The following is a 57,671-nucleotide window of genomic DNA, read 5'->3' as shown; positions in this document are numbered from 1 at the left end:
CACCCAGTTCGTGCAGTCGGTGGGCTGGGCCATGGCCTCGGCCATTTCCGGCGATACACGGATTGCGGCGGGCTGGATCGGCGACGGCTCCACCGCCGAAAGCGATTTCCACGCGGCGATGGTGTTTGCCTCGACCTACAACGCGCCGGTGGTGCTGAACATCGTCAACAACCAATGGGCCATCTCGACCTTCCAGGGCATTGCCCGCGGCGGGGTCGGGACCTTTGCCGCCCGCGGCCACGGCTTTGGCATCGCCTCGGTGCGGGTCGATGGCAATGATTATCTGGCGGTGCATGCGGTGGCGAAATGGGCCTGCGAGCGGGCGCGGCGCGGGCATGGGCCGACGCTGATCGAGCATGTGACCTACCGCGCCGGCGGCCATTCCACCAGCGACGACCCTTCCGCCTACCGCTCCCGGCGCGAGGCGGCGGCCTGGCCGCTGGGCGACCCGGTCGAGCGGCTGAAGAAGCACCTGATCGCCATCGGCGAATGGAGCGAGGAGCGCCACAAGCAGGCCGAGGCGGAGGTGCTGGACACCGTGAGGGCCGCCCAGAAGGAGGCGGAAGCAATCGGCACGCTGACGGCGGGCAAAGTCCCCAGCCCGCGCGACATGTTCGAAGGCGTCTATGAGACCATGCCGCCGCATCTGATCCGGCAGCGGCAGGAGGCGGGGTTCTGAGATGGCGCGGATGACGATGATCGAAGCCATCCGCGAGGCGCATGACGCGGCGATGGCGGCGGACGACAGGGTGGTTGTTTTCGGCGAGGATGTGGGGTTTTTCGGCGGCGTGTTCCGCTGCACTGCGGGGTTGCAGGAGAAATACGGCAAATCCCGCTGCTTTGACGCGCCGATCAATGAATCCGGCATCGTCGGCACCGCCATCGGCATGGCGGCCTATGGGCTGAAGCCGGTGATCGAGATCCAGTTCGCGGATTATGTCTATCCGGCCTATGACCAGATCGTCTCTGAAGCCGCCCGGCTGCGGCACCGCTCGAACGCCGATTTCACCTGCCCGCTGGTGATCCGCATGCCCACCGGCGGCGGCATCTTCGGCGGCCAGACCCACAGCCAGAGCCCGGAGGCGCTGTTTACCCATGTGTCGGGGCTGAAGGTGGTGATGCCCTCCAATCCGCGCGATGCCAAGGGGCTGCTGCTGGCGGCCATCGCGGACCCGGATCCGGTGATCTTCTTCGAGCCCAAGCGGCTCTATAACGGGCCGTTTGACGGCCATCACGACAAGCCGGTCGAAAGCTGGAAGGCCCATCCGCTGGGCGAGGTGCCGGACGGGGACGAGATTGTGCCGCTGGGCAAGGCGGCGGTCCGCCGCGAGGGCACAGAGGTGACGGTCCTGGCCTATGGCACCATGGTGTTCGTGGCCGAGGCCGCGGCGCAGGAGACCGGGGTGGATGCCGAGGTGATCGATCTGCGCAGCCTGATGCCGCTGGATCTGGAGACCATCGTGGCCTCGGTGCAGAAAACCGGGCGCTGCGTGATCGTGCATGAGGCCACCCGTACCTCCGGATTCGGGGCGGAGCTGATGTCGCTGGTGCAGGAAAACTGCTTTTACCATCTGGAGGCGCCGGTGATCCGGGTGACCGGCTGGGACACGCCGTACCCGCATGCGCAGGAATGGGAGTATTTCCCGGGGCCTGGCCGGGTGGGCGAGGCGCTCAAAAAAGTCATGGAGGACTGATCCATGGGCGTGTTTGAAATCCGGCTGCCCGATGTGGGGGAGGGCGTTGCCGAGGCGGAGCTGATCGAATGGCATGTGAAGCCGGGCGATGTGGTGCGGGAGGATGACATCCTGGCCGCGGTGATGACCGACAAGGCCGCGGTCGAGGTGCCGTCCTCAGCTGACGGCAAGGTGCTGGAGCTGGGCGGCGAGATCGGCGCGATGATCCCGGTGGGCGGCGTGCTGGTGCGGTTGGAGGTGGCGGGCGCGGGCAATGCTGCTGCGGACCCCGGCGCGGAGCCACGCGCGCCAGCGGCTGCGCCGGAACCGGAGCCTGAGCCGGCCACAGAGACAGAGCCCGTGCCAGAGCCTGCCCTGCCGCCTGCTGCGAAGAAAGCGGGGCATCGGCTGCCGCCGCCGGAAGGCGCCAAGCCGCTGGCCGCGCCGTCGGTGCGGGCGCGGGCGCGGGCCGAGGGTGTGAACCTGCGGCAGGTGCCCGGCAGCGGGCCGGCCGGGCGCATCAGCCATGAGGATCTGGACAATTGGATCGCCTCGGGCGGCATCCGGCAGGGCGGCGTGACCCGCGGCCGCAACACCGGGGTCGAGGAGATCCGGGTTGTCGGCATGCGCCGCAAGATCGCCGAGAAGATGGCGCTGGCGAAACGGCAGATCCCGCATATCACCATCGTTGAAGAGGTGGAGATGGGCGCGCTGGAGGATCTGCGCGCGGCGCTGAACAAGAAGCACAAAGGCCAGCGCCCCAAGCTGACGCTGCTGCCATTCCTGCTGCGCGCCATTGTCGAGGCGGTGCGCGAGCAGCCCGGATTGAACGCGCGGTTCGATGATGAGGACGGCGTGATCCACCGGCATGGCGGCGTGCATGCGGGCATCGCCACCCAGACAGAGCAGGGGCTGACGGTGCCGGTGCTGCACCATGCCGAGGCGGGCAGCCTGTGGGACAATGCGGCGGAAATCCAGCGCCTGGCGGAAGTGGCGCGTGACGGCTCGATCAAGCGGGAGGAGCTGAGCGGCGGCACCATCACCATCACCTCGCTGGGGCCCTTGGGCGCCATCGCCACCACCCCGATCGTGAATTACCCGGAGGTTGCCATTGTCGGCGTCAACAAGATGCAGATCCGCCCGGTCTGGGACGGCCAGCAGTTCCGGCCCCGCAAGATGATGAACCTGTCCTGTTCCTTCGATCACCGGGTGGTCGACGGCTGGGACGCCGCGGTCTTTGTGCAGAAACTGAAATCCCTGCTGGAAACTCCAGCGATGCTGTTTGTCGAGGGCTGAATGTCTGACCTGAAATGCAAGCTTCTGATCATCGGCGCTGGCCCCGGCGGCTATGTCTGTGCGATCCGCGCGGGCCAGCTGGGCATCGACACGATTGTGGTGGATGAGGGCAGGGTGGGCGGCACCTGCCTGAACGTCGGCTGCATCCCGTCCAAGGCGCTGATCCACGCGGCGGAGGAGTTTCACCGCATCGCACAGGCGCCGCAGGGGGCGCTGGGGATCAGCTGCGGGGCGCCTGCAATTGATTTCGCCAAAACCCTGGCCTGGAAAGACGGCATCGTGCAGCGCCTGAACAGCGGGGTTGCGGCGCTGATGAAAAAGGCGGGGGTGCGGTTCGTGCAGGGGCGCGCCCGGTTCCTGGACGGCAAGACGGTCTCGGTGAACGGCAATGGCGACGGCCAGGTGATCCATGCGCAACACATCGTCATTGCCTCCGGCTCTGCCCCGGTGGAGCTGCCGGAGCTGCCGTTCGGCGGCCCCATCCTGTCCTCCACCGAAGCGATGGCGCTGACGCAGGTGCCGGAGAGTCTGGCGGTGGTTGGCGGCGGCTATATCGGGCTGGAGCTGGGCACCGCCTTTGCCAAGCTGGGCGCCAGGGTCACGGTGGTTGAGGCGGAGGACCGTATCCTGCCGCTCTATGATGCGGAGCTGACCCGCCCGGTTGCGGCGCGGCTGAAGGCGCTGGGGGTGGCGGTGAAAACCGCAACCAGGGCATTGGGGTATGAAAACGGCAAGCTGCAGACCGATCAGGGCGAAGTGGCGGCGGAGAAGGTGCTGGTGACCGTCGGGCGCCGGCCCCGCACCGCCGGGATCGGCATCGAGGAGCTGGCACTGACCCAGGACGGGCCGTTTGTCAAAACCGACAGCCATTGCCAGTCTTCGATGCGCGGCATCTATGCGATTGGCGACGTGACCGGCGAGCCGATGCTGGCCCACCGCGCCATGGCGCAGGGCGAAATGGTTGCGGAGCATATCGCGGGCCATGCGGTTCAGTGGGACAAGCGGGCAATTCCGGCGGTCTGCTTCACCGACCCCGAAGTGGTGGCCTGCGGCGCCCTGCCGGGGGAGATTGCGGGCACCGCGGCCACGGTTTTCCCGTTGCAGGCCAACGGGCGTGCGCTGACGGCGGAACGCGAGGACGGCTTCATCCGGGTCGTCTGGCGCCAGAGCGACCATGCGGTGGCGGGCCTGCAGGCGGTCGGGGCAGGGGTGTCGGAATTGTCCGCCGCCTTTGCGCTGGCGATCGAGATGGGCGCCTGCCTCGAGGACATCGGCGCCACCATCCATGCCCATCCGACCCAGTCGGAGGCCCTGCAGGAGGCGTGCCTCAGGGCGCTGGGGCAGGCGCTGCATATCTAGGGGCTGCGGATCTGCCCATTGTATTGCCCGGACCGGCACGTGCCGGGGGGTTCAATCAGGCCGGTCAAATGTTCCGGGAGGGAACCACGGGAGCCCGGAACCCGGTTCGGGGAATGGCGGTCAGGACACCGGCGGGAATACCGCCGTCCGCTTGACCGTGCCGTAAACGAAACTGGTGTCGATCGAGGCAATGCCGCCGATCGGGTGAATGCGGTTGCGGATGAAGCTTTCATAGGCCTCGAGGTCCGGCACCAGCACCCGCAACTGGTAATCCATCGCCCCGGTCAGCACATGGCACTCCAGCACCTCGTCCATCCGCCGCACCCTTCCTTCGAAACTCTGCACGTCGGTTTCATTGTGCCGCTCCAGCCGGATGCGCACAAAGACGGTGATCGCCATGCCATAGGCGGCGGCGTCCACATCGGCGCTGTAGCCGCGGATCACCCCGGCGGTCTCCAGGTTGCGGACCCGGCGCAGGCAGGGCGAGGGCGACAGGTTCACCGCCTCGGCCAGATCCTGGTTGGTCATCCGCCCGTCGCGCTGCAGGGCGCGGATGATCTGTCTGTCCTTGCTGTCCATGGGCGTCCCGTTTTGGCATATTCTGCCAAAATATACTCTCAGACTGGCATGATTTGCAATCCGTTGCCCCGCGATCAAGCGTAAAATGGCGGCAACAGGTATAAGGAGCTTGCCATGAAACGTTCCGCAGGATTTGCCACCCGCGCCATTCACCACGCCTATGACCCGCAACAGAACGAGGGCGCGCTGACGCCGCCGCTGCATCTGACGTCGACCTTCACATTCGAGACCGCCGAAGCCGGCGGCGAGATGTTTGCGGGCGAGCGCGCGGGCCATATCTACAGCCGCATCTCCAACCCCACCTGCGATCTGCTGGAACAGCGCATCGCGGTGCTGGAAGGCGCCGAGGCGGGCCTCGCCCTGTCCAGCGGCATGGGCGCGATCACCGCGGTGCTGTGGACGCTGCTGTCGCCGGGCGATGAGGTCATCGTCGACAAGACGCTTTACGGCTGCACCTTTGCCTTCATGCGCCACGGACTGGCGAAATGGGGCGTCACCATCACCCATGTCGACATGACCGACCCGGAGAACCTGCGCGCGGCGGTGTCGGACAAGACCCGCGTGGTCTATTTCGAGACTCCGGCCAACCCCAACATGCGGCTGGTCGACATTGCCGCCACTGCTGAAATCGCCCATGCCGCCGGCGCCACGGTGGTGGTCGACAACACCTATGCCACCCCCTATCTGACCCGCCCGATCGAACACGGCGCCGACATCGTGCTGCACTCCGCCACCAAATACCTCGGCGGCCATGGCGATGTGGTGGCCGGTCTGGCCGTCGGCACCGCCGAACAGATCGCCGACATCCGCCTCGTCGGCATGAAGGACATGACCGGCGCGGTGATGGCGCCTTTCAACGCGATGCTGATCCTGCGCGGGCTGAAGACCCTGAACCTGCGGATGGACCGCCATTGCGCCACCGCCCGCACCGTCGCCGCCTATCTGGAAGCGCATCCGGCCGTCGGCGCGGTGTCTTTCCCGGGCCTTGACAGCTTTGCCCAGCACGGCATCGCCGAGCGCCAGATGGACCAGCCCGGCGCCATGATCGCCTTTGAGGCCAAGGGCGGCCTGGCGGGCGGCATTGCCTTCATGAACCGCCTGCAGATGATCCAGCGCGCGGTGTCTTTGGGCGACGCCGAAACCCTGATCCAGCACCCGGCGTCGATGACCCATTCGACCTACACCCCCGAGGAGCGCGCCGAACACGGCATCAGCGACGGGCTGATCCGCCTGTCGGTCGGGCTGGAGGACGCCGCAGACATCATCGCCGACCTGGAGCAGGCGCTGCCTGGCCCGGAAGCTTCGCAAGCGGCCTGAGGATCCTTGGCCGCGCTCTGTCAGTACAGGCGCGCGGCCTGGTCCTTGACCCGGCGGATCGGGATCGAGGATTCCAGCGAAGCAACGCCCGGTATCTTGGTCAGGCGGCCGGTCAGAAAGTGCTCGAACTCATGCAGGTCCCGCACCGCCACCCGCAGCAGGTAGTCGAAATTGCCGGTCATCAGCCAGCAGTCCACCACCTCGGGGCAGAGCTTCACCTGGCTTTCGAAGGAGACCAGCCGGTCGTCGATCTGCTGGTCCAGCCGCACCGAAACAAAGACGCTGAAGGTGAAGCCCAGCTTGGCCTCGTCGATGCGCGCGCTGTAGCCGGTGATGAAGCCCTCGGCCTCCAGCTTTTTGATCCGGCGGGCGCAGGGAGAGGGCGACAGGCCGACACGGTCGCTCAGCTCCTGGTGGGAGAGCCGGCCGTCAGCCTGAAGCCCGGCAAGAATACGGCGGTCTGTATCATCCAGTAAATCGCTCATCTGGGGCGGTTTCCTTCAAGCAATCGGGTATCGGCGCCGGATTCCTGCGCAAAACCTGTCAAACAGCACTGAAATTAGCGCCTGCAGCCGCGAAGAAAAGCCTAGTCTTGCGCAAAGGGAGACTGACATGACCTCGAAGACGCATCATCTCAAGACCATTGAACAGCGGCTCTTGTGGCTGTCGCACTGGATGGTCCATCACGCCAACCACATCCGGCCCAAGGCGGACGGCATCAAGGTGGGCGGGCATCAGGCGTCCTCGGCCTCGATGGTGTCGATCATGACGGCGCTCTACTTCTCCGCCCTGCGGCCCGAGGACCGGGTGGCGGTGAAACCCCATGCCGCGCCGGTCTTTCACGCCCTGCAATACCTGATGGGCAACCAGACCCGCGAGAAGATGGAGAACTTCCGCGGCTTCGGCGGGGTGCAAAGCTATCCCAGCCGCACCAAGGACACCTGCGACGTGGATTTCTCCACCGGCTCTGTCGGGCTTGGCGTGGCGATCACCTCCTTCGCCTCGCTGGTGCAGGATTACATCAAGGCCAAAAGCTGGGGCGCCGATGCCCCGATGGGCCGCATGGTCGCCCTCGTCGGCGACGCCGAACTGGACGAGGGCAACATTTACGAAGCCCTGCAGGAAGGCTGGAAGAACGATCTGCGCAATTGCTGGTGGATCATCGACTACAACCGCCAGTCGCTGGACGGCATCGTCCGCGAAGGCCTGTTCGAGCGGATCGAGAAGATCTTTGGTGCCTTCGGCTGGGATGTAGTGCGGGCGAAATACGGCGTGCTGCAACGCGCCGCCTTTGCCGAGCCGGGCGGCGATAAGCTGCGCGGCTGGATCGACGCCTGCCCGAACCAGGAATATTCCGCCCTCACCTTTATGGGCGGCGCGGTCTGGCGCCAGAGGCTGCTGGACGACCTTGGCGATCAGGGCGACGCCACCGCCCTGATCGAACGGCGCAGCGACGCCGAACTGGCGGCGCTGATGGAAAACCTCGGCGGCAACTGCGTCGAGACGATGGCCGAAACCTTTGCCGCCATCGACCACGACCGCCCGGTCTGTTTGCTCGCCTACACGGTCAAGGGCTGGGGCACGCCGATTGCGGGCCACAAGGACAACCACGGCGGGTTGATGAATGCCACCCAGTTTGCCAGGTGGCAGGCCCATATGAACGTGCCCGAGGGGCAGGAGTGGGAGCCCTTCGCCACCGTGCAGGACCCGGAAGCCCTGCACAAATTCCTGTCTGGGGTGCCGTTCTTTGCCAAGGGCACCCGCCGTTATGCAGATGCCCGGCTGCCGGTGCCGGAAATTACCGCCGCCACCGGCCGCGAGATTTCAACCCAGATGGCGTTTGGCAGGATCCTCGACGATCTGTCGAAGGGCAGCAGCGAACTGGCGGACCGCATCGTCACCACCTCGCCCGATGTGACCGGTACCACCAGCCTGGGGCCTTGGGTGAACCGGCGCAAGCTGTTCTCCCGCACTACCCAGGCCGACGCCTTTATCGAGCACCGCATCCCCTCCACCGCGAAATGGGAGTTCACGCCCGAGGGCCAGCATATCGAACTGGGCATCGCCGAGATGAACCTGATGCTGCTCTTGGGTGCGGCGGGCCTGTCGCATTCGCTGTTCGGCAAGCGGCTGATTCCCATCGGCACCGTCTATGACCCGTTTGTCAGCCGCGGCCTCGATGCGCTGAACTACGCCTGTTATCAGGACGCGCGGTTCATCCTGGCGGGCACCCCGTCGGGCGTCACCCTGGCCCCCGAAGGCGGCGCGCACCAGTCCATCGGCACGCCGCTGATCGGCATGAGCCAGGATGGGCTGGCGGCATTTGAACCGGCCTTTGCCGATGAGCTGGCGGTGATCCTGCAATGGGCCTTCGACTATGTGCAGCGCGATGGCGAGGGCGACCCGGACGAGCGCACCTGGCTCAGGGATGAGACCGGCGGCTCGGTCTATCTGCGGCTCACCACCAACCCGGTGGAACAGCCCGGCAAGCGGGTGGATGACACCTTCGGCCAGGGCACCATCGATGGCGGCTACTGGCTGCGTCCGCCGGGGCCGAACTGCGAGGTGGTGATTGCCTACCAGGGCGCGGTGGCGCCCGAGGCAATCAAGGCCGCGGGCATGATTGCCGAAGACCGCCGTGACGTGGGCGTGCTGGCGGTGACCTCCGCCGACCGGCTGAATGCGGGCTGGACCGCCGCCCAGCGGGCGCGCTCGCGCGGCAATGCCGCCGCGGTATCCCGCATTGAGACGCTGATGCAGGACCTGCCGCCGCATTGCAGGATCATCACCGTGATCGATGGCCACCCGGCCACCCTGGCCTGGCTGGGCGGGGTGGCCGGCCACCGGACGATCCCGCTGGGGGTCGAGCATTTCGGCCAGACCGGCACCATCGGCGACCTTTACCGCCACCACGGCATCGACGCCGCCGCCATCGTCGAAAAGGTGAACGGCCTCACCGCAGGCAAGCAAGCTGCCCGCGGCGCCTTTGCCGCACTGGTGCGCAGCTGAGGTCTGGCGGAAGCCGGCGGGGGCCAGCGGCCCCCGCCGCAACGGTCACAGCACCGCGCCGCTGAACTTGGCCAGCGCGACGCCGCTGTCCTGCAGCGCGCGGCGCACATCGGCGGCAATCGCCACCGCGGCCGGCGTGTCGCCATGCAGGCAGATGGTGTCGATCCGCGCCGGGATGCGCTTGCCGCTGGCGGTGATGATGGCGCCTTCGCGCACCATCTCCACCATCCGCCGCCCGGCCTCTGCCGGGTCGTGGATCACCGCGCCGGGCAGGCTGCGGTCCACCAGCGTCGCATCATCGTTATAGGCCCGGTCGGCAAAGATCTCGCAGGCGGTCTTGCAGCCCAGCTCCTGCGCCGCCTGCTGCTGCGCGGTGCCCGCCAGCACCATCACGATGATATCCGGGTCCACCGACAGGGCCGCCTCGTAGCAGGCCCGCGCCATCGCCGCGTCCTCGGACGCCATGTTGGCCAGCGCTCCGTGCAGCTTCAGGTGCCGTACTTCACCTCCGGCAGCACGCGCCATCGCCTGCGCCGCGCCCAGCTGGTAGCGCACCATATTGGCCAGCGTCCCGTGCGGCACCGACATCCGGCGGCGGCCAAAGCCCTGCAGGTCGGGAAAGCCCGGATGCGCGCCGATGCCGGTGCCCTTGGCCACCGCGTGTTCCATCGTCGCGGCCATCACATCCGGATCGCCCGCGTGATAGCCGCAGGCGATGTTCGCCGAGGTCACGATATCCAGCAGCCCGGCATCATCGCCGAGGCTCCAGGCGCCAAAGCTCTCGCCCATATCGGCATTCAGATCGACAGTTCGGGTCATGTCATCTCCTCACAAGACATCTTCTTCACCGGCAATCGCGCCGCTGATCAGCTGATAGGACAGCAGGTTGGACATGCTGCGTGGATCGCGGATCAGCGGATAACACTGGCTGCGCAGGCCGGCGCGCCGCTCCGCCTCGGCTCGTTCCAGCTCTACCGCCTCCTCCAGCGGGATGAAACGGAACTGCAGCGCGGTCCCCGCCGCCGCCTGCGCCAGCCGCGGCAGGTCGCAGGGCACCACCGTGCCGATCCGCGGGTAGCCGCCGGTGGTCTGGCATTCCGACAGCAGCACATAAGGCGTGCCATCGCCGGTCACCTGGATGTCGCCGGGCACGATCACCTCCGAAACCACCGAACGTGCGCCCTCGGTGCGGAACCCCTCGCCGTTGCTTTCTATCGGCACACCCATCCGGTTGCCGCGTGCGCCGCGGCGGAAGGTGGTCTGCTCGAAGCGCGTCAGTTCGGTCTCTGGAAACAGCGCGGTCTGCAGGCTGGCAACCACCCGCACGGTGCCGCCTTCGAACCGGTCGTCCGGCGCAAGGCCCAGCCCGGTGCCGCGGCCGCTGTCTGGGCCGGTTTCCAGCACGTCGCCTTCGGCCAGCGGCGCACCGATGCCCGCCGCCAGATGCGCCGCGCGCGCGCCCAGATGCTCCGGCGTCTGAAACCCGCCGCCCGCGTGCAGATAGCCGTAGCTGCCGCTGCGCGCCGCGCCGATTGCCAGCCGCGCCCCGGCAGGCAGCAGGTGGCTGGCGTTCCAGGCCACCGCCGCGCCGTCGATGCTCGCCCGCATCGGCGCGCCGGTCAGCGCGATGCGCAGATCGCTGTCCGCCTGGAACTCGCCGCCCATGCCGGCCATCTCGACCGCGGCCATCTCGGCGCCCTGCCCCAAGAGCGCCGCGCCCTCTGCCAATGCCAGCCGGTCGGCAGCGCCGCCGCGCGAGACCCCGTATTCCAGCCAGCCCGGGCGGCCGCCGTCCTGCACCGTCACCCCCGGCCCGGCGCGCAGAATGGTCAATGTGCCGCTCATGACAGATCCTCCGCCCTGGCGCCGCCCAGCGGATCGCGCTTCAGCCCCTGCAGCTCCTCCGGGGTGACAGAAGTGAATTGCACCTCATCGCCGGGGCGCAGCAGGAACGGTTCCTCCGCATCCGGGCGGAACAGCCGCACCGCGGTCTGGCCCGCGTGCATCCAGCCGGTGGGGGTGGCGACCGAGAACAGCACCAGCTGGCGGATTGCCACCGCCAGCGCGCCTTCGGGAATGCGGCTGGTCAGCTGGGTTTGGCGCGGGATATCCCAGGCCACGGGCAGCTCGCCCAGATAGGGCTGGCCGGGGGCAAAGCCGATGGTCTGCACCCGCACCCGCGCCGATGACAGCGAGGCCACCGCCTCTGCCTCTGTCATGCCCGCGGCCTCCGCCGCCTGCGGCAGCTGCGGCGCCAGATCGGTGCCGAACACCGCCGGTATCCGCCACAGGCGCCGCTGGCCGGGCAGCTCTGCCGCGTACCAGTCGCGCTGTGCCAGCAGTTTTTTCAGCCGCGCCCGCAGCGAAGTATGGTCCAGATGCCGCAGGTCAAAGCGCACATAGGCCGACACCAGCGAGGTGGACACCTCTTCGACCCCGTCCCAGCTTTCCTTGGCCAGTGCCGCACGGAATGCCAGGGCGGCGCGGTTGGCGGGCTCGCTCAGCCGGCTGCCAAAGCTCACCAGCATCCCGTCCACGCCCACCGTGCGGATCTCGGGGGTGGGATTTTCTACACGTTCCTCAGCCATCACATCTGCTCCGGCAGGAAGGTCACGATGGACGGGAACAGCACGATCAGCACCAGTGCCACGACCATCAGGAAGAAGAACGGCAGCGCCGCCTTGGCCACGGTCAGAATGTCCCGCCCGGTCAGCGATTGCAGCACAAACAGGTTGAAGCCGACCGGCGGGGTGATCTGGCTCATCTCCACCACGATCACCAGGAAGATGCCGAACCACAAGGGATCGATGCCCGCTTCCAGCACCATCGGCATGATCACCGAGGCGGTCAGCACCACCACCGAAATCCCGTCGAGGAAACAGCCCATGATCACGAAAAAGATGGTCAGCGCCGCCAGCAGTGTGAAGGTCGACAGGTTCAGCGAGCCGATCCACTCCGCCAGGATGCGCGGAATGCCGGTGAAACCCATCGCCACGGTCAGAAACGATGCACCCGCCAGAATGAAAGCGATCATGCAGGAGGTAACGGTCGCCCCCATCAGCCCCGCGGTAAAGCTTTCGCGGGTGAGCGAGCCTGACTGCCACGACAGCAAGAGCGCCAGCACCACGCCCACGGCAGCGGCATCGGTGGGCGAGGCAATGCCCGCATAAATCGAGCCGATCACGCCGCCGATCAGCAGCACCACCGGCAACAGCCTGCGGGCGCGCCTCAGCTTCTCGCGGAAGGTGGCGGCGATGTCCTCGGTCGGCAGCTGGCTGCGGTTCAGCAGCGCCCAGACCACCACATAGCCGACGAACAGGCCGACCAGCAGCACGCCCGGCAGCACGCCCGCGACAAACAGCCGGGCGATGGACTGCTCGGTCGCCACGCCATAGACGATCAGGATGATCGAGGGCGGGATCAGCAGACCCAGCGTGGCGGAACCGGCCAGCGTGCCGATCACCAGCTTTTCAGGATAGCCGCGGCGCGACAGCTCCGGGATCGACAGCTTGCCGATGGTGGCGGCGGTGGCGGCGGACGACCCCGACACCGCGGCAAAGATCCCGCAGGCAAAGACGTTCACATGCAAGAGCTGCCCCGGCAGCCGGTTCATCCAGGGCGACAGCCCGGTGAACATGTCCTCCGACAGGCGCGAGCGGAACAGGATCTCTCCCATCCAGATGAACAGCGGCAGCGCCGCCAAGGCCCAGGAGTTGCTGTGGCCCCACATGGTGGTGGCCATCACCAGCCCCAGCGGCGCCTCGGTGAACAGCGCCATCGCGGCGACGCCCACGCCCAGCAGGGCAAAGGCCACCCACAGGCCGGCCCCCAGGAACAGGAACAGAAGGACCAGAAGAATGATGGAAAGCGCGGCAATCGACATGGTGATCCCCTATTCGCTCAGAAGATTTTCGCCCTTGCCCTCCCAGGAGGGCAGCGCACCGCGCAACATGCAGACCAGCTCGTCCGCCAGCGCCAGGGTGAGGATGGCAAGGCCCAGAGCCACCGGCGCCTGCGGCAGCCACAGCGGCACCGACACCATGCCGGCGCTGCGGTCACCGAATTCCAGCGATTCCAGCAAGAGCAGCCCCATGTACCAGGTGGCAAAACCGCTCATCGCCAGCGCCAGCAGGGTCACCGCAATCTCCACCGCGGCGCGGCCGCGGTCCGGCAGCCGGTTGGTCAGCAGCGTCACCCGGATATGGCCGCCGGCGCGCAGCGCATAGGCCAGCGCCAGAAAGGTCGAGGCGGCCAGGAAAAAGCCGGTGAAATCGGCGTAGGACGGAATGGTCAGGCCAATGCCGCTGCCGCTCACCGCCGCCGCGATCTTGTCGGCGAGGTTCAGGCAGACCTGCGCGAATACCAGCGCCACGATGGCCACGATGAACAGTGCTGCCAGCCCGCCGGCCGCACGGTAGATGAAATCAAGCACAACCCGCATGGCTGCTCCTCCTCCCCAGGAGACCGGACGCCGCCCACGGCGCCCGGCCATGTTGCAGTTACTGCTGGTACGCGTTCAGCAATGCGGCGCCGGCCTCCCCGGCCTCGCCCTTCCAGTTCTCCAGCATCTGCGCCCCGATCGCGCGCAGGCCGTCCAGCAGCTCTTCCGACGGCTCGCTTACGGTGATGCCGTTTTCCTTCAGCACCTCGACCTGCTCGGCGGTCTCGGTCCGGCTCATCTCCCAGCCGCGCGCCTCGGCTGCTGCCGCGGCTTCCAGAACCGCAGTCTGAGTGGCCTCGTCCAGGCGGCGGAAGGCGCGCTTGTTCACCACCACGATGTTCTTCGGGATCCAGGCCTGAATGTCGGTGTAATGGGTCAGGAAGTCCCACGCCTTGGAGTTCACCCCGGTGGAGGGCGAGGTGATCATCGCCTCGACCCGGCCGGTGCTGAAGGCCTGCGGAATGTCCGGCACCTCAACCTGGGTGGGCGCCGCGCCGGCCAGGTTGGCAAACTCTTCCAGCGTCGCGTTGTAGGTGCGGAACTTCAGCCCTGCCAGATCCTCGACGCTGTTGATTTCCTTGGTGGTGTAGAGCCCCTGCGGCGGCCACGGCACAGCGTACAGCGCCATCAGCCCCTGTTCGTCCAGCAGCCCGCCGATCACATCCTTCTGCGCCGCCCACAGCCGTTCGGCCTCTTCATAGCTGGTCGCCAGGAACGGCAGCGAGTCGGCGCCGAACGCCGGGTTGTCATTGGCCAGCAGCGACAGGAAGAACTCGCCCGCGGGCACCTGGCCGCTGCGCACCGCCTTGCTGATTTCCGGGTGCTTGAACAGCGAGCCCGCCGAATGCACCTTGATTTCCAGCCCGCCATCGGTCGCCTCGGCAACGTCGCTGGCAAACTCAGCGATGTTCTTGGTGTGGAACGTGGCGTCCGGATAGGGCGTCGGCATGTCCCAGGTCGCGGCTTGCGCCGAAACTGTCAGCCCGGCAACCAGGACGGCCGCGCCGCCCAGCATTCGCGTGATCTGCATTTTATCCTCCCAATGCGGTTTATTACCACTTTATACCCATAACGCTGACAAAATGTCAACGTTATGCTAAGGTAAGCCGCAAGCCCGCTTGATCTCCCTGAAACTTTGCATTTTTATGATCACACACAGATAAAACGCCGGGGTTTTATCAATAAGGAAGGGTCAACTGATGGCTGAAAACCAACCGGACGGCCGCCGAATCGTCTCCTCCCGCCACCTGGCCGAGGGTGAGGGCTGGGAAATGTCGGAACTGGAATACGGGCTGATCGTCGCCTTCAATGCCTTTTCGCGCTGGACCGCCCGCTGCATGGCGGCGGCCGGCCAGCCCGATCTCAACCCGCTGGAAATCCTGATCCTGCACAACGTCAACCACCGCGGCAAGGACAAGCGCCTGTCCGACATCTGCTTCCTTTTGAACATCGAGGACAGCCACACGGTGAACTACGGGCTGCGCAAGCTGCTGAAGGCCGGGCTGCTGGCCTCGGAAAAGCGCGGCAAGGAAGTGTTCTACCGCACATCGCCCGAGGGTGCGGAGCTGTGCGCGGCGTACCGCGATGTGCGGCGTCAATGCCTGCTGGATGGTCTGGCGGGGTCCGATCTGCCAGGCCAGGACCTGCGGGAACTGGCCCGCAGCCTGCGGGCGCTGTCCGGCCATTACGATCAGGCCAGCCGCGCCGCGGCATCGCTTTAGGGGCAGAGGCCCTGCGGCGGGGCTGGCACATCTGCGTATGTCCTGGGGAAATCCGCCGGCCGCAGCTGGCAGCAGGCGCGGCGCAGTCCGGGCATGGTGCCGGGGCGCCTGGAGCGCCCCGGCGGGGGGTCATTCGCCGGGAACGGCCTGCAGTTCCGGCTCATCATGGTGGTGATGCTCTTTCACCGGGCGCATCAGCAGGTTGGCGAAGAACGCCACCGCCAGCAGTGCCGCCATGCAATACATCGTGGTATTGTAGAGGCCGGGAGTCGGATCCACGGTGCCGGCCGGAGCGATCTCCATCAGTTTGGCGATGGTCACGGTCTTGGCCGCGGTCAGCTGATCCAGCTGGGCCACCGGCGCGCCGAACTTTGCGGCAAAGGCTGCCGGGTCCACTTTGGCGGCCAGATCCTGAACCGCGCTGGTCACCGACATCTGCCGCAGCGAGGTGATGGCCAGCGGTCCCAGCACGCCGGCAGTCGACCAGGCGGTCAGCAGCCGCCCGTGGATGCCGCCGACATGCATGGTGCCGAACATGTCGGCCAGATAGGCCGGGATGGTGGCAAAGCCGCCGCCGTACATCGAGAATATCAGCATCGTCGCCAGGTAGAAGCCCGCCAGATAGATCAGCGACGGATTGGCCGCAGCGGCAGAGGCGAAATAGGGGATCGACAGATACAGCGCGGTGCCCAGCACGAAGAAGCACATATAGGTGGCCTTGCGCCCGATGTAGTCCGAGGCGGAGGCCCAGAAGAACCGCCCGACCATGTTGAACACGGAAATCATCAGCACGTAGGTCGAGGCGAAGGCGGCGGTTGCCACCAGCGGCATCACCGAGCCGAAGATCTCGGACATCATCGTCTTGGCCACCCCGATCACGCCGATGCCCGCGGTCACGTTGAAGCACAGCATCACCCACAGCTGCCAGAACTGCGGCGTCTTCAGGGCCTGGTCGATATGCACGTCGTTCTGCGTCACCAGCCCCGAGGCGGCGGGTTTCGGCTGCCAGCCCTCCGGCGCCCAATCCTTGGCGGGCACCCGGTACTGGAAGGCGGCCAGCAACATCACCACGAAATAGACGATGCCGAGGGTCATGAAGGTCTGCGCCGCGCCGGTGCTGCCGGTGCCGACCGCATAGGCGCCGGCCTCGCCGCCGAACTCGGCAGCCTGGGCGGCGCTGGCGATCACCACCTCGATTTTGCCCTGCGCGGTTTCCGCAAACACCCGGCCGTTCTCGACCACGGTCTGCACGGTGTCCTTGGCGCCAAGATAGGCGGGGGCGGTTTCATAGAGATCCAGCAGCCAGCCCTTGACCGGCGCCGCGATCATGGCGCCGCCGCCGAAGCCCATGATGGCCATGCCGGTGGCCATGCCGCGGCGGTCGGGGAACCAGCGGATCAGGGTCGAGACCGGCGACACGTAGCCGAGCCCCAGGCCGCAGCCGCCCAGCACGCCGTAGCCGAGGTAGACCAGCCACAGCTGATGGCTGGAGATGCCGAAGGAGCCGACAATGAAACCGCCGCCCCACAGCAGGGCCGCAACCACGCCGACCAGGCGGGGGCCGACCTCTTCCAGCCATTTGCCGGCAAAGGCCGCGGCCAGCCCGAGGCAGACGATGGCCACCGAGAAGATCCAGACCACCGAGGCCAGGCTCCAGTCGTCGGCGCTGGAGGCGACCACCCCCAGTTCGCGGGTCAGCGGCGGGTTGAACACCGACCAGGCATAGACCGAGCCGATGCAGAGGTGGATGGCGATGGATGCCGGCGGCACCCGCCAGCGGTTGAAGCCGGGTTTGGCGGTGATGTGATCCTTGTGCAGAAAACCCAGCCGGCCGGGTGATCGGTTGCTCATATGGTGTCCTCCCTAGTGCTGTTCCGGCGGCTGCAACCTCCTATTGCGGCTGTCCGGAATGGCGTGCGGCAATGCGCCGTAGCTTGACAAAGGCGGAGAACTGGCCCAGCTGTCAAATGAATAATTTAGCAATAACAATAACTTATTAGGTCACTTTGTCCGGGAGTGGCAACCCTGTGCCACGAGTTGCGGGACATTCTGTCTGCACCCTGGCGGCGGTGTGCCGCAAATCTGCGCCATATTGTCCGGATCAGGCGGCGGCAGGCGAGGGCAGAAAAATTTCGAACCGGCTGCCCTGTCCGGGCTGCGACTGCGCGCTGATGCGGCCGCCTGCGCGACTCACCAGCTGGTGGCTGATCGACAGGCCCAGCCCGGTGCCCTGCGCCTGCTTGGTGGTGAAGAAGGGATCGAAGATGCGGCTCAGGACCTCCGGCGGGATGCCGGTGCCGGTGTCCCGGGCTGTCAGCAGCACGCCGTCCGGGGCATCCTCGGCGGTCAGGGTCAGGCGGCCGCCGCCGGGCATCGCCTGCACCGCGTTGAGGATCAGGTTGACCAGAACCTGCTGCAGTTCGGTGCGCGACATCCGCACTTCGCCGGTGCTGGTCAGGCGGGTTTCTGCCGTGACGCCCGCGGCCTCGATCTGGTGGCGGGTCAGCACCAGGCAGTCGGACAGCACCTCGGCCGGGGAGATCAGCCCGGCGGCGCCGGAATATTCCTCGGGCCGGGCGAACTGCAGCAGCTTGGAGACGATCACGCCGATCCGGTAGACCTGATCATCGATCAGCCGGAACTCCTCCTCGACCGGGCGGGCCTGATCGCCCAGCACGGTGCGGGCGAGGTCAAGGTTGCCCTGGATCACCGCCACCGGGTTGTTGATCTCATGCGCGACCGAGGCGGTGATCTCGCCCACGGCGGCGAGCTTCTCGGAGACGATCAGCCGTTCGGTGGTCCGCTCCAGCCGCCGGTTCGCCTCGCGCAGGTCGGCGGTGCGTTCCTCGACCTTGGCCTCGAGGCTTTCGCCCCAGTGGCGCAATTGCCGGTCGCGCTCCTGCACCTGGTCCAGCAGGCTGTTGAAATGCGACGCCACCCGGGCAATCTCGCCGCTGTCCTCCTGCAGGCGGTTGCGGGCGGCGAGGTCGCCCTGCTCGACCCGGGCGATGGTCTGGGTCATGCCTTCGAGCGGGCGGAAGATGCGCCCGGCCCACCGCAGGAAGATCGGCACCGACAGCGCCGCGATCAGCAGGAAGGCGCCCCCGAGCGCCAGCACCGATTGGCGTTTGGCCTGGCGGAACGGGGTTTCCAGAAAGCCGACATAGAGCATGCCGGCCCGGTGGCCGCGGCTGTCGAGGATCGGCTCATAGGCGGAGATGTACCAGTCGTTCACCACAAAGGCCCGGTCGAGCCAGATGTCGCCGCGGCCCAGCACCCGGCCGCGCACCTCGGCCGAGACCCGGGTGCCGAGGGCGCGCACGTTTTCGAACAGCCGCACGTTGGTCGAGATCCGCACGTCCTCGAGAAACAGCGTGGCGGTGCCCTGGCTGCCCTCCGGCAGGCTTTGCGCGCGGTAGACCAGCGCGTTGATGGTGTCGATGAAGTCGAGATTGCGGTTCAGCAGCCGCCCGCCGGCCAGCAGTGCGCGGCGGCCGTCCGGCAGCGTCACCGGCGCCGCCGAATGGATGACCATGCCGCGGGTTTCACTGCTGCGGCTGGTCGGCACGGCCGCTTCGGTCGCGACCAGCGGGATGGCGGCGCGGGCGGCGAGGCCGGGGGCCAGCGTGTCAAGCTGCGCGGCGTCCAGAATGTCGACGGCGCTGTGCCACTGGCCGCCCAGGGCGCTGTCCAGTACGGGCCAGTCCGCAGGGGCAAATCCGGGCCGCCCCCCAGGGTCCGCGAGATAGAGGAAATCAAGGCCGAGCCGGTCCTGTTCCCGGGCCAGGAAACCGGCGGTGCCACCCGCCGCCAGCGCCTCGCGGAAGCGGACGGATTGCGCCACCGCGTCCAGCTGCTCGCCCGAGGTGGCGATCAGCCGGGCCAGGTACTGGTCGGCGATGGTCAGGTCGCCGGTCACCTTGCTGATCAGCAGCCCGTCGATCTTGTCCGACCAGCGCCAGGTGGCGATGCCCAGCAGCAGCGGCATCAGCACCAGCATCGGCAGCAGCGCGATCACCAGCAGCCGGACCCGGACGGATTGCAGCAGCGGGCGCAGGCGGCGCATGGCTCAGAGCCCCCAGGCTGCGCATTTGCGGTCGATGGTCTTGCGCGAAACTCCCAGCTGCCGCGCCGCTTCGCTGCGGTTGCCGCCGACCGCCTCCAGCGCCTGCAGGATCTCGCGGCGCTCGACCTCTTCCAGCGGCAGGATGGCGGCGGCGGGCCGGGGCGGCGCCAGCGTGTCGAGGGAAAAGCTGCCGAAGATCAGCGAGCGCTCGACGAAATTCCGCAGCTCGCGGATGTTGCCCGGCCATCCGTGCCGCAGCAGGGCGGATTTGACGCCGGCGGGCAGCTCCAGCGGCGGCAGCTGCAGCTGGGCGGCGATCTCGGCCAGGAACAGGTCGGCCAGTTCGACAATGTCGGGGCCGCGCTCGCGCAGGGGCGGCATCGGCACTTCGATCACGTTGATGCGGAACAGCAGGTCCTCGCGGAACCGGCCGGCGGCGACGGCTTCGGCCAGCGGGCGGCTTGAGCTCATCACGAAGCGCAGGTCCAGCTGCACCGCGCGCTCGGTGCCGATCGGGCGGATGCGGCCGTCCTCCAGGACCCGCAGCAGCGCCCCCTGGGCCGAGGGGCTGAGCTCGCTGATCTCGTCCAGGAACACGGTGCCGCCCTGCGCCGAGGCCAGCAGGCCCTCGCGGCCTGCAGGCGCACCGGGGAAGGCGCCGGGGGCGTGGCCGAACAGCTCGTATTCGATCACATCCGCCGGTATGGCGCCGCATTGCACCGGCACAAAGGGCGCCCCGGCGCGGCTGGAGAGCGCGTGCAGGTGGCGCGCGGCGACCTCCTTGCCGGTGCCGGAGGCGCCGGTGATCAGCACCGGGGTGGAGACCTGCGCCACCCGGTCGAGCAGGGCGCAGACCCGGGCGATGGCGGGCGAGGTGCCGACCAGCTCGCGCCGCCGCCGCCGCCCGACGCCGGTGGCTTCCAGCTCGCGCCGCAGCAGCATGTTTTCGCGTTTCAGCCGGGCGGTCTCAAGGCAGCGGCGCAGGGCGTTGAGGATCTGGTTGGAGCGGAACGGCTTCAGCACGAAATCCGAGGCCCCGGCGCGCAGCGCGTCGATGGCGGTTTGCAGATCGGCATAGGCGGTGATCAGGATGGTGTCGGTGAAGCCGCCGTCGCGGCGCTGCTCTGCCAGCCAGTCGAGCCCCTTCTGGCCGGGCATGATGTTGTCGAGGATCATCACGTCGTACTGCCGGGTGCTGAGCAGCGCGGCGGCGGCTACGGTGTTTTCGGCCTCGTCCACCAGCCGGCACAGCGGGCGCAGGGTCTTGACCAGAAAGTTGCGCATGCCGGGCTCGTCATCGACGATGAGGATGCTGGCGCATGCGAGCGGATCGGTCAGCCGGGCCAAATCTGTGTCTGTCATACTCGCCGCTGTTCTGAGGAAGGCACAGCGGACTATCGCCGCTTTGCCGCAGCTTGTCGAGGCAGCGGGCCGGATTGCGGCACGGGACGCCGCGGCGTCAGAGCTCCAGCTGGCGGATCATCTCCTGCTGCATCCGGAACTTCTGCGGCTTGCCGGTAACGGTCATCGGCAGTTCCGGCACGAGGCGCAGATAGTGCGGGATCTTGAAATGCGCGATCTGGCCGCGGCAATGGTCCAGCACCGCGTCCTCGGTGAGGGCGGCGCCGGGGGCGGGAACGACCCAGGCGCAGATCTGTTCGCCGAATGTCTTGTCCGGCACGCCAAAGACCTGGGCATCGCCGATGCCGGGGTGGCGGAGCAGGAAGTCCTCGATTTCGCGCGGGTAAATGTTCTCGCCGCCGCGGATGATCATGTCCTTGAGCCGCCCGGTGATGCTGCAGAACCCCTCTGCGTCGATGGTGGCAAGGTCGCCGGTGCGCATCCAGCCGTCCGTGGCGGCGGCCGCCGTGGCAGCGGCATCGTCCCAATAGCCCTGCATGACCGAATAGCCGCGCACCAGCAGCTCGCCGCGCTCGCCCGCGGGAACGGTGCGGCCTTCGGGGTCCACGGCTTTCACCTCCAGATGCGGATGCACGCGGCCGACGGTGGTGCAGCGTTTCTCTGCGGGGTCGGTGGTGAAGCTCTGGAAGGAGACCGGCGCGGTTTCGGTCATGCCGTAGCAGATCGTCACCTCATCCATGTGCATGTCGCGGCTGACCCGGCGCATGATCTCGATCGGGCAGGGGGCGCCGGCCATGATGCCGGTGCGTAAGGAGGAGATGTCGCGCGGGGCGCGGTCCAGCTCCTGCAGCATGGCGACAAACATGGTCGGCACGCCATAGAGCGCGGTGGCGCGTTCGGCGGCGGCGGTATCCAGCACGGCGGCCGGCTCGAACGCCTCATCCGCAAAGATCATCGCGGCGCCCTTGGAGACCGCCCCCAGAACCCCCATCACCATGCCGAAGCAATGATAAAGCGGCACCGGGATCAGCAGCCGGTCGGCCGCGGTCAGATTGATGCGGCTGGTGACGAAACGGGCGTTGTTGACGATGTTGAAGTGGGTGAGCGTCGCGCCCTTGGGCAGGCCGGTGGTGCCGGAGGTGAACTGGATGTTGATCGCCTCCTCCGGTGTCAGGCCGGCGCTGAGTGCGTCCAGCGCCGCCGGGCCGGCGCCCGCGCCCATCGCCTGCAGGGTCTCGAAGGGCAGGATGCCGGGGCCGGGGTCTGGCGCCATGACCACCGCATGGCGCAGGGCGGGCAGCCGTGCCGCCGCCAGCTGGCCGGGGGCGGCGCTTGCCAGCTCGGGCGCCAGTTCGCGGATCATCCCCAGGTAGTTGGAGCTTTTGAAGCGTTCCGCCGCGATCAGCACCTTGCAGCCGGTTTTGTTGAGCGCATATTCCAGCTCCGCCAGCCGGTAGGCCGGATTGATCGTCACCAGAATGGCGCCGATCCGGGCGGTGGCAAACTGCGTCAGCACCCATTCGCAGCGGTTGGGGGACCAGATGCCGACCCGGTCGCCCTTGGCGACCCCCAGCTCCAGCAGGCCCGCCGCCAACTCATCCGCCTTTTGCGCCAGTTCGGCATAGGTCAGCCGGAGCCCGGCGGCGGCAAAGACCAGCGCTTCGCGGCTGCCATGCCGGTCAACCGCCTGCCGCAGCAGGTCCGGGATGGTGATGTGCTGCAGCGGCGGCTGCGCGGGCCCGCGGACATGGGACAGGCCATTGGCGGGGGTGGTGAGGCTGGAATGCGGATCGGTCATGGATGGTCTCTGCTTGGCAGTGCGGGCCGGGCCGCCGCGGGGACAGCCCGGCCGGGTTTCGGGTTGGAAGATCAGCCGCGGGCGACGTTGATCACCTGCATCTGGGTGTATTCGGCCAGCCCCTCGACCGATTGCTCGACGCCGAGACCGGAGCCCTTGAACCCGGCCATCGGGATATGCGGGCCGATGTTCAGCTGCTGGTTCACCCAGACGGTGCCGGAGTCGATGCGCCCGGCGATTTCCGCTGCCTTGGCGGTATCGCCGGAATGCACCGAACCGCCCAGCCCGTAATCGGAGGCATTGGCGCGGGCAATCACGTCGTCGATATTGTCGAACCGGATCACCGGCAGGATCGGCCCGAACTGCTCCTCGTCGACGATCTTCTGCCCGTCGGTCACATCGCGCACGATGGTCGGGCGCACGAAATAGCCGGGACCGTGTTTGACTGTGCCGCCGGCAATGATCCGGCCGCAGGCGCGGGCGTCTTCCAGGAAGCTCTTGATTTTGTCGAACTGTGCCTTGTTCTGGATCGGGCCAATCGTGGTCCCCTGCTTCATGCCGTCATCGACCACCGCCTGTTCGGCAAGGGCGGCCAGCTCGGCGCAGAACGCCTCGTAGATATCGCTGTGCACATAGGCGCGTTTCACCGCCAGGCAGACCTGGCCGGCATTGAGGAAGGCCCCGCCATAGATCTTTTCCGCCGCCGCCTTCACATCCACGTCCGGCAGCACGATGGCGGGGTCGTTGCCGCCCATCTCCAGCGTCACCCGCTTCATCGTGTTGGCAGCGCCGGCCATGATCCGCTTGCCGGTCTCGGACGAGCCGGTAAAGCCGATCTTGGCCACATCCGGATGCGCGGTCAGCTTGGGGCCGAGGTCATTCGCGTCGGTGATGATGTTCACGAGGCCGGGCGGGAAGATGCGGGCGCAGATTTCGCCCAGCTTCAGCGCCGTGACCGGGGTGGTCGGCGCAGGCTTCAGCACGATGGCATTGCCCGCCATCAGCGCCGGGCCGATCTTCCAGCAGCACAAGAGCAGCGGGAAGTTCCAGGCGATGATGCCAGCCACCACGCCCAAGGGTTTGTGCCGCGTCTCGATGCGGAACTCGGCGTCGTCCTGGATCACACGGTCCGGCAGCTCCAGCGTCGCGGTATGCGCCAGATAGCCTTGCGACCAGGCAACCTCTCCCTGCGCCTCGGGCAGCGGCTTGCCCTGCTCCATTGTGATCAGCCGCGCCAGCTCCTCGGCCTCCTCGCCAATGGCGGCGGCCAGCGCCTCGACCCTGGCGCGGCGTTCGGTCATAGGAGTCTCCGCCCAAGTTTTCTGCGCTGCCTTGGCGGCGGCCACCGCCTGGTTCATCTGCGCCTCGGAGGCATGCGGCACGCGGGCAAACACCGCCTCCGTTGCCGGGTTGATCACCTCGATCATGCGCTCCGCCGAAACCTGTTCGCCGTTGATCAGCATGCGGTAGTCCATTGCCGTTCTCCCTGTTTATCCGTCAGCCGGGTTTGATGGAAAAAGACAAGCACGGCCCGGCGGCGGGGTCTTGGGCGGCGGTGCCAAAGAGTTTGCGTCCTGCGCCAAGGATCCGTTGAGATTACAGTTGCTGAGGAAGCCGCGCGGCGCGCAGCCGTAGCGCTGGCGGAACACGCGGTTGAAATGGGAGATATCGCCGAATCCCGCGCCATAGGCGATCTGGGCGATGGGCACGCGGCGGCCCTGGCGGGCGGCGTGGCGCAGGCTGGCGGCCACTGCGGCCAGCCTTGTGCGGGTCAGGCATTCGGTGAAGGTGGTGCCGCTCTCCTGAAACTCGCGCTGCAGCTGGCGGCGCGACAGCCCTGTGCGGGCGGCAAGGCTGTCCACCGTCAGCTGCGCATCGGCGCTGAGCAGCTCCAGCGTCTCGCGCACCAGCCGGAAGCGGTGCTTGCGGCTGGTGAGGCTGCCGGCACCGGGGCGCGGTCCGGCAGCGGCAAAGGCCAGCGGCACCAGTTCGAAGATATAGCCGGCATTGTCCTGCGCCCCGTCCGCCTCCAGCAGACCGCGCAGGCCGGCGTGCAGCGGATGCGGCGGGGCGATCTTGCAGCCCGCCTGCGGCATTTCCCGGCGGGTCTCCAGCACCAGCGCCCGCGGCAGATGCGCCGACAGGAAGGCAGCGGGCCGGCCGGTGACGCTCAGCTCGGCGGCGCGGGTGGAATCGAGCAGCAGGAATTCGCCCGGCCGCAGCAGCGTCTCGCGGCCCGCGTGATGGATGCCGGTTTCGCCCTCCAGCTGGTGCAGCAGAAAGAAATGCTCCTGATCGTCGCGCAGGATGCCCTGGCGGGTGCGGGTGATGCGGGCGGGCGGGCAGCGGATCCCGGCCACGTCGACGCCGCTGCGCCGGTGCAGCTCGAACGACCCCATCCAGCCGGCCGCGGCCCGGTCCGGGCTGGCATAATAATGGCCGCAGTTGGCACGCAGGGTGCTGTTCCAGGTGTCAAAGCAGATCATGCGGCCTGCGGGCCTCCCGCCCCGATGCGTTCGCGGCCGGTGAAGGCCGGGGTTTGCAGCATGCTCTCAAGTCCGTCTTGCGCGCAGGCGCGGGCCAGCAGGCCGGTGAAATGCGCCGCCGCGAGGCTGGCGCCGCGCACCACTGCGCCGGGATTGCCGGGGCAGGCGCCATACCGCGCGCCCGGAAGGTTCAACAGCGACCACTGGCCCGGGCTGCAGCGGGCATCGCCCTGCACTGCAAGAACCCCCTCGCAGGCCGCCGGATAAACCGGCGTGCCGCGGGCGGGGGCGGAGGCGACCAGCAGCTTGCCTGTGTGCAGCACCGCCGCCACACCCTCAGCCAGCGCCGGGCTGGCTGAGGCATGGCCAAAGGAGCAGTGGACAATTGCCGCTTCCGACTCTGCGGCGCGGTGCAGGGCATCCGCCACGGTTGCGGCAGAGGTGGCAAGCCGCCCGGGAAAGATGCTGAACCCGAGCAGCCGCGCCGCCGGCGCATTGGCGCGGATGGCGGCGGCTATGTGGCTGGCATGCAGCGCTGCCGGGCTTTCGGCGGCACGCGGATGCAGCGTGCAGACATCTGCACGGGCGGAGAGGCCCGGGGTGCTTGCAGGCAGCGGGCCGTCGATCAGGGCAATCAGCGGGGCAGGGGGCATGTTCCGGCCTTTGTCAGATCGATTTCCATATCGAATTTCCCGGCAGCCGCGGCGCCGCCGTGGGCGGTGATGATGCGGGTGGCTTGGGGGAAGGTCTCGTCGATGCAGCCCATGATCCGGGCGGCGGTGGCGGGGTCGACCTCGGACAGCGCCTCGTCGAGGATCAGGATATCGAAGGGCGCGAGCAGGGCGCGCAGCAGGCAGAGCCGCTGGCGCTCGCCGCCCGACAGCGTCAGGCCGCTTTCGCCCAGCATGGTGTCGAGGCCATCGGCGCTGCGGAACCGCCCGGCCAGGCCGAACAGGTCCAGCAGCTCCCAGACCCGGGGTTCACTGCCGGGGGTGGCCCAGAAGGCGCGGCTCTGGAACAGGTTGTCGCGCAGGCTGGCGCGCAGGGTGAAGGGCCGCTGACCGGCGTAGGCTACCCGTTCCGGCAGGGCGCCGCCGCCGAGCCGGCGCAGGTCCGCGCCGCCCAGGGCGGCCCGCCCGGACAGCGGCTGCGCGCGCCCGCACAGCACCGCGATCAGCGAGGTTTTTCCTGCGCCGCTGGGGCCTTTGAGGGCCAAACGGGTGCCTTCCGGAACAGTCAGGCTGAGCGGGCCGATCGGCGCCGCCCCGCCGCGTGCCACGGTCACAGCGTCCAGGCGCAGGGCATAGCCCGCGGGGGAGAAACAGGCGGTTTTTGCGCGGGCCGGGGGCTGCATCACCGCGTCCAGCCGCGCCGCGGCCACCTTGACCCGTGCCTGCGCGTGCCACAGGCCCAGCAGCGATTGCATCGGCCCGGTCATGAAACCCATATAGGCGATGAAGGCGATCAGCGAGCCCAGCGGCCAGTCGCCGCGGATTACCATCAGCCCGCCGGCCAGAAACACCGCGGAGCGGGTCAGTGCCGACAAGAGCACCGGCACCGCGCGGGTGAATTCGCCCCAGAGGTTCTGGGCGATCAGCCGCTGGTTCAGCCCGGCGTGGTCGCGCAGGCTGCGCCGCTCGGCCCAGAGGGTGCCGCGGGCGGCCTGCAGCGCGGGCAGGCCGAACAGGGCTTCCGACAGACCCGCGCTGTACCGCCCCTGCATCTCGCGCACCGCGGCGGCATGGCGTTCGGTGCGGGGCCGTGCCCAGATCAGGAACAGCAGCTCAGCCGGGGCCAAGAGCGCCGTCAGCAGCCCCAGCCGCCAGTCCAGCAGCATCAGCATTGCCGAGCCGCCAATCAGCCGGATCAGCGCCGAGGAGCCGCCGAGCACCGCGTTGAAGGCAAATTTCTGCACTTCGGCCGCGTCGCCGTCGACCCGCGCCAGCAGCTCTCCCGCGCGCTGGGTGGCAAACCAGCCGGCCGGCTTGGCGGCCAGCCGCGACAGCAGTTTCTGCCGCAGCCGTGCCAGCATCCGCACCGAGGCGCGCATATGCAGGATAGTGCTGAGCGCGCCGGTGGCGGTGGCCAGCAGGCCGATGGCAAACAGCGCCAGCGACCAGACCACGAGCTGCGAGGCATCCCCCGCCATCAGTCCGCGGTCGATCACCAGCTTGCTGATATAGGGCGGCAGCAGGCCGAGGGCGGCGGCGGCAAAGCTGATCAGCAAGAGCAGCGCCAGCCGGCGCCGGTGCGGGTGCAGCAGCGGCAGCAGCCAGCCCGCGGTGGAGGATGTGAAAAGCGCCGCACCTGCGCGGAACCGCAGGCGCGGCCAGGCCCGGGCGGCAGCAGGGCCGCCCGGCTGGGGGGAGAGTCTGGCGGCAGGCCCGCTCATCCCTGCGGCACGACGTGCAGGGTGGAGACCGACATATCCCCGCCGGAGGGCATGCGGATCTCGCCCACGCGCTCCAGCGTTTCGCTGTCGTAGATGCCGATGTCGTCATTGGTGCCGCCGACGTAGATTTCCTTGCCGTCGCTGGACACGTTGATGACGTAATAGGTGTGCGGCAGGTCCACCCGCTTGACCAGTTCGCGAGTCTCCAGGTTGTGCTTGGAGAGCTGGGTATAGACGCCATAAAGGTGCTTGGGGTCCGTGGCACTGCGGACGGCGGAGAACATCAGCACCTCGAAGGAGGCGAAATCGGCGATCTCGGTCTCGCCGGTGGTCAGATCGACCGACTGGTAGCCCCAGACAAAATCTGCCATCTCCTGTTGGGTTTCGTCGCTGAAGACCGCCGCGGTGTACATCAGCAGCATCTCGTCGTTCTGGCTGCCGGTGGGCCAGAAGGCCAGCACATCCGGCGGGCTGTAGGTCGGGCGGTCCCAGCTGGCATTGGCAATCGCCACCTCGGTTTCGCCATTGCTGGGGTCAACCCGGTAGATCTCATGGCCCGCGACATAGACCTGGCCGGTGCGGTCGCTGGCCATCAGGGTGGAGCGGCGCGGCGCCTCGAACACCGCAGCGGGCTGCGCCTCCAGCCCGGCACCGGCGTCATAGACGGCAAATTCCGGTTGCATCACCTCGTAGCGGTCGATGTTTTTGCGCACCGGATTGCGCACCGTGTAGATCTGGCTGCCGTCCTTGGAGACGGCGAGCGAGGCTAGCGAGCGGCGGGTCACATCGCCCTCGGACTGGGCGGCGTGAAAGACCTTTTCACAGGTCTCGATATCGACGCCGACCACGTCCTGCCAGTGGTTCAGCAGCACATAGGCGATGCGGTTGTCCGGCGACATGGCAATGACGCCGGGGGTCACATTCGCCCCCAGGTCGCAGTCGGATTTGACCGAGCGGCCTTCGGCATCAAAAACATAGAGGTTAGAGGGCCGGGCCACCGTCACCAGAAGGTCGCCAGCGGCCAGCGGCAGGGCGCCGGCAACCAGCGCGGCAGCAGCAAAAAGCGCGGTTTTCATGATGCGGGTCTCCTCAGGTTTCGGCGTCATTGGGGTAGGTGGTGCCAAGCGCGCGCCAGTCCTTGGCGGCGTTGGGGGCGCCTTCGTCCCAGTTCTGGTGGTTGACCATGATGTCAGGCACCTGCGCGGGCCACCAGCAGGGGTCGGAGCAGCCGTAAAGATCGGCCTCCATCGGCTGGCACAGGGCGGCGAGGCCGCCGAAGGGATCGACCTCCCAGCCGGGATCAAAGGTGGTGGCACAGCCCGCGGTCACGGTCTGCATGGCGCGGACCTCTTCCATCTGGCCTTCGGCGGCGGCCTGCTGGACGCGTTCGGCTTTCTGATTGAGCGGTTTCATTTTCCAAACGCCCTCCTCGGCGCAACGTGTTGGTGGAAGTACTGCGGTGCCTGGGCGATCAGCCGGGCATAGGCGGCGACGCCGAAATCGATCCAGTCGCGCATCAGGTCGCAGTAGTGGTAGGTCGGCATCATCGGGTCGCTGAAATGGGCATAGCTTTCATGATAGCAGCCGCCGGCGCACAGGTTGCGGATGCGGCAGCTGGCGCATCCCTTCTCGGTGCGGTCGGAGCGCGCCTTGATGAACCCCGATAGCTCTTTGCGCTTGATGCCCTCGTCGACGGTGCCGAACTGGTCCATTTCCGATCCGGTGAACCGGTGGCACAGGTTCAGCGCGCCATCGTGATTGACCGCCAGCATGCCCACACCGGCACCGCAGGGCAGCGCCTTGGAGCGGCCTTCGTAGAGGTCGTTCATCATCTGGTGCATGTTGGAAAAGCCGATGTTGCGGCCCCTCAGCGCCTCCTCGACATAGAGCCGGCCCAAGGATTTCATGCCCTCGAACACCTCCAGCAGCTCGGCACCGTTGAGGTTGAAGGCATCCATGTCGCCCGAGGTGACCGGCGAGAAGCCCACTTCGGCAAAACCGATGTCGTTGATCAGGTGGTCCCAGATTTCAACGATGTTGGTGATCCCCGCAGTCAGGGTGACACGGGCGCCGACCGGCTTGGATTTATAGCGCGACAGCAGCAGCCGCGCCTTGGCGGCGACCGCATCATAGGTGCCCTTGCCGCCGACCGTCTTGCGGTTGAGGTCGTGCTGCGCCTTGGGGCCGTCGATGGACACCGTTAGGCCGAACTTGTGCGCGTCCAGCCAGTCGATCAGCGGCTCGGTCAGCAGGGTGGCATTGGTGGTGAGGCTGAAGTTCACCGCCTTGCCAAAGGCCGCGAAATGCGGCTCGGCCCAGTCCACCACCTGGCGGATCAGAGGCTGGTTCGACAGCGGCTCGCCGCCGAAGAACACCACGTTGTAGCTGTCGCGGTCCGGATTTTCCGCCATCAGCATCTCCACCGACTTGCGCGCGGTGTCAAAGGCCATCTTCTGGCCCTTGGAGGGCACCGCCAGATCCTCCTTGTAGCAATAGGAGCAGGCCAGGTTGCAGCCGGTGTTGACGTTCAGAACGATGGTCGTCAGCGGAAAATTCTCGATCTCGATCGGCGGGCGTTCCGGCTGCAGCGGGCGGCCGTCGTTGATGATGTCGAGCCGCACCAGCCCGTCGAGCCGTGCCGCCGCATCCGCAGCCGCAAACCGCGCCTCGAACTCGTCCATCGAGAACGCCTGCTCCTGCGCGGCGTAGTCGAGGATGTCGCGGTCGGTGCCGTCCATCTCGAAGATCGAAGTGGTGGGGACATGGAACAGCACCTCGCGCCCTTCGATCGCGACCCGGTGCGCATTGGCTGGCTGATAATGGAAATCTTTCATGGGTTTTCTCCCTGTGCTTCAGCGGATCGGCGGATCGATGAAGCGCTGCACGGTGACGATCAGCATGGCCTCCGCCTGCTGGCCCATCGCCTCGGCCTGCACCTTCAGCTCGCCTGCGTTGTTGGCGCTGAACGGGCGGTCGGGGTTGGGACCGGCCATGGCGGGCATGAAGATGCCGTTGGCCTGCATGCCGCCTGCAAATTCGGTGTCCTTCATGTGGGCGGCGTGCTCATGCGCATTGGCAACGGTCCACTGCGCCTCAATGCGGCCGATGCGGACGTCGTCCTCGGTTCCGGGCTTGCCGTCGGCGCCGTTCCACATGCCAACCGCGTTGAAATAGGCAGGCACCGCTTCCGGCCCTTCACCGCCGCCGCCGCCGACCCGGGCGATGGTGAATTCCGGCTCCACACGGATGCTGTCGACCGAGGTGTAATGCGCGATCTGCCCCTCGGCCCCGCCTGCGCTGAAGGTGACAACGCCGTTGCCCTCCGCCGCCAGCGACAATGCCGCGCCAAAGCCATTTGCCGTTGCCTCGCCGCTGGAGCTGTCCAGACCGTCCAGCCCGGTGCCGACCACCTGCACCTCAGCCTCCCCCGCCGGAACGGCAGAGGGGACGGTGCCCAGAATGACGCTGCCCGCACCCTCCCGCACACCGCTCAGCGGCGCGCCCAGGGCGTCGTTGCTGCGGTCGAACTGGCGGCCCTGCAGGGCGTTGCCATCCTCCGACAGCGCCAGCACCTGACGGTAAGAGGTGCCGCCGATGTCGAGATTGGCGCGCCATTCATAGCCGGTATAAAGGTTCATCTGGCCGGAGGCGGGATGCGCGGTGCCGTCCGCCGTCACGAATTCGCCCGAGACCTGATAGGGGGAAGCGTCACCGCTCACCGTCAGCCGCCCGTAGGCCTCGCCGATGCCGGGCAGGTCGGTCATCACCACCCAGTCGCCCGCCACCGGCTGCTTCTCCGCAGCCTGCCAGTCCGTCCAGGCGGCGGTTTCCAGCGGGTTCTGTTCCGCCAGATAACCGGCGATCTCGGTCCGGGCGATCTTGTACCACTCGCGGTCGCGGCCAAGCGCCTGGTATTCGATGGTGGGGAAATGGCCGACATGGAAATCCATGTGCAGCGTCCATTCCTCCGCGGTGCGGTGCTGCAGCAGACCCCGCGCGCCGGTGTGGCAGCGCGCGCACATCGAGGCAAAAGGCTCGTCAAAGCTCTCCTGCGCGTTCGGGTCTTTCTCCAGCGCATAGCGGAACGGCGCGGCCTCGGACGGCGCCAGGCCCTGGCTGTCCGCCAGATGCTGCACGATGGCGCGGCGGTCCCCGGCGCTGATCTCCAGCCCGTGCGCCTGCTGCATCCGCACGATAGTCATCATCCAGCCTTCGGGTGTTTTGCGCTGGCCGCTGATGCGGGTCAATCCGCCGTCTTCGCCGGTATGGCAGGCGGTGCAGATGTTCTGCAGCAGCTCTTCGCCGGCCAGCGCTGGCGCCGCGCCAGCGGCTGATATCAGAAGTGCAGCCGTCAGGCTGCGGGGTCGTAGTTGCATGGATCAGTCTCCCTGTTTGCAGTGTCCCAGGGGATCTGCGCCCCCTCGGTGAAGCCTTGCGACAAAAGCCATTGATGGATCGCCCGGGCCGCCCGCGGCGGCGCCTCGGGCAGAACTGAGCGGTGAAAGCGGGCCGCGTCCGGCAGCGGCCGTCCATTCAGGCGGCGCAGCAGCGGCACGATCTCCTGCCCGGCGGCAAAGGCCGCGCCGCCGGGGGCCTCGCGGGTGATCAGCACCTCGCGCCGCGCCAGTTGCCCGTCCTGCACCACAACCCGGGTGCCGACATGCGGGCGGATGTCCGTATCATGGGCCGGCGCATCATCGGGCCAGGCCGCGCGCTGCTGCCAGAACGGAGTCTGAAACTGCGCCTCGCGGTAGAAATCCCGCCCCACCCGGGCCTGCCGCCAAAAGGTCTCTGCCACCCGGTTGCGGTAGAAGTCGCGGGCCAGCGCCGCCTCCCCCGCCAGCAGTGCCCGTGCGATGGGCACCGCCATCAGCGCCGAGGATACCGCCCAGAACATGCCATGCCCCGACAAGGGATCCAGCGCCACTGCCGCATCGCCCAGCCGCGGGCAGCGCGGGTCCAGATCCGGCGCCGCCAGCCGCGGCGCGATGGCGTGCACGGCGGGACGGCGGGGCAGGGGAGTGTCCCGCTGCACCGTATTCCACAGTGCCGCCACAGCTGATTTGCCGCGCGTCCGGCCCAGCGACGCCGCACCGCCCACCGCCTGCAGCCATAGCCGGCCGCCGTCCATCGGCACCGACCAGATCCAGCCGCCGGGCAGCGCTTCGATCCGCGGAGAATCCATGCTCCCTGCGCGCGGCGGCACAAAACCAGCAACGGAAATCGTGTCCGGCCCGATAAGCTCCGCCCGGTTCAATTCCGTGGACTGGCGCGGGGCGCGGCGGCCGCGGGCTTCGAACAGCAGCCGGGCGGCAAGGCGTTGGCCATTGGCCAGGCGGATTTCGCCCTTGTCCGGGTGCACGCCGGCCACCGCCTGAAAAACAACGGTGGCACCTTCGGCCTGCGCGGCCGCCAGCAGCCCGGCGTCGAACCGGCTGCGGTCGGCCGGATGCTCGCTGTTCTGCCCGCCCTGGAACGCCCCCCAGCTGACATGGCGCTGCGCCGCCGGGCCGATCCCGGCCAGCGGCAGGCGGTGCCGCGCCAGGATCGCAGCGACGCGGGCGGACAGGCCCTCGAACCGGGGGCCGCGCGGCGGCAGGGTCGCCAGCGCCACGCGGAACCCGGCCCGGGCCAGCAGCACCGCCGCCACCGACCCGGCCGGGCCGCCGCCTGCAATCGCAATATCAAAGGTGCCTGTTTGAGGTGCCATTCAGCCAGGGTGCCCCGGCAGACCGCCTCTTGTGGCGGACACTTCCGGACAACAAGACGACATTTCCGGACAGAATCGGCGGCCTAGGTCCCGCTTGCGGCAATTTTTCTGGAATGCCGGGTTTTTGCGGTATTCTGGCGCAATCCTGAGGAACTGCGCGATGCCACACACCTACCAGCCCCGGATTTCGGCCTCTACCTTGAACGACCCGCTGCGGGCCGTCGAATTCATGAACGGCGATGCGGACAGTATTTTCCGCAGCGCCAGGATCGGCCCGGAGGACCTGGATGGCGAGATCGGCCTGAAGAAGTTCGTGGACTTCTGTGAACATGCTTCCGCACAGCTCGGCCTGCCTGATTTCGGCTGGCGGGTCGGCTCGGTCTTCGATTTGCAAAACCTTGGCACGCTTGGGGAATTCATCAAGCAGGCGCCGACGCTGGGGGCTGCCTTGTCGCTGTTCCGCAGTGCCTTTCCGATGGTGCAAAGCGACTCGGAACTGCGGCTGACGGTGGAGGCGGACAAGGCGCTGCTGACCTACCGGATCCTCGATACCAGCATCTGGCCGCGGCAGCAGGATGCCGAGCTGACGCTGTCGGTGTTCCACAGTCTGATCCGCACCGCCACCGGGCCGGACTGGCGGCCGGAACGGCTGTCGCTGGAGCACGAATCAAGCGCATTGCACAGCCGCAGCACCGCCGGGCCGCACTGCCCGGTGCAGTATGCCGCCGCGTCGAACACGCTGGTGTTTTCCGCCGGGGTGCTGAACCTGCCGCTGGCGGACTGCGAAAACCCGGCGTTCAAGGCGGCGTCGCAATCGATTGTCCGCACCGCCCGGCAAAGCGAGCGCGCGGCGCCGGTTGCGGTGCGGGTGCGCCGCGAACTGCTGATGCGGATCGGCCGCGAAAGCTTTGAGCAGACCGCCATCGCCGCTGCCCTGGGCATGTCGCGCCGCACCCTGCGGCGCCGGCTGGAGGACGAAGGGCAGAGGTTCTCCCGGCTGCTGGCAGGCTGCCGGATGGAGATTGCCAAGCGCATGCTGCTGGCGCCCGGGGCGCAGCTGCACGATATATCCGAGCGGCTGGGATATTCCGAAGTGTCTGCGTTTGAACGCGCCTTCCGGCAGCAGGAGGGGGCAACGCCCAGCCAGTTCCGGAAAAGCCAGCACCAGCTAACTGAGCTATCTTGACGGTCTGCCCCCGTGCGCCGTGGCGCGGATGATTTCGGCGGTTTCCGCGGCATCGTCCGCCTGCGCGGCCGGTGCAGGCCGCCGGCGTGTCCGCAGCCTGGCAATTGTTAGGGCCTGCAGCGGTTCAGGCGGGTCTACGGCGTGCCGCGCCCCTCCAGCCACAGCCGGGTCAACTCGGCGGCGGAGGTGGTGCCGGCCTTGGTGCCGATGGCGGCACGGTGGCTGTCGACGGTGCGCGGCGACAGCTCCAGCACCCCGGCGATCTGCCGTGTGGTCAGGCCCTTGGCGATCATCTCCAGCACTTCGGTCTCGCGTCCGGTGAGCCGCGCCAGCAGGCGCCGGGCCTCGCCGGTTTCGCAGGCCCGGCGCCTGCTGCGCTCCAGTTCGGCCTGGCCGCGCTGGATGGCGTCGATCAGGTCGTGCTCGTCCACCGGCTTGCTGAGAAAGTCGATGGCGCCGCTGCGGAAGGCGCGGCGGCAGGCCTCGATATCGCCGTGGCCGCTGATCACCACGGTGGGCCAGTTCACGCCCTGCGCGCGCAGCTGTTCCTGCAGCTTGAGGCCGGAGATCACCGGCATCCGGATGTCGAGGATCAGGCAGCCCGGCGGCAGCGCGGCAAGAGCGCTGAGAAACGATTCCGGGGCGGCAAAGCTGCGGACCTCGATGCCGACGGTGCGCAGCAGCAGCGAAAGCGCCTCGCGCACCGCGTCGTCATCATCCACCAGATAGACCGGACCGCTCATTCCGCGGCCTCCGCCGGGCGGGCCCGGGCGTCCGGCAGGCGCAGGCGGAACAGGGTTTGCGGCGCATCCGTACCAAGCGACAGATCGCCGCCCATGCGTTCGGCCAGCCGCTGGCAGAGCGCAAGGCCCAGGCCGGTGCCGTCCGGTTTGCCGGTGACGAAAGGTTCGAACAGGTGCGGGCGGATGTCCGGCGGCACGCCGGGGCCGCTGTCGGCAACTTCGATCAGCACCCCGCCGCCGCTGTGCCGCGCGGTGAGCGAGACCTGTTTCTCATCGCTTTCCGAGGCGGCCTCGATGGCGTTGCGCACCAGGTTGAACAGGATCTGCTCCAGCTCGACGGGATCGGCGCGGACGGTCAGCGACGGCGGCCCCGGATCCACCGCGAGGCGGATGCCCGCGCGCCCGGCCTCGGGGCGCAGCAGCAGCTCGACGCCGCGGACGGCCTCGGGCACCGGCACCGGCCCGGCGGGGTCGTTGCGCGGCCGGGTCCAGTTGCGCAGCCGCCCGAGAATGGCGGAGGCGCGTTTGGCCTGGCTGGCGATGCCCTCGAACACCGGGGCGGTCTGGTCCGCGCCGCCGCGGGCCGCCAGGTGCCGCCCGGCCTGCGCCTGGCTGAGGATGGCGGTCAGCGGCTGGGTCAGCTCATGCGCGATGCCGCTGGCCATCTCGCCCAGGGCGTTGACCCGCGAGGCATGGGCGAGGCGGGCGTCCTGGGCGCTCAGCCGGGCCTGGGTTTCCGCCTGCCGCGCCCGCATCAGCTGGCGCAGGCCAAGCGCGGTGATCAGGTACAAAAGGGTGGTGAGGCCCGCCACCGCCAGCAGCCGGTGCGGCGGAAGCAGGTCGGCCAGGCCCGGCGAAATTCCGGCCGCGAAGCGCAGCGGCTGGGAGGCGCTGCCGAGCGGTTTTGCGAACTGCGCATCCGCGGCCGGGCCGCTGCCGGGCAGGGCGGTGCCATCGGGCAGATGCAGGGTCCTGAACACCGAAGGCCGGGACCAGAAGCTGCTGTCGGAGGCCAGCAGCGCGGCGGCCTCGATCTGCAGCGCCAGGCCGAAGCGTGCGTTGTCAGAGTTGGGGCTGCGCTTGACCAGCAGGTAGTGGTCCGGCGCGCCGGGGGCGGCGGCCAGCATCAGCTGCCCGCTGGAGGCCCGCGCGGCGCTGCCGATCAGGGCCGCGGTTTCCTCCGGCAGGCCGGCGCGGCTGGTCAGGGAGGCGCCGCCCGCAAGCGGCACCAGATCAATGGCGGTGATGCGCGGGTAGAACCGCAGGATGGTGGCGCCGACATCGAGGAACAGGTCGCGCCGCACCTCCTCTCCGGCGGTGGCCAGCGCCGACAGGGAGGTCAGATGGGCATCGTGCTGGTCGGCGCGCTGCGACGCGAGGCGGTGCAGGCTGTGCGCCTCGGTCTGCAGCTCGGCCAGCAGCTTGTGGCGTTCCAGCAGCGCCGACAGCCCGGCTGCCACGATCAGAACGGCCAGCCAGCCGCCCAGCAGGCGCAGGGCGGTGGCGGGCGGCAGGGTGGCTGGAGGTGGTGCTTTCATGTCCCGGTTCGCGCAGATCTGGCAGAACAGACCGTAGGTGACGGGGGGGCTGGCTGCAAGCCGCGGACGCGGCCCTGTCCGGCGCGGCGCCGGATCTCGCCCTGCGGGTCGCGGCGGGCCGGGTCCTTGCGCAGCGTGTCCCGCTGGCCCGGCAAAAGCGAAGCCGATGGGCCGCCGCCGGCCTTTGCCGCGGAGCAACCCGGCCGATCACTGTCAACACGGAAGGATCAGGCCCTGCTGCACCGCCCGGACCACGGCGAAGGTTCTGGTATTTGCGTCCAGGGCAGCCATCGCGTTTTTGATGTGGAAATCGACTGTATGCCGGCTGATGTTGAGTATGATCTCAATTTCCGCCGAAGATTTGCCCAATGCTGCAAGCTGCAGGCATTCCAGTGCCCGGGGAGAAATCCCGCCGGTTGCCTGGCCTTCGTCTTCAGGCGGAACTGTGCTGCTTACCGCGTGCCCGATCAGCTGGCCGTAGTAGGAGGCACGGGACAAGTCCTTGTCCGAATATGCTTTCTTCCGCGAGCTTGAGAAGGAAATAATCTGAATGCTGCCATCGAACTGGCGCGAAGACAGCAGCACCCCGGAATGAATGCCGAAATCGCTGGCCGCCTTGTAAACCGCATCATGTTTCTTTTGGAACGCTGCACAGTTCCGCACCGTCTGCCAGCAAATTGCCCGGCTAGTGCGGGGGGCGAACTGGATAACAGGGTCAGAGCCGATCAGGCCGGAGCTGCGGTAATGATCCGTCCATTCGGCGGGGAAGTTTGTCTTCATGTTCTGCTGCGCCGCATTGATGCCGCGCGTGGTTTCCGCGGTTATGTGGCAGGCGGCGAAATATTCGAAATCCGTGTTTTCCTGAAGTTCGCTGAATAGGCTGTCCACGATGGAACTGCGCGGGTTGCATCCGCTAGAAACAGCATTCTGCATCACCAAATCCTAAATGAATTAATCTGACGCCAAGGTATTTCAGGCCGGCCTTCCGTGCAACTTATAATTGTGGCGCGACCTTGCGCAGATCTGCTAGGCGGGGTGCCGGGGAAATATGCCGATGCAGCAGCAATTGATCACTCAGGGTTGCATTTCCGAGTCAGGATCACACTTTTGGGTAAAGCATCCCACAGCGGAGACCCGACTTCAGATGGCCAAGAAACTCTTCATCCTTGCAACCGCCCTCCTGCTGACCGGCCTTGCCGCCGCCGCCGCCTTGCGGGTCTGGCCGGCGCAGAGCGCCCGGGCGATGATCTCCGCCTTTGTCTATGTGAGCGGGCTGTCGGCGAAACAGGCAGAAACAAAGGCCGGAACTGTGCACTATCTGGAAGGCGGCGAGGGGGAAACGGTTGTCCTGCTGCACGGTATCTTCGCCCGAAAGGAACATTGGATCGACATGACCCGGCAGCTGAGCGGAGACTACCACGTTATTGCGCTGGATTTGCCGGGGTTCGGGGACAATTCCGTCCTGCCGGAAGGGGAATACGCCTATGCCGAGCAGGCGCAGAACCTCATGGCTGTGCTGGACACGCTCGGAGTGGAGCGCTTTCATCTGGCAGCGAATTCGATGGGGGGGCAGATCGCCGGCCTGCTTGCCACGCAGTTTCCGGAACGGGTCGCCAGTGTTGCCTTCATCGGCAGCCCTGTCGGCGTCAGTTCCCCGCGCGAAAGCAAGTTTGAGGCGGCAATGCGGACAGAGCAGAAAACCCTGGTGGCCGACAGTCCGGAAGCCTTTGAGCAGCGCAACGCATTGCTGTTCCCGGAAAAACCTTATGTGCCTGCAGTGATTGAAGATCTCTGGGCAGGGCAGGAGATTGCCAATGCCAAGGCAAACCGGCGGATCTGGAAGGAAGTCAACGGCTCGGTTGCGGTTCCGCTGCAGGAGCTTGCCGGCCGCATCACACAGCCGAGCCTGATCGTCTGGTGCCGCGAAGACCGGATTTTCGATCCCAGCGGCGCGCCTGTTCTGGCAAAGGCCCTGCCGGATGCGCAGCTGGTCTGGCTGGACGAGTGCGGCCATGTGCCGATGCTGGACCAGCCGGCCGGGTCAGGCCGTGCGCTGCGCGCCTTTCTGGATTCGCAGCAATAGGGCGGGCCGAATCCCGGCATCCCCGGTCAGGGCTGCCGGGCCCGCGTGCAACTATCAGGTTACAGTGTTTACTGCTGCCGGGATCGTCCTAACACTGCCATTCAAATTCCGGGAAGCGGGGCTTGGATGACATGCGGACTATCATCGTGAACAATCAGAATATCGGGAAATACGCGCATTACTGGCGCGCGCATTTCAAGCTGCGGCATCAGATTTTCGTCGAACGTCTGGGCTGGGATCTGAACAGCTACGGCGGCATGGAATTCGACGAATTCGACACGCCGGCCACGGAATACGTGCTGTGCATCAACAACGCGGATGAGGTGGTCGGCGTCTCGCGCCTGCTGCCGACCTCGTGCACCTATATGATCGAAAAGAGTTTCTCGCAGGAATATGACGGCCCGCTGCCCAAAAGCGACCGCGTCTGGGAGGCAACCCGGTTCGGTGTTTGCCGGTCGCTGAACAGCGCCGAGCGGTCGGAGGCGATCGACGCCATCACCAGCCGGATCTACCAGTTTGGCCAGCGGCAGGGTCTGTCGGAGTTCCTGCTGCTGATGCCGCTGTTTATCTATGCGCGGATCCTGATCCCGCGCGGGTATGATCTGCAGGTTCTGGGCAAACCCTGGCGCTGCGGCAATATGACCATCGCCGTTGCCCGGGTCCGGGTCGAGCCGGCCGAAAACACGATCCGCCTGACCGCCTGACCGGCGTCCGGACAGCGTTTATCAACAAAGGAAAACCGCGTATGCCTGAGGACAGCCTCGAGGACTTTTCAATCGCGCCCGGAGACCGCATTTGCGTCACCGGCGGCGGCGGCTATCTTGGCCGCCATGTGGCTGCGGCGCTGCTTGCCCGCGGATTCCGGGTGGTGCTCACCCTGCGCGACATCCGGAAAGCCGGTCCGGTGCGGGCCGCGCTGCAGGAATATCTGGGCAAGGACAGCCTCCCGGTGGAATTCATTGAGGCCGATCTGACCGCTGACAGCGGCTGGGACCTGGCTGCCCACTCGTGCCGGGCCATCATTCACACGGCCTCGCCCTTTCCGGACCGGCCGCCGCGGAATCCCCAGCATCTGGTGAAACTGGCGGCGGAAGGCACCGAACGGGTGCTGCGTGCGGCCGCAGCCCAGGGCACACGCCGTGTTGTGGTGACGTCTTCCATTGCTGCGGTCACGATGACACCGCTTGCGCCGGGGCGTTTGCGGTACGACGAAAGCGACTGGAGCTGCCCCGATGATCCCCGCACGGATGCCTACGCGCTGTCGAAACTGAACGCAGAGCGCCGGGCCTGGGCGCTGGCTGGCGAACTGGGGCTGGAGATGACCGTGATCAACCCCGGGCTTGCCTTCGGACCGCCCATCGGCAGCAGCGGCGCGACCTCTGTCGGGGTCATTCAGCGGTTCCTGAGAGGCCGCGATCCGGCGCTGCCCAATGCCGGTTTCCCCTGTGTCGATGTCCGCGATGCGGCCGAAGCCCATGTGCTGGCTCTGCTGCGCAACGGCGCTTGCGGGCAACGGATCATTGCGGCCAGTGAAACCCGGACGATGGCTGGAATCGCAAGGGTGATTGCCAAGCAGTTCCCGAGCCGGGCCATCAAAACCGGCATTGCTCCGGATTCGATGGTGCGGGCTGCGGCGAAATTCGACCCGGTTCTGCAGAATGTCCTGCCGCATCTGGGCGCTGCACCGGAAGTCTCCTGCGCGCGCGCGCAGGCGCTGCTGGGCCTCAGCTTCCGCCCGATTGATGAAAGCATTGCGGAAACCAGCCGCGTGCTGATGCAGCAGGAACTGGCGGCCGCGGATTAATCCGCGGCCCAGTCCGGCGGGGCCGGCATGGAACCGGTTTCCTGTGCGATCCTGTCCCGCAGCAGCCGGGCCAGGACGCTGCGGAACCGAAGCGAGGCCCCGCCCATATTGGTTGCCGGCATGATCAGCCGCAGGCTGTTGCAGGCAAAGACCTCGTCGGCGGTCTGCAGGTCCCGCGCGGTGAGAGAGGCTTCTTCGGCGGCCAGCCCTGCGTCGGCCGCCAGGCACAAAAGCAGCCCCCGTGTCACCCCGGGCAAGACCCCGTCATGCACCGGCGGGGTGATCAGCCGGCGTCCCATGACGGCAAAGATGTTCGCCATCGTGGTGCAGGCGGCAAAGCCGCGGGTGTTCAGGAACAGCGCATCATCCAGCCCCTTTTGGCGGGCCGCTCCGGTGGCCAGAACCGCGTCGAGATAGGAGGACGCGGTTTTCCACTGGCTGAGAGCCGACGTCTCGTTTCTTGCGGCAGCGGCGATGTCCAGAGCCACCGGCTGGAATTGCAGCGACGGCGGCAGGGGGGACAGCATGGCTGTCACCCGGCTGTACTGCGACAGGTCGGTCGCCAGCCCGCGCGCGCCCGCGCCGCGGCTGATCGACACCCGCAGGACCGCGGCTTCGCCGGTTTCCGCGCTGAGATCATAGGCGGCGGCGATCAGGCGGCCGTCGGCGCGGTGGGCAAAGAAATCGGCCGAGTGTTCCAGCCGCCGCTGGTGGGCCTGCCGCAGCACCGCCTTCCCGCCCAGGCACAGCACCGTGTCGAACACCGCATCGCCAAGCGCGGCGCCCCGTTCGGTTGCGGCATAAACCGGGCTGCCGGGCGACAGGAATTCGCCGTCCGACCACAGCAGCGGCAGCGACTTGCCGCCGGTCATTCCGCAGCCTGCGGCCGGCTGGCGGCGGCTCCAAGCCCGATGGAGCGCGCCAGAGCGTCCTTGAAGGCGGGGATCATTTCATTTTCCATTTCCGCACAGGACACCGCGTCCTCGTCCCACAGGAAGACCGCCCGCAAACTGTCTGGTGCCGTGGTGATCAAGAGCATGATCTTGCCCGGTGGAAACAGCTGCGGAAAGCTGAAGTACCGGCGGGTCTGCAACGCGCCCGTGTTCAGAATCTGCGGCGGAACGGGGCCGATGTTGGACAGAATGAACGGCGATTTGACCACCAGCATCAGCACCAGCCTGGTTGCCAGAACCTTGGGCAGGAAGGCGATCACCTTGTGGTAAAAGGCATAGCGGGTAAGGTCATCCAGCACCTTGCCTTTGCGCAGGGTTTCCACCATTTCGAAAATCCGCTCACGCTGCGCCCGGTTCGACGGGCCGGACGGAACCTCGATTGCGTAAGGCACGGCGCATAGGTCGTAGTAGCCGTTCAGGTCCTGGTCCGAGAACGGTCTGAGCGAGAAATTGTCGATCAGCTTGACCTTGCCCTTTGGCTTTTGCCCCCGGGCGGCATTGTAGGCCGTGATCGCCTCAACCCAGGCGGCAATGTAGAATGGATGCCGGCTCATCTGTTCGGAGCGGGCAAACTGGCGCAGTTGCTGCCAGACCTCGGGGCCAAGGTCTTCAAAGCGCACCCGGGTCCGTCCGCGCCTGAGCTTGCTGCTGCTGTTGCCCGCCAGGGCCACCGGGGCCGTCACCGTCTCGCGCAGCATGTCCAGCATCGTGGCCGCAAAGGAGCGCAGATGGCGCCAGGCGGACCATCGGGGCATGAACAGTTTGGCATTCGCCCGGTCCGCAACCCCGGCCGGGCTTTCATCGGGGCTTTCCCCGCGCATCAGCGCCCCGTAGGCGCTGACCAGCTGAACCGAGATCAGGTTGGCGGATTTTCCGCAGGTATAGATATGGCTGGTGACGCTCTGCAGGATGGTCAGGTCGTCATATTCCGTGACAAAAATCCGCCACGGCGGGCCGTTGGCGTGATCCAGCGGCTCTCCCCAGACATTCTGCGGCACCAGCTGGTCGGCGGCCTGCTCCGGGCACCGCCCCCGCGTGCGCACATAGCGTATCTCCGGCTGTGCCTCGGGGTTGCGCGCCCAGCTCCACCCGGCCGCCCCGGCAAAGGACCCGGCCGCCTGCAGCGCCGCATGCCGCCGGGCCACCGAGGCCGCGGCCTGGCGCAGAATGTCCAGGTCCGGCGCGTTTTCCAGTTCGAACCAATCGCAGGAATTGCCGTTCAGCCCCTGCCGGGCGAGCATCTTTTCATAATAGATGTAGATGCGGTTCAGCGTCGTCATCCGATGGCGTTCAGGCATCGGCCAGGTCCTTGGCAGCGGCAGGCTTGCCGGCCGGCGGCTGCGGCTCAGCGGCGTCCGCTGCGGGCTGCTGCCGCAGCTGTTCGCGGATTTCGCGTTTCAGCACCTTTCCTGTCAGCCCGCGCGGCGGCACGGTGCCTTCCGGCATGATAACCACCTCCGACAGATGTGCCGCCCAGCTGCAGTTTGCCTGCAGCGCCGCCAGCAGGTCCGCGGGGCTGGCCGCATGTCCCGGCGCCATCTGCAGCAGCAGCACCGCCTCGTCCGCGCCGGCGGCCGGGCGCGCCGCCAGCACGGCTTCCCGCACCGACGGCAGTTTCAGCGCTTCTTCCTCAACCGGCAGACCGTAAACCGGGCCCTGGCCCGTGTTCACCGTGTCGACATCCCTGTCGATCTGGTAGAACCGCCCGAAATTGTCGCGGAACCCGACATCGCCGGTCCACCACCAGCCGTCGCGGACCACGTCATGGGTCCGGTCATGCTGGTTCCAATAGCCTTTGAACAGCGTCGGCCCCTTGACCATCATGCGCCCCACCTTGTGGGCCGGCAGGCGGCGCCCTTCGGCATCGGCTATTTTCACCGCCGGGCTGGCCGGTGTCGGCCGCCCCACCAGCCGCCCATAGTTCCGGGTCCGCCGTTCGCTGATCTTCACCAATGCCGCAAAGCCGATTTCGGAAGTCCCGAAAAACTCCATGAACAGGGAACTGACCAGCGGTTTGCCGAACAGGCGCAGAAAGGCGCCCTTGGCCGTCAGCTGCCGGATGTGGTGCTCATGCATGGCGTCGCCGCTGGACATCCACATCCGGACCGAGGACAGGTTGTAATTGTCCAGGCCGGCCTGGCACATATTCTGATAGATATCCGGAAAGGCAAAGAACAGGCGCGGCTGCCAGTCGCTGACCGACTGCAGGATGTGATTGGCGCTGAGATCCGTCACGACATGGGTCTGCACACCGGCCGCCAGCGCGGTGATGCAGCCGGCCTGGCTGATATGGTGGTTCATCCAGCCTGCAAACATTACCGGGTTGCGCCGGGTGATGAACTGGATCCGCATCTGGCCTTTGGCCGCAAGAATGAAACTGTCCGAGCCGTGCAGGACCCCCTTCGGGAATCCGGTGGTGCCGGAGGTGTGGCAGATCATGACATGCTGGTCGCGGTCCATATGCGGCGGGGCGTATTCTGCTGGCGCCCGGGCAAAGGCGTCAGGCACCGGGATCACTTCGATCCCCGGCACCTCGGTGCTGCCGTTGGTCAAAAAGATCCGCTCGATCCCGTCCAGCGGCAGGCCGCTGTCCTGCAGGTTCTGCAGCCCGGCGCAATCCGTCACAACCGTTCTGGCACCGCTGTGGCGGATGAAGTTCAGAAAGTTCTGCACCGGCATCCGGCCATTGACGGGAACCGAAATTGCGCCCCGGCGCATGGCCGAATAGCTCCACAGAAAATAATCCAGCGAATTGCTCTTCCAGATGGCCACCCGGTCAAACCGGCGGACACCGCGGCTGTGCAGCATGTGGCACAGCTGGTTGACGGTGCTGCGCAGCCCGGCCCCGCTCAGCCCGTCATCCGGGATGCCGTACTGCGGCAGCTGCTCGTCGGTGGTGAAGAAGATCTCCTCTTCGCGCCCGGCGATTGCGGTGTCCATCAGGGTTGCGATATTGACGGTGCGGTCGAGAATGAATTGCAGACGTTTCGGAAACACGGTTAAGCCCCTTGCTTTAAAAGAAAATCCGGTATTCGAGACCGATGTTGGAGCTCTCCTCCAGAGTGCCGTAGGGCGAACCTGCCGGGCCCTCCAGCCAATCGGCATACAAGTAAATCACGCTTTGGGCGCCGAGCCGGTACTTGCCCCGCAGCCGCACATACAGGTCGTCTTCAAACCAGCTGGAAACCGTGGCTTCGGCGGACCGGCGGGTGTCGCCGCTTTCCCAGGTGTAGGACAGGCTGGAACCCGTTTGCCGGTCTTCATGCTGCCCGTAGACAGTCCTGACGCCGGCCGCCAAGGGCGCCAGCGGCCCGGCGCCGGTGCTGCGGGCGGTCCGCAGATCGCGAAAGAACAGCTGAGCGGCCAGCCTGCTGGTGCCGGCCAGCTCGCGTTCCGCGCCCAGAACCGCCTGAAGCTCGTTTTCCGGCAGCAGCGCAGCCGGAATCGCGAAACTGCCGGATTTGTACTCATGCAGCGCCGCCTCGCCGTAAAACCGCCAGGCGCCGCGGACCAGGTCAAAATCCGCGCCCGCCATGAACAGATGCGGCACCACCGGCTGCACTCCGGTTCCGGCGGCGGACAGATAGGGCAGGTTGGCCGGGCCGGAGTGGAGGCTGATCCCCAGATCGCCGAACCCTGCTGCCCAGGTGATCCGCCCGCCATAGGCCCGGCCGCCGCCTTCAACCGGTTTGTCCGGCAGCGAAAGGGCGCCGGGGTAAATCCCCCGCGGCAGAACACTGCTGCGGGCGTTGGTATGGGCATAGGCCGAAACCGTGACATCGGACCCTAGAAACAGCGTGCCCCATACCCCGTCAGAACCAAACCGGTTGCCCTGCTCTTCGTAGACGGCAAAGCGGAAATTGCGCGGCGACACGGCATCGGTCGGGATGAACCCGTCAGCAACCCCCTGCACATGCACGCGCCGCCCGGCCCCAAGCGTAAAACTGCCTGCCTGGTACTCTGCATATGCTTCGCGCAAGGCCTGGGTTTCATTGATCGCCCGGTCTTCCCGGCCGCTGCCCTGCACAACACCGCCGGCAAACAGATCCAGCGTGCCGTCGGCGGCGTCCAGGCTGTGGGAGAAATCATAGCCCAGACGCCCGAAAACGCCGGTGCCGCTATCGGTGAAGTTGGGGTTGCCGCCTTGTATCCCGGTGGCAATATACCCGTTGAATTCTGCCCGGGCCGGTGCCGCTGCGGCCAGGACCGTGGAGAGGACCGTGGCCAGGACCAGGCCGGTTTTAGAAAGCCCGTGCAGCATGGTCAGACGGCCTCGGCCCCGGTGTAGTTCCGGCAGAACAGGCTCAGCTGCTCAGGCGAGGCCATAAGACTGTCCAGCCGGGTCAGCTTCAGATTGTTCTCAAACGGATCGCCCGACGGCGGCGCATGCAGCAGATCAGTCATCTGCCACGAGAAGGCCTGCCCGGCCCAGGCCCGATTCAGCGCCTTTTCCGCATAGTCCGCCAAGGCATCCTGGCGGCCTTCGAACAGCAGCTTGCGGAAGCTTTCGCTCAGCTCCCGGATGTCGGCAATGGCCAGGTTCAGCCCCTTGGCCGCGGACGGCGGCACGGTGTGGCCCGCATCCCCTGCCAGAACCACATTCCCAAGCTGCATCCGGTCCGCCACATACCCCTGCATCCGGACCATCAGCCGTTCCGTCACCTTGCCGGGCCGGAAGCTCGCATCCGGCCCCAGCCGGAGCTGCATCTCGTTCCAGAACCGGTCATCGGACCAATCCCCGGCCTGATCGCCGGCGCCGCATTGCAGGTAGGTGCGGCTGACCGAGTCCGAGCGCATCGACCACAGTGCAAACCCCCGCGGGTGGTAGGCATAGGTCAGCTCGGGCGACACTGGAGGCGTGTCGCTCAGCACCCCTACCCAGGAAAACGGCAGGCGCCTGCTGCTGCCGCCCCCGGCCCCGTTCACCAGTTTGCGCGCCGGGCCGTGCGCCCCGTCGCAGCCGGCAACAAAACGGCATTCCAGCCGGTGCCCGGTGCCATCCTTGCGGTAGGTGATGACATGCGGTTCCGCCTCCGGATCCGACAGCCGGATGTCCTCGGCCCCGTAGACCGGGCTGCGGCCGGCCGCGTCCAGGGTTCCGGCCAGATCGCTGGTCAGCGCAGATTGGCCGTACACCGTGCAGGAATGCCCGCCGCTCAAGGCCTCAAGGTCAATCCGCCGCGTCTGATTGCGCCAGCGCAGGTTCATGCCCCGTTGCGGCAGCCCCAGACGGTCAAGACGCGCCGCCAGCCCGGCCTGGCGCAGAAACGCGACGCTGGCATGATCCAGCTGCCCCGCCCGCACCCGGCGCTGCACATGCGCGCGGCTGCGGTGCTCCAGCACCTGATTGTCGATTCCCAGACGGTCCAGAAGAATCGAAAGAAGCAGCCCGGACGGGCCGCCGCCAATAATACCAACCGTCGTGCGCATGGGGTTTGCCGCTCCGCTTTGCTGTTTCGCGCCGACGCTAGATAGCGGCGGCCGATACCGGAACTCTCAATGTCGATAGGTGACAGGCAGGCCGCAATTCCCGCCTTATCCGGGCAATTCATTTCAGCCTGACGGCGTTCCCAGCCGGTTGATGAGCTTATGGCAGTAAAAGGATACAAGGCCTTGAAACTTCTCCTCGTCGACAATTTTGACAGTTTTACCAATAATATAGCGGACTTTCTGCGCGGCCAGCGCGAGGGTCTTCGAATCGATGTCATCCGCAATGACTGCTACGATTTCCTGCAGAGCCCGGAATTCCTGAGCTATGACGGCATCATCATTTCCCCGGGGCCGGGCAACACCGGCGTCGCCAGGGATCTTGGCATCTCCTTGGACATTCTGCGCCGGGACAGCCGCCCTGTGCTGGGGGTCTGCCTGGGCCATCAGGCGATGATCGTCGAAGCCGGCGGCGTTGTCGAACTGGCGCCGCAACCGATGCACGGCCGGATCAGCCAGATCACCTGCAGCGGCGAGGGGCTGTTTGCCGGCCTGCCCAAAACACAGAAGGTGATGCGCTACCATTCCTGGACCGTGAACCCGGAGCTGCCGCGCGGCTTTGTCTGCGATGCCTGGACCGAGGACGGCATCGTCATGGGCATCCGCAGCACGGAATCCCCCCGCTGGGGCGTGCAGTTCCATCCGGAATCGATTGCCACGGAATACGGCAGGGCGATTCTCGGCAACTTCCTGAATCTGGTCGAGGCGCATCAGGGCCGGACCGCCGCCAAGGCCCGCAGCAACGCAGCGGCCGCGGCCCCGGACCGCAGCCTGTACTGGCACAAGCTGGGCGCGGCCATCGACCCGGCGGCGCTGGTCGAAGCGCAGGGGCTGGTCAATGGCCGCCGCCCGCTGCTTCTGGAAAGCAGCCTCGCGCAGGAGGGGCTGTCGCGCTACTCCTTTGTCGAGGCGCCGGCGGATCCGGACCGCAGCATGACCTACTGCGTGCAAACGCAGACCCTCCGCGAATATGAGGGGACCGCACTGGCCTCGATGCGCAACATCCCGGTGCTGGACTACCTCAGCAGCTGCCTGGGCGTTGTGTCCTGCCCCGGCGGGCATCCTCCCTTTCCTTTCCTCGGCGGCCTGATCGGCTGGCTGGGCTATGAGCTGAAATCGGAATTCCTGGGCGTCGCCTCCCCGGCGTCGAAGACGGAAGATGCCGCCTTCCGCCATGTGCCGCAGTTCTTTGTGATCGACCACCTTGAGGAGGCTGCCTATGCGGCGGTGTGCCTGCCGCAGGACGCCGAGGAAGCCCGGTTCGACAACGCCCTGTCGGCCCTGCAGAAACTCTACGCCAAGGCGGCCAGGATGCATGTGGCCCCGGCTCCGGCCAAATCGCGGCCGCCGCTTGAATTCACCATGCGGCACGACCCCCAGGCCTATCTGGCCCGGATCCTCAAATGCCAGGACCTGATCCGCGCCGGGGAAAGCTATGAACTTTGCCTGACCAACCAGATCACCGCCGAGCTGGAAGATCTGGATGCCTGGGAGTTCTACAAGGTCCTCCGCCAGCGCAACCCGGCAACCTACAGCGGTTTTCTGAACATCGGCGGAACCGAGGTCGTCTCGTCTTCGCCGGAGCGCTTCCTGCGCGCTGACCAGTCCGGCCTGCTGGAAAGCAAACCCATCAAGGGCACCATCAGACGGGGGGCCACGCCGCAGGAGGATGCAGAGCTGGCGCGCCGCCTGCAGACCACCGAGAAGGAACGCGCCGAGAACCTCATGATTGTCGATCTCGTGCGGCATGATTTTGCCGCTGCCGCGATTCCCGGTTCGGTCGACGTGCCCAAGCTTTGCGCGATAGAAACCTACAAGACCGTGCATCAGATGGTCTCGACCATCCGCGGGCGTCTGAAACCCGGCCTGACCAGCGTCGATGCCATCCGGTCCTGCTTCCCCGGCGGCTCCATGACCGGGGCTCCGAAAATCCGCTCGGTGGAAATTCTCGACCAGCTGGAGGAAGGCCCGCGCGGGGTTTATTCCGGGGCCATCGGCTGGATCGGCTACAACGGGCAATCGGATCTTTCGATCGTCATCCGCACGGTGGTGAAGCAGGGCGCATCCGTCTCGATCGGCTGCGGCGGCGCCATCACCTACCTGTCGGACCCCAGGGCCGAACTGGATGAGATCATGCTGAAAAGCCAGGCCCTGGTCCGGGCGTTGGCCGAACATCTTACCGGCAATTCAGACCATTACCGGATTTCAAACGGCCTGCAGGCGGCGCCGGCAGGCACCTTGGCAAAGTGACGCAGGACTTCGGAAAGGATACCCTCATGCCCGTTTCTCATTCACGGCTTCCCCGCCGCGGCTTTCTTGCCCTTGGCGGCGGCAGCCTGGCAACCGCAATGCTGGCGCCCGGCCTGGTGCTGGGGGCCCCGGACGCGCTGGAAGCCGCAACCGCGGTCAACAATATCGAGCTGACCGGGGCGATGGCGGCAATGGCCAAGGTCGAGCTGCGCCGGGCCGGCGCCCCGGTGCGCACCCGCGATCTGGAAGTCTCCACGGCCCGGCAGGGCGGCAAGGACCTCAGCGACCGCCGCTATGTCTTTCTGGCGCCGGCGGATGTGCGCGACACCAAGCTGCTGGTGCACGAGCAAAGCAGAAAGGACAATGACCTTTGGCTGATGCTTCCCAGCCTTGGCAAAGTGCGCCGCATTTCCGCCTCCAAACAGGCCAATGCCTTTGCCGGAACGGATTTCAGCTATGCCAACCTGATGGCGATGCGGCTGGAAAACTTCACCCATGCAATCACCGCCGGCAGCGGCAGCAGCATCACATTGGAAAGCACCGTGCGCAGCGATTCATACGGGCGCAGCATCGGCTATTCGCGCGCGGTGACCCAGGCCAGGGCCGGGTCGATGGTGCCGTTCCAGATCGATTACTTCGACCAGAAAGGGCGCCATCTGAAGACCCAGAAAATGTCCAAGGCGGCCCAGGCGCCGGATGGCAAGCACATCCTGCGGTCGCGCCACATGATTGTGCACGGCAAGGGCCGGGAAACCCTGATCAGCCTGAGCAAAATCGACTTCAGCCCGAATTTCGGCGGCGGTCATTTCAGATCCCAAAGCCTTTGACGCCCTTGCAGGAGAACTAAGCGTATGCCTCTGGAAAATTTCGGACATCCCAGCGAGCCGAACCCCATCAACCCGCTGCTTGACCGCAAGCTCAGAACCTGCGGCCTGTACACCCAGGTAAACGGTGCCAGCGGAAACCAGCTGCATTGCGGCGGCGGCAGGCTTGTGCTGGACTTTGTGCCCGGCCACGGCTGCCTGCCGCTGGGCCATGGTCCGAATCCGGTTGCGGAAACGGTTTCGGAAACCCTGAAACTGCCGCTCACCAATCTGGTCCAGCCGTATTTTTCAGAGGCCGCCGAAGTGCTTGCCCGGCGTCTGATTTCCCTGTCGCCGGTCATCACCGAGCGCGTGAATTTTGCCACCACCGGCACCGAAGCCATCGAGATCGCGCTGAATTCCGCCCGCCTCGCCACCGGGCGGCTGCGCTTTGTCGCTGCGGTCAATGGCACCCACGGCAAATCCATTGGCGGTCTCTCGGTCACGCACACCTCGCCGGTCAATGAATTCGCCGAGCTGGCGGGCACGGTGTTTGTGCCCTTTGGCGATATTGATGCGATGGACCGCGCCCTGGCGGCCGAGGGCGACTCGATGGCGGCTGTCATCCTGGAGCCGGTGCAATCGGAGGGCGGCGTCAAGCTGGCACCCAAGGCCTATTTCGAAGCGGTCCGTGCCCTGTGCGACAAGCACGGCGTGCTGCTGATTCATGATGAAATCATGACCGGGACAGGCCGCACCGGGCATTTCTTTGCAACCGAATGGACCGGCGGCAATCCCGATATCATCGTTCTGGGCAAGGCGCTGGGGGGCGGTGTGATGCCGATCTCCGCGTGCCTGCTTGGCCCCCGCGCAGTGACGAAGTCGCTGGATTTTCAACAGATGTCCAGTTTTGCCGGCAGTGCCTATGCCGCAACCGCCGCCAATGCCATGCTTGACGTGCTGCTGGAAAACGACGGCGAACTGCTGCGCCGCATCCGCGCCCGCAGCAGCACCCTGGACAGCATTCACCAGCGGCTGCAGCGCGCCTATCCGGACCTGATCGCGCAGACCCGCGGCTGCGGGCTGCTGCATGGCATCGAATTCCGCCGTCAATCCAATGTGGTTGCCGGATCGGAGGGCGCCTTCCTTGGCCTTGCCGGTTCCAGCCAGCAGTATCCGGCGCTGACCGCAGGGCACATGCTGTCCAACGGTGTCCGGGTCACGCCGGCGGCGAATTGCAAGGGGGTGCTGCGGATCCTGCCCAGCTACCTGACCACCGGCGAGGAATGCGAAACCTATGCGGCCGCGCTCGGGGAATGCCTGGATGCGCTGGCCGCGCAGGACACGGTGCGCGCCACCAAGCATATCACCGGCACCACCAAGGCCGGCGAACGGGAATCCGCGGTGGATTTCCTGGGGGCGGATCCGGTCGGCGAAATCGGCCCGGACGAAGGCCGCTTCGGCTTTATCGTGCATCAGCTGGAAACCGACGACCTCCAGAACCTCGACCCTCTGCTGCGGCAGGTGACCCGCAGCCAAAGGGATGTGCTGACCAACCTTCTGGGCGAATTCGACGAACCCATCCTGCTGAGCCGCGCCCGGATCAAGGGCAAGGACGGCTCAAGCGCGGTCGGCGATTTCATCCTGCTGCCCCGCAGCGCCCGGCAGCTTCTGGCGATGCCGCAGGACGACGCCTGCGAGCTGGTGCAGAAATGCGTCAACCTGGCTGTCAAGCGCGGTGCGCGGATTGTCGGTCTGGGCGGCTACACCTCGATCGTGACACGGGGCGGGTCCCGGATTGACCCGCTGGGCCAGGCGGTGACTACCGGCAATGGCTTCACCATCGAAGCGGCCTTGATGGCCGCGGACCGGGCCACCACCACGCTGGGCCGCAGCCAAAGCGATGCCACCGCGGCGATTATCGGCGCGGCGGGATCAATTGGCAGCGGCATGGTGCAGATGATCTCGGCCCGCGCCCGGCGCCTCTATCTGTTCGTGAACCCGGCGACGCCGATGGAAAAGTCCTTCCTGCGGCTCAAGCGGTCGCTGGCCGCGGGGCTGAAAGCGGCCCGTGACGGCGAGCTTCCGGCCCGGCCCGGCTCCGTTCTGGACCGTGCGCTGAAGCTGATGGACGGGCAGACGGACCCGGCGGAACTGGCGGAACAGCTGCTGCGCGACCCCGGCTATTTCGTGATCTCTGACAATTGCAGCCGCGATCTGCGCAACGCCGATATCATTTACTCTGCCACCAGCTCCACCGACAAGCTGATCACCCCCGAGGATCTGCGTCCGCAAAGCGTGGTCTGCGATCTGTCCCGGCCCGGCAACATCAGCTACCGCTGCCGCGAAGAACGCGATGATGTGCTGATCATGGACGGCGGCGTCATTGCTTATCCCGGCCGCCCGCAGCTGGCCCTCGGCATTCCGATGCCCAAGGGGGTTGCCTTTGCCTGCATCGCCGAAACCGTCATGCTGGCGCTGCGCAAGCACTATGAAGACACCTCGGTCGGTGCCGCGCCGTCGCACCGCGAAGTCAGCATGCTGCGCGAAATCGCCGCCGATACCGGGTTTGAGCTGGCGGACCTGCGCGCCTTCGACCGCCCGATCGGCCGGGTCGACTGGGGCAGCCTGATCGGTGACGGCAGCCCGGCCGCGGCCGGAAGCGATGCCGCTCTGTCCCGGGCCAGTGCGGCCGCGGATCCGCGCTCCCTGACCAGTGAAGACAGCATCGACTACTACCACCGCCTGATCGGCCAGCGTGCCGAAGGGATCGGCGCAAGCGATCCGGCGATCATGGAGATGGAGGGCGGGATTTTCACCTGGAAGGATCTCGACCATGCGGCCGGTGTGTCGGCTGCCCGCTTCCTGACGCTGGGCATCGGCCGGGGTGCGCGGGTCTTTGTGGCGGGGGCGGGCAATTTTGCCCACATCGCGGCGGTTGCAGGGCTGTGGCGCATCGGCGCCGTGCCGGTCACCCTGGACAGCTCGCTGCCCCAGGACCGCCTGCGCGCCATGATGCAGGTCGCGGCGCCGGTTCATGCGCTGTGCAGCCCCGGCATGGAGGCGGGCCTGGCGGATCTGCTGCCGGTGGCCGTTCTTGAAAGCAATGCGCAGCTGCTGAGCCAACCCGCAACCGGGCCCCGGTCCGCGGCCGCGAGCGCCGGGGCGGAGGCTGTTGTGATCTTCACGTCGGGGTCCACCGGATTGCCCAAGGCGGTGCCGCACTCCGTCCTCGACCTGGTCAATATGGCCGAGAATTATGGCCGCCACAATATCGGGCTGTCGCCGAAGGACAACGTCATCGTGACCTCCAAGCTCAGCTATTCCTATGGCTTCTCGGTGTCGATGACCGCGCTGTATCACGGCGCCGCCCTGTTGCTGGGCAACGGACGGTTCGATCCCGCAGCCATTCTGGACCAGATCGAACAGCAGAAGGCCACCGTGCTGTTCTCGGTGCCGACCGTCTACAGCATTCTGGTCAAGCAGCCGCCGCGCGATCTGTCCACGCTGCGCCGGTGCATCGCCGCCGGCGAGGCCCGCTCGCCCTTTGTCGATGACGCCTGGGAACAGATCAGCGGCATCAGCATTCAGGACGGTTTGGGTGCCACCGAAATCATGTCCTTTGCCCTTGCCACCCCCAAGGACGAGCCCGGCGGCAGAAGCATCGGCGCCATCGTTCCGGGCTTCAGCATCGAAATCCGCAATGCGCACGGGCAGGTCACCCGCGCGGGCGAAGCCGGCGTGGCCTGGGTCCGCGGCAATTCGGTGGCCGAAGGGTATCTTGGCAATCCTGATGCAACCGCCAAGGCCTTTCAGGATGGCTGGTACCGGACCGATGACATCATGCGCATGGATGCCGACGGCCGGTTCCACTACCTGGGCCGGGCAACGGATCTGACCAAGGTCGGCGGCGTCTGGGTGTCACCAGCGGAAACCCAGAACTTCCTCAACGCGCACCCCCTGGTCGCGGAATGCGCAGTGGTCCTGCGCGAGCATCCGGAACCCCTGGTGCGGCCCTATGCCTTTGTGGTTCCCGCCGCAGGCGCCACCGCCGGACCCGAGCTTGAGCAGGCCCTGAAGGCTGTCATCAGCGAGACGTTCGCCAAGGCCCAGGTCCCGCACAAGATCTTCTTCCTCGACGCGCTGCCGCGCACCGGCAACGGCAAGGTGCAGCGCTTCGCCCTCTCGGACATGGTCCAGGACAAAATCAACCTTGAAACCACCAGGCTGCAGTAAGATCCATGACACATTCAAAACCCCTTCTCGCCAGGTTCATGCGCCGCTTCGCATCCTTCGTTCTGGCGCAGCGCATATTGGCCATCGTCTTTATGCTGGCGGTGTCCGCCACCCTGATGAGCGGCCTGGCCCGCCTCGGCTTCGACACCTCTCCGGAAAGCTTCTTTCTGGAGGGGGCGGAGGTCATCGAAGACTGGTACGCCTTCAAGGAGAAGTACCAGTCCGACGAGTTCTCCTTCATCGTGCTGACCCCGCCGCAGGCCAATGCGGCCTTTGTCAAAGAGCTTGAGGGATTTGCAGCCAGGCTGGAAGGCATTGACGGTGTCGACCGGGTGACGGCGCTGCACAACGTCCGCTCGATCTCGGGCGGGGATGATATTCTCGACGTCGGCGACTACCTGCACTCCGGCCTGTCGCAGGCCGAAGTCGCCGAACGGCTGGAAAAGGCGCCCGCCCACCCCTATTACCGCGGATTGTTCGTGAACGACCGCGGCACCCAATTCGGTGTGCTGGTGGAAACCGTCAGCTCTTTCTCGAACGCCGACAAGGAGGGCTTCACCCAGGCGGTGCGCGCCATTCTTGCGCAGCCGGACTATGCGGCGTGGAACGGCATCGCCATTGGCGCGCCCATCCTCGACGCCGACGTGCAGCGCATCGTCGGCATGGAAAGCGGCATATTCGGCAGCATTACCTTTACTCTGGTGATGGCGGGCTTCTTCGTCGCCTTCCGCCACCGGCTGGCCCTGGCGCTGCCGCCGCTGGTCGCCTGCCTGTCGATCGCCTGCGCCCTTGGCGCGATGGGGCTTTGGGGCGCTGACGCCGGCCTGCTGACGCCGATTGTCCCCTCCTTCCTGATTTCGGTCGGGCTGGGCACCGCTGCTTATCTGCTGTCGGATTTCACCAGCGCCCGGCGCCGGGGCGAGGCGGTGCACAAGGCCATCCTCAACACCATGGAAGAGGCCGGCGGCCCCGCGCTGCTGGCGAACATCACCACCGCCGGTGCGCTCTTTGCCTTCTCCGGCTCGCGCGTGCTGCCCGTGCGCGACGTTGGCCTGACCCTGGGGATCGGCCTGATGACCGCCTGCATTTTCACACTGATCCTGTTCCCGCTGCTGGCCAGTCTCTGGGGCCACCGCATCCGGCAGGAGACCAGCCGCGCGGCGCACAGCCCGGCGCTTGCCGCGATGGCCAGCTTCGCCATCGGCGCGCCTCGCCTGATCCTCGCGGTGTTTGCCGTGCTGGTGGCCTTCGCCATCGCGGGCGTCAGCAAGCTGGAAACGGACTATTACTACCTGGGCACCTTCAAGAAGGACTCGGATCTGTTCCAGGCGCATCAAGCCGCCAACACGGCCATTCCGGTTTCCAACTCCATCGAGGTGCTGATCTCGCTCGGCAGGACGGACGCCCTGAAAGAGCCTGCCGCGCTGCGCGCTGTTGATGCCATCACCCGAAAGGCACTGGCTGCCGTGGACCAGGATGTGCCGGTCAAGTCCTACACTCTGGCAGATGTGGTCAAGGAGCTTTCGGAACAGACCCTGGGCAGCTACGCCATTCCGGACGACCGGAATGCCATTGCCCAGCTGATCCTGCTGTTCGAAAGTTCCGGCCACGACGAGATGGAGCGGGTGGCCAATAGCGGCTTCGACGAAGCCCGGCTGACCTTCCTGGTGCCCTCGCGCGCCTACAGCGCCTATACGCCGCTGGTCAAAACGATCAAGGCCGAGGCCGCAGCCATGATGGCCGAAGCGGGTTATCCGGATGCCGCCGTCGTGGTCACAGGCGTGGTTCCGATGTGGCTCGAAATCAGCACCTTCCTGACGGAAACGCAGATTTCCTCCTTCCTGATGGCAACCGCAGTTGTGGCGCTGGTGATGATGCTGATCGCCCGCTCCGTGGTGATCGGCCTGACGATGGCGGCAATCAACGTCTGCTGCGTGCTGCTGGTCCTGGGCTTCATGGGGCACATGGGGATCATCCTGGATCCCTTCACCATCCTGATCGGCGCGATTGCCCTGGGCATGCTGGATGATGACACGATCCACTTTGCCCGCAACTTCCTGGACCGCCGCAGACAGGGCGCGGATCTGGACACCGCCCTGCACCGCACCTTCCAAAGCGCAGGCAAGGCGATGGGCATCCAGACCCTGATCCTGGTGGTGGCCTTCATTGTCTACACAACCGGTTCCGTGCAAAGCCTTGCCACATTCGGCTTTGTCACCACGGCGACGATCTTTCTGGGTCTGCTGGTTGAATTCACCGTCACCCCTGCGCTGCTGATCCTGCTGTCGCGCGGCAGCGCTCTCAGAACCGCCAAGGACCCGGTGCCAAGCGCCGATCCGGACGGTTACCGCCCGGTGCTGGAAATGCCTGATCCAGTGCGCCCGTCGCAAAGCTGAGGGACCGCCGATGTCATATCTCAAACCGCATGAACTCGCCGAGGCCATGGTCGAAGCCGGAGCCTCCAAAGTGGGCCTGTCCACCAAGGACACGTTGATCCGGGCCTATATGGCAGGGGCGATCCTGGCCCTGGCCGCCGGGTTTGCCGTGACCGTCACCGTCAACACCGGCAACCCGCTGATTGGCGCGCTGCTGTTTCCGGTCGGTTTCTGCATGCTCAGCCTGCTGGGGTTCGATCTGCTGACCGGAGTCTTCACCCTGGTGCCTTTTGCAGTGCTGGCCAACCGCCCGGGCTGCACCCCGCGCGCGATGCTGCGCACCTGGGCACTGGTCTTTGCCGGGAATTTCCTCGGCGCCATGACAACGGCAATCTTCATGGCGACGATCCTGACGATGGGTTTTACCCAGGAAGCCGGCGACGTCGGGCAAAAGCTGCGCACCGTCGGCGAGGCCCGGACACTGGGCTATGCCGAGGCCGGCCTGGGCGGCATGACAACCCTGTTCATCCGGGCTGTCATGTGCAACTGGATGGTTTCCACCGGGGTGGTGGCCGCCATCATGTCCACCAGCGTCTCGGGCAAGGTGATCGCGATGTGGATGCCGATCGTGATCTTCTTCTATCTTGGGTTCGAGCATTCGGTGGTGAACATGTTCCTGTTTCCCGCCGGGCTGCTGCTGGGGGCCGGGTTCACCTGGGCCGATTATCTGCTCTACAATGAGATACCCACTGTTTTGGGCAACATTGCCGGGGGCATCACCTTTGTCGGGGCAACGATCTATTCGACCTACTACCGCCACAAGGGGTTCGGCCACGAACCCGCGGCCGACGCCGCGCTGGAGAAGGTCTGAAAACACCCGCTGACCGTCATGGCAGCCGTTCGGCAACCGAAGAACGGCCATGTCCCGGTCCCAAGCCAAGCTCCGGCGCCACAGTGTGCCGGAGCCTTCCCCGGGCTTGTGTGCGGGGAAGTGCAGTCTCCGG

General features: G+C 66.6%; 45 protein-coding genes (1 of these 45 cut by a window edge). 16 read left to right on the top strand and 29 right to left on the bottom strand.

Annotation, left to right across the window (positions count from 1 at the left end; genetic code table 11):
• The 4 genes in view from OKQ63_RS24860 to lpdA are tightly spaced (at most 3 nt apart) and all read left to right on the top strand, a layout consistent with a single transcriptional unit that may run on beyond the window.
• Window positions 1-679, top strand: the 3' portion of a protein-coding gene (locus tag OKQ63_RS24860) for a 3-methyl-2-oxobutanoate dehydrogenase (2-methylpropanoyl-transferring) subunit alpha (RefSeq protein WP_264214579.1). 557 nt of this gene lie to the left of the window's left edge; the window shows 679 of its 1,236 coding nt (coding positions 558-1,236); the start codon falls outside the window, past its left edge; the stop codon is at window positions 677-679.
• A gap of 1 nt (window position 680) precedes the next feature.
• Window positions 681-1,694 carry an alpha-ketoacid dehydrogenase subunit beta gene (locus tag OKQ63_RS24855; RefSeq protein WP_264214578.1) on the top strand — a complete coding sequence of 338 codons (1,014 nt, stop codon included), beginning with the start codon at window positions 681-683 and terminating at the stop codon, window positions 1,692-1,694.
• 3 nt (window positions 1,695-1,697) lie between these two features.
• On the top strand, window positions 1,698-2,969 hold the full coding sequence (locus tag OKQ63_RS24850; RefSeq protein ID WP_264214577.1) for a dihydrolipoamide acetyltransferase family protein: 1,272 nt from the start codon (window positions 1,698-1,700) through the stop codon (window positions 2,967-2,969).
• Window positions 2,970-4,328, top strand: coding sequence for a dihydrolipoyl dehydrogenase (gene lpdA / locus OKQ63_RS24845; RefSeq protein WP_264214576.1), 1,359 nt, complete (start codon window positions 2,970-2,972; stop codon window positions 4,326-4,328).
• 120 nt (window positions 4,329-4,448) lie between these two features.
• Here lpdA and OKQ63_RS24840 read toward each other — a convergent pair whose 3' ends face one another.
• Entirely contained in the window at window positions 4,449-4,907 is a 459-nt protein-coding gene (locus OKQ63_RS24840) for an Lrp/AsnC family transcriptional regulator (RefSeq protein WP_264214575.1), read from the bottom strand.
• 114 nt (window positions 4,908-5,021) lie between these two features.
• On the opposite strand from OKQ63_RS24840, the gene OKQ63_RS24835 reads away from it, so the two are divergent.
• Complete coding sequence (locus OKQ63_RS24835) at window positions 5,022-6,224, top strand: methionine gamma-lyase (RefSeq protein ID WP_264214574.1); 1,203 nt, start codon at window positions 5,022-5,024, stop codon at window positions 6,222-6,224.
• Window positions 6,225-6,244: 20 nt separating this feature from the next.
• Here the strand turns inward: OKQ63_RS24835 and OKQ63_RS24830 are convergent, their stop codons facing one another.
• Complete coding sequence (locus OKQ63_RS24830; RefSeq protein WP_264214573.1) at window positions 6,245-6,709, bottom strand: Lrp/AsnC family transcriptional regulator; 465 nt, start codon at window positions 6,707-6,709, stop codon at window positions 6,245-6,247.
• Between the two features lie 127 nt (window positions 6,710-6,836).
• On the opposite strand from OKQ63_RS24830, the gene OKQ63_RS24825 reads away from it, so the two are divergent.
• Complete coding sequence (locus tag OKQ63_RS24825; RefSeq protein WP_264214572.1) at window positions 6,837-9,233, top strand: thiamine pyrophosphate-binding protein; 2,397 nt, start codon at window positions 6,837-6,839, stop codon at window positions 9,231-9,233.
• A gap of 45 nt (window positions 9,234-9,278) precedes the next feature.
• On the opposite strand, the gene OKQ63_RS24820 is transcribed toward OKQ63_RS24825, so the two are convergent.
• The 6 genes from OKQ63_RS24820 to OKQ63_RS24795 are packed head-to-tail and all read right to left on the bottom strand — an operon-like array spanning window position 9,279 to window position 14,704.
• Window positions 9,279-10,052 carry a LamB/YcsF family protein gene (locus OKQ63_RS24820; RefSeq protein ID WP_264214571.1) on the bottom strand — a complete coding sequence of 258 codons (774 nt, stop codon included), beginning with the start codon at window positions 10,050-10,052 and terminating at the stop codon, window positions 9,279-9,281.
• A 9-nt stretch (window positions 10,053-10,061) separates the two neighbouring features.
• The gene (locus tag OKQ63_RS24815; RefSeq protein WP_264214570.1) at window positions 10,062-11,078 is read right to left on the bottom strand and encodes a 5-oxoprolinase subunit C family protein; all 1,017 of its coding nucleotides are present in this window, start codon (window positions 11,076-11,078) and stop codon (window positions 10,062-10,064) included.
• On the bottom strand, window positions 11,075-11,821 hold the full coding sequence (locus OKQ63_RS24810; RefSeq protein ID WP_264214569.1) for a 5-oxoprolinase subunit B family protein: 747 nt from the start codon (window positions 11,819-11,821) through the stop codon (window positions 11,075-11,077). The genes OKQ63_RS24815 and OKQ63_RS24810 overlap by 4 nt, the downstream gene beginning before the upstream one ends.
• Window positions 11,821-13,116, bottom strand: a complete 1,296-nt coding sequence (locus OKQ63_RS24805; RefSeq protein WP_264214568.1) for a TRAP transporter large permease — start codon at window positions 13,114-13,116, stop codon at window positions 11,821-11,823. Before OKQ63_RS24805 ends, OKQ63_RS24810 begins: the two co-directional genes overlap by 1 nt.
• Before the next feature lie 9 nt (window positions 13,117-13,125).
• On the bottom strand, window positions 13,126-13,674 hold the full coding sequence (locus OKQ63_RS24800; protein ID WP_264214567.1) for a TRAP transporter small permease: 549 nt from the start codon (window positions 13,672-13,674) through the stop codon (window positions 13,126-13,128).
• A gap of 58 nt (window positions 13,675-13,732) precedes the next feature.
• Window positions 13,733-14,704 carry a TRAP transporter substrate-binding protein gene (locus OKQ63_RS24795; protein WP_264214566.1) on the bottom strand — a complete coding sequence of 324 codons (972 nt, stop codon included), beginning with the start codon at window positions 14,702-14,704 and terminating at the stop codon, window positions 13,733-13,735.
• 169 nt (window positions 14,705-14,873) lie between these two features.
• Between OKQ63_RS24795 and OKQ63_RS24790 the strand changes: the two genes are divergently transcribed.
• Window positions 14,874-15,395 (top strand): winged helix DNA-binding protein, encoded by a 522-nt coding sequence (locus OKQ63_RS24790; protein ID WP_264214565.1) that lies wholly within the window; start codon window positions 14,874-14,876, stop codon window positions 15,393-15,395.
• 129 nt (window positions 15,396-15,524) lie between these two features.
• On the opposite strand, the gene OKQ63_RS24785 is transcribed toward OKQ63_RS24790, so the two are convergent.
• From OKQ63_RS24785 to qhpG, 13 genes are all read right to left on the bottom strand, one after another.
• Window positions 15,525-17,246, bottom strand: coding sequence for an OFA family MFS transporter (locus OKQ63_RS24785; protein WP_264214564.1), 1,722 nt, complete (start codon window positions 17,244-17,246; stop codon window positions 15,525-15,527).
• 250 nt (window positions 17,247-17,496) lie between these two features.
• Complete coding sequence (locus OKQ63_RS24780) at window positions 17,497-19,461, bottom strand: sensor histidine kinase (protein ID WP_264214563.1); 1,965 nt, start codon at window positions 19,459-19,461, stop codon at window positions 17,497-17,499.
• Between the two features lie 3 nt (window positions 19,462-19,464).
• Window positions 19,465-20,823: a sigma-54-dependent transcriptional regulator gene (locus OKQ63_RS24775; protein ID WP_264214562.1), complete on the bottom strand. Its 1,359-nt coding sequence runs from the start codon at window positions 20,821-20,823 to the stop codon at window positions 19,465-19,467.
• Between the two features lie 97 nt (window positions 20,824-20,920).
• Window positions 20,921-22,621 carry an AMP-binding protein gene (locus tag OKQ63_RS24770; RefSeq protein WP_264214561.1) on the bottom strand — a complete coding sequence of 567 codons (1,701 nt, stop codon included), beginning with the start codon at window positions 22,619-22,621 and terminating at the stop codon, window positions 20,921-20,923.
• 71 nt (window positions 22,622-22,692) lie between these two features.
• Window positions 22,693-24,096, bottom strand: coding sequence for an aldehyde dehydrogenase family protein (locus tag OKQ63_RS24765; protein ID WP_264214560.1), 1,404 nt, complete (start codon window positions 24,094-24,096; stop codon window positions 22,693-22,695).
• Window positions 24,097-24,111: 15 nt separating this feature from the next.
• The gene (locus OKQ63_RS24760) at window positions 24,112-25,107 is read right to left on the bottom strand and encodes a helix-turn-helix domain-containing protein (protein ID WP_264214559.1); all 996 of its coding nucleotides are present in this window, start codon (window positions 25,105-25,107) and stop codon (window positions 24,112-24,114) included.
• Entirely contained in the window at window positions 25,104-25,760 is a 657-nt protein-coding gene (gene qhpE, locus OKQ63_RS24755) for a subtilisin-like serine protease QhpE (RefSeq protein ID WP_264214558.1), read from the bottom strand. Before qhpE ends, OKQ63_RS24760 begins: the two co-directional genes overlap by 4 nt.
• Window positions 25,742-27,499, bottom strand: coding sequence for an ABC transporter ATP-binding protein (locus OKQ63_RS24750; RefSeq protein WP_264214557.1), 1,758 nt, complete (start codon window positions 27,497-27,499; stop codon window positions 25,742-25,744). The genes qhpE and OKQ63_RS24750 overlap by 19 nt, the downstream gene beginning before the upstream one ends.
• Complete coding sequence (gene peaD / locus OKQ63_RS24745; RefSeq protein ID WP_264214556.1) at window positions 27,496-28,575, bottom strand: quinohemoprotein amine dehydrogenase subunit beta; 1,080 nt, start codon at window positions 28,573-28,575, stop codon at window positions 27,496-27,498. Before peaD ends, OKQ63_RS24750 begins: the two co-directional genes overlap by 4 nt.
• Window positions 28,576-28,588: 13 nt before the next feature.
• Window positions 28,589-28,912 carry a quinohemoprotein amine dehydrogenase subunit gamma gene (qhpC, locus tag OKQ63_RS24740; RefSeq protein ID WP_264214555.1) on the bottom strand — a complete coding sequence of 108 codons (324 nt, stop codon included), beginning with the start codon at window positions 28,910-28,912 and terminating at the stop codon, window positions 28,589-28,591.
• Window positions 28,909-30,333, bottom strand: coding sequence for a quinohemoprotein amine dehydrogenase maturation protein (gene peaB / locus OKQ63_RS24735; RefSeq protein WP_264214554.1), 1,425 nt, complete (start codon window positions 30,331-30,333; stop codon window positions 28,909-28,911). Before peaB ends, qhpC begins: the two co-directional genes overlap by 4 nt.
• Before the next feature lie 18 nt (window positions 30,334-30,351).
• Complete coding sequence (gene peaA / locus OKQ63_RS24730; RefSeq protein ID WP_264214553.1) at window positions 30,352-31,875, bottom strand: quinohemoprotein amine dehydrogenase subunit alpha; 1,524 nt, start codon at window positions 31,873-31,875, stop codon at window positions 30,352-30,354.
• Entirely contained in the window at window positions 31,851-33,209 is a 1,359-nt protein-coding gene (gene qhpG, locus OKQ63_RS24725; RefSeq protein ID WP_264214552.1) for a flavin-dependent monooxygenase QhpG, read from the bottom strand. The genes peaA and qhpG overlap by 25 nt, the downstream gene beginning before the upstream one ends.
• A gap of 160 nt (window positions 33,210-33,369) precedes the next feature.
• Here qhpG and qhpR point away from each other — a divergent pair, with 160 nt between their 5' ends.
• Window positions 33,370-34,395: an AraC-like transcriptional regulator QhpR gene (gene qhpR, locus OKQ63_RS24720; protein WP_264214551.1), complete on the top strand. Its 1,026-nt coding sequence runs from the start codon at window positions 33,370-33,372 to the stop codon at window positions 34,393-34,395.
• A gap of 134 nt (window positions 34,396-34,529) precedes the next feature.
• On the opposite strand, the gene OKQ63_RS24715 is transcribed toward qhpR, so the two are convergent.
• The 3 genes from OKQ63_RS24715 to OKQ63_RS24705 form a co-directional block, all read right to left on the bottom strand.
• On the bottom strand, window positions 34,530-35,138 hold the full coding sequence (locus OKQ63_RS24715; RefSeq protein ID WP_264214550.1) for a response regulator transcription factor: 609 nt from the start codon (window positions 35,136-35,138) through the stop codon (window positions 34,530-34,532).
• The gene (locus OKQ63_RS24710; RefSeq protein WP_264214549.1) at window positions 35,135-36,676 is read right to left on the bottom strand and encodes a sensor histidine kinase; all 1,542 of its coding nucleotides are present in this window, start codon (window positions 36,674-36,676) and stop codon (window positions 35,135-35,137) included. The genes OKQ63_RS24715 and OKQ63_RS24710 overlap by 4 nt, the downstream gene beginning before the upstream one ends.
• 213 nt (window positions 36,677-36,889) lie before the next feature.
• The gene (locus OKQ63_RS24705) at window positions 36,890-37,609 is read right to left on the bottom strand and encodes a helix-turn-helix transcriptional regulator (protein WP_264214548.1); all 720 of its coding nucleotides are present in this window, start codon (window positions 37,607-37,609) and stop codon (window positions 36,890-36,892) included.
• Between the two features lie 211 nt (window positions 37,610-37,820).
• On the opposite strand from OKQ63_RS24705, the gene OKQ63_RS24700 reads away from it, so the two are divergent.
• The 3 genes from OKQ63_RS24700 to OKQ63_RS24690 all read left to right on the top strand — a co-directional run bounded on the left by OKQ63_RS24700 (window position 37,821) and on the right by OKQ63_RS24690 (window position 40,563).
• Window positions 37,821-38,759: an alpha/beta fold hydrolase gene (locus OKQ63_RS24700; protein WP_264214547.1), complete on the top strand. Its 939-nt coding sequence runs from the start codon at window positions 37,821-37,823 to the stop codon at window positions 38,757-38,759.
• A 131-nt stretch (window positions 38,760-38,890) separates the two neighbouring features.
• Entirely contained in the window at window positions 38,891-39,463 is a 573-nt protein-coding gene (locus tag OKQ63_RS24695; RefSeq protein WP_264214546.1) for an acyl-homoserine-lactone synthase, read from the top strand.
• A gap of 41 nt (window positions 39,464-39,504) precedes the next feature.
• Window positions 39,505-40,563, top strand: a complete 1,059-nt coding sequence (locus tag OKQ63_RS24690) for an NAD-dependent epimerase/dehydratase family protein (RefSeq protein WP_264214545.1) — start codon at window positions 39,505-39,507, stop codon at window positions 40,561-40,563.
• Here the strand turns inward: OKQ63_RS24690 and OKQ63_RS24685 are convergent.
• Genes OKQ63_RS24685 through OKQ63_RS24665 form a run of 5 tightly spaced genes read right to left on the bottom strand, consistent with a single transcriptional unit; the run spans window position 40,560 to window position 46,946 of the window.
• Window positions 40,560-41,435, bottom strand: coding sequence for an aminotransferase class IV (locus OKQ63_RS24685; RefSeq protein ID WP_264214544.1), 876 nt, complete (start codon window positions 41,433-41,435; stop codon window positions 40,560-40,562). The genes OKQ63_RS24690 and OKQ63_RS24685 overlap by 4 nt on opposite strands.
• Complete coding sequence (locus tag OKQ63_RS24680; protein WP_264214543.1) at window positions 41,432-42,814, bottom strand: hypothetical protein; 1,383 nt, start codon at window positions 42,812-42,814, stop codon at window positions 41,432-41,434. The genes OKQ63_RS24685 and OKQ63_RS24680 overlap by 4 nt, the downstream gene beginning before the upstream one ends.
• Window positions 42,807-44,513, bottom strand: a complete 1,707-nt coding sequence (locus tag OKQ63_RS24675; protein WP_264214542.1) for a class I adenylate-forming enzyme family protein — start codon at window positions 44,511-44,513, stop codon at window positions 42,807-42,809. The genes OKQ63_RS24680 and OKQ63_RS24675 overlap by 8 nt, the downstream gene beginning before the upstream one ends.
• 16 nt (window positions 44,514-44,529) lie before the next feature.
• Window positions 44,530-45,777 (bottom strand): hypothetical protein, encoded by a 1,248-nt coding sequence (locus OKQ63_RS24670; RefSeq protein WP_264214541.1) that lies wholly within the window; start codon window positions 45,775-45,777, stop codon window positions 44,530-44,532.
• A 2-nt stretch (window positions 45,778-45,779) separates the two neighbouring features.
• The gene (locus OKQ63_RS24665) at window positions 45,780-46,946 is read right to left on the bottom strand and encodes a 4-hydroxybenzoate 3-monooxygenase (RefSeq protein WP_264214540.1); all 1,167 of its coding nucleotides are present in this window, start codon (window positions 46,944-46,946) and stop codon (window positions 45,780-45,782) included.
• Window positions 46,947-47,129: 183 nt separating this feature from the next.
• Between OKQ63_RS24665 and pabB the strand changes: the two genes are divergently transcribed.
• Genes pabB through OKQ63_RS24640 form a run of 5 tightly spaced genes read left to right on the top strand, consistent with a single transcriptional unit; the run spans window position 47,130 to window position 57,538 of the window.
• Window positions 47,130-49,253, top strand: a complete 2,124-nt coding sequence (gene pabB / locus OKQ63_RS24660; RefSeq protein ID WP_264214539.1) for an aminodeoxychorismate synthase component I — start codon at window positions 47,130-47,132, stop codon at window positions 49,251-49,253.
• A gap of 26 nt (window positions 49,254-49,279) precedes the next feature.
• On the top strand, window positions 49,280-50,080 hold the full coding sequence (locus tag OKQ63_RS24655; protein ID WP_264214538.1) for an outer membrane lipoprotein-sorting protein: 801 nt from the start codon (window positions 49,280-49,282) through the stop codon (window positions 50,078-50,080).
• A 24-nt stretch (window positions 50,081-50,104) separates the two neighbouring features.
• Window positions 50,105-54,292, top strand: coding sequence for an aminotransferase class III-fold pyridoxal phosphate-dependent enzyme (locus OKQ63_RS24650; RefSeq protein WP_264214631.1), 4,188 nt, complete (start codon window positions 50,105-50,107; stop codon window positions 54,290-54,292).
• Window positions 54,293-54,297: 5 nt separating this feature from the next.
• On the top strand, window positions 54,298-56,688 hold the full coding sequence (locus tag OKQ63_RS24645; protein WP_264214630.1) for an efflux RND transporter permease subunit: 2,391 nt from the start codon (window positions 54,298-54,300) through the stop codon (window positions 56,686-56,688).
• Window positions 56,689-56,698: 10 nt separating this feature from the next.
• Entirely contained in the window at window positions 56,699-57,538 is an 840-nt protein-coding gene (locus OKQ63_RS24640; RefSeq protein WP_264214629.1) for a formate/nitrite transporter family protein, read from the top strand.
• Window positions 57,539-57,671 lie beyond the last annotated feature (133 nt).

This window comes from Leisingera thetidis (assembly GCF_025857195.1).
Lineage (GTDB): Bacteria > Pseudomonadota > Alphaproteobacteria > Rhodobacterales > Rhodobacteraceae > Leisingera > Leisingera thetidis.
Note: the sequence above shows the minus strand (reverse complement) of the source record. Positions and strands in the feature narration are given on the sequence as shown.

Coding starts and splice junctions, on each gene's coding strand:
- peaD (WP_264214556.1), bottom strand. CDS start 28,575: ATGAAAACCGCGCTTTTTGCTGCTGCCGCGCTGGTTGCCGGCGCCCTG.
- OKQ63_RS24770 (WP_264214561.1), bottom strand. CDS start 22,621: ATGACCGATCCGCATTCCAGCCTCACCACCCCCGCCAATGGCCTGTCC.
- OKQ63_RS24830 (WP_264214573.1), bottom strand. CDS start 6,709: ATGAGCGATTTACTGGATGATACAGACCGCCGTATTCTTGCCGGGCTT.
- OKQ63_RS24820 (WP_264214571.1), bottom strand. CDS start 10,052: ATGACCCGAACTGTCGATCTGAATGCCGATATGGGCGAGAGCTTTGGC.
- OKQ63_RS24695 (WP_264214546.1), top strand. CDS start 38,891: ATGCGGACTATCATCGTGAACAATCAGAATATCGGGAAATACGCGCAT.
- peaA (WP_264214553.1), bottom strand. CDS start 31,875: ATGCAACTACGACCCCGCAGCCTGACGGCTGCACTTCTGATATCAGCC.
- OKQ63_RS24665 (WP_264214540.1), bottom strand. CDS start 46,946: ATGCGCACGACGGTTGGTATTATTGGCGGCGGCCCGTCCGGGCTGCTT.
- OKQ63_RS24840 (WP_264214575.1), bottom strand. CDS start 4,907: ATGGACAGCAAGGACAGACAGATCATCCGCGCCCTGCAGCGCGACGGG.
- OKQ63_RS24640 (WP_264214629.1), top strand. CDS start 56,699: ATGTCATATCTCAAACCGCATGAACTCGCCGAGGCCATGGTCGAAGCC.
- OKQ63_RS24650 (WP_264214631.1), top strand. CDS start 50,105: ATGCCTCTGGAAAATTTCGGACATCCCAGCGAGCCGAACCCCATCAAC.
- qhpC (WP_264214555.1), bottom strand. CDS start 28,912: ATGAAACCGCTCAATCAGAAAGCCGAACGCGTCCAGCAGGCCGCCGCC.
- OKQ63_RS24715 (WP_264214550.1), bottom strand. CDS start 35,138: ATGAGCGGTCCGGTCTATCTGGTGGATGATGACGACGCGGTGCGCGAG.
- OKQ63_RS24670 (WP_264214541.1), bottom strand. CDS start 45,777: ATGCTGCACGGGCTTTCTAAAACCGGCCTGGTCCTGGCCACGGTCCTC.
- OKQ63_RS24750 (WP_264214557.1), bottom strand. CDS start 27,499: ATGAGCGGGCCTGCCGCCAGACTCTCCCCCCAGCCGGGCGGCCCTGCT.
- OKQ63_RS24765 (WP_264214560.1), bottom strand. CDS start 24,096: ATGGACTACCGCATGCTGATCAACGGCGAACAGGTTTCGGCGGAGCGC.
- OKQ63_RS24700 (WP_264214547.1), top strand. CDS start 37,821: ATGGCCAAGAAACTCTTCATCCTTGCAACCGCCCTCCTGCTGACCGGC.
- OKQ63_RS24790 (WP_264214565.1), top strand. CDS start 14,874: ATGGCTGAAAACCAACCGGACGGCCGCCGAATCGTCTCCTCCCGCCAC.
- OKQ63_RS24785 (WP_264214564.1), bottom strand. CDS start 17,246: ATGAGCAACCGATCACCCGGCCGGCTGGGTTTTCTGCACAAGGATCAC.
- qhpR (WP_264214551.1), top strand. CDS start 33,370: ATGCCACACACCTACCAGCCCCGGATTTCGGCCTCTACCTTGAACGAC.
- OKQ63_RS24825 (WP_264214572.1), top strand. CDS start 6,837: ATGACCTCGAAGACGCATCATCTCAAGACCATTGAACAGCGGCTCTTG.
- OKQ63_RS24850 (WP_264214577.1), top strand. CDS start 1,698: ATGGGCGTGTTTGAAATCCGGCTGCCCGATGTGGGGGAGGGCGTTGCC.
- OKQ63_RS24810 (WP_264214569.1), bottom strand. CDS start 11,821: ATGGCTGAGGAACGTGTAGAAAATCCCACCCCCGAGATCCGCACGGTG.
- OKQ63_RS24760 (WP_264214559.1), bottom strand. CDS start 25,107: ATGATCTGCTTTGACACCTGGAACAGCACCCTGCGTGCCAACTGCGGC.
- OKQ63_RS24705 (WP_264214548.1), bottom strand. CDS start 37,609: ATGCAGAATGCTGTTTCTAGCGGATGCAACCCGCGCAGTTCCATCGTG.
- OKQ63_RS24780 (WP_264214563.1), bottom strand. CDS start 19,461: ATGCGCCGCCTGCGCCCGCTGCTGCAATCCGTCCGGGTCCGGCTGCTG.
- OKQ63_RS24645 (WP_264214630.1), top strand. CDS start 54,298: ATGACACATTCAAAACCCCTTCTCGCCAGGTTCATGCGCCGCTTCGCA.
- OKQ63_RS24805 (WP_264214568.1), bottom strand. CDS start 13,116: ATGTCGATTGCCGCGCTTTCCATCATTCTTCTGGTCCTTCTGTTCCTG.
- OKQ63_RS24815 (WP_264214570.1), bottom strand. CDS start 11,078: ATGAGCGGCACATTGACCATTCTGCGCGCCGGGCCGGGGGTGACGGTG.
- OKQ63_RS24680 (WP_264214543.1), bottom strand. CDS start 42,814: ATGCCTGAACGCCATCGGATGACGACGCTGAACCGCATCTACATCTAT.
- qhpG (WP_264214552.1), bottom strand. CDS start 33,209: ATGGCACCTCAAACAGGCACCTTTGATATTGCGATTGCAGGCGGCGGC.
- OKQ63_RS24685 (WP_264214544.1), bottom strand. CDS start 41,435: ATGACCGGCGGCAAGTCGCTGCCGCTGCTGTGGTCGGACGGCGAATTC.
- OKQ63_RS24800 (WP_264214567.1), bottom strand. CDS start 13,674: ATGCGGGTTGTGCTTGATTTCATCTACCGTGCGGCCGGCGGGCTGGCA.
- OKQ63_RS24775 (WP_264214562.1), bottom strand. CDS start 20,823: ATGACAGACACAGATTTGGCCCGGCTGACCGATCCGCTCGCATGCGCC.
- OKQ63_RS24710 (WP_264214549.1), bottom strand. CDS start 36,676: ATGAAAGCACCACCTCCAGCCACCCTGCCGCCCGCCACCGCCCTGCGC.
- OKQ63_RS24855 (WP_264214578.1), top strand. CDS start 681: ATGGCGCGGATGACGATGATCGAAGCCATCCGCGAGGCGCATGACGCG.
- OKQ63_RS24690 (WP_264214545.1), top strand. CDS start 39,505: ATGCCTGAGGACAGCCTCGAGGACTTTTCAATCGCGCCCGGAGACCGC.
- OKQ63_RS24795 (WP_264214566.1), bottom strand. CDS start 14,704: ATGCAGATCACGCGAATGCTGGGCGGCGCGGCCGTCCTGGTTGCCGGG.
- OKQ63_RS24655 (WP_264214538.1), top strand. CDS start 49,280: ATGCCCGTTTCTCATTCACGGCTTCCCCGCCGCGGCTTTCTTGCCCTT.
- lpdA (WP_264214576.1), top strand. CDS start 2,970: ATGTCTGACCTGAAATGCAAGCTTCTGATCATCGGCGCTGGCCCCGGC.
- peaB (WP_264214554.1), bottom strand. CDS start 30,333: ATGAAAGATTTCCATTATCAGCCAGCCAATGCGCACCGGGTCGCGATC.
- qhpE (WP_264214558.1), bottom strand. CDS start 25,760: ATGCCCCCTGCCCCGCTGATTGCCCTGATCGACGGCCCGCTGCCTGCA.
- OKQ63_RS24835 (WP_264214574.1), top strand. CDS start 5,022: ATGAAACGTTCCGCAGGATTTGCCACCCGCGCCATTCACCACGCCTAT.